The sequence below is a fragment of the Streptomyces sp. NPDC002926 genome, assembly GCF_053591755.1.
On the sequence record NZ_JBSFUK010000030.1, the window covers coordinates 1 to 57,535 of the forward strand.

Sequence of the window (57,535 nt, forward strand, 5' to 3'; positions counted from 1 at the left end):
CCCCGGACCGTTCACCGGTCCGGGGCAGCGCCATGGGGGGCTCGCGTCGGTTTCCCGCGTTGGTTACCCGCGATGCTCTTTCGCGGTCACAGACCTCTGCGGGGTGCCGGTGGCAGCGCGGCCGGCTTGTGCATCCCGCTGTGCGGCCGGACCCCCGGATACGGCTGCCAGGTCCCCGGGTGGACCGTATGGCCCGGATGACTCGCCGGTCCGCCGCGGCTGCTGTGCGGCCCCGTGCCGAAGGCCTTGAAGTCGAGATCCTCCTCCCCGCTCCGGTCGCCCGGAAAGGCCCGGAACGCCCTGCGGTACTCGGAGTAGAGCGCGTCGTAGATCGGCGTGGGCGAGGGCACTGCCGGTACGTCGCTCGAGGGGCGCATGGAAGGGATCTGGCTCTGGTACGGCTGGCGGGAGGGGTCGTATGAGTGCACGTACCTGAAACGACCCCGCCGTCGGACAGATGCGGTCTCGGCGGAGCCGGATTCTTCCGGGGACGGTACAAAGACGTACGCCGGGCGTACGTTTCCGCACTCCCGGCGTATGCCGCCCGCCCGGTCGGCCGCTGTTCGGGTGCCTGCTCCTGGTCGGCACGGCCGGTGGCAGGCTTCCTGCCTGCCCAGGTGCCCGCTCAGGTGCCCGCGAGCGGCATGGCGGCGGCTACCAGCCGGCCACCGGCCGCCGCCCTCTCCAGCGCCGCACGCAGCAGGTCCTCGCGGGGCTGCTGGCCGATGGAGCCCACCGGGGCGGCGAAGACCAGGACCGTGTGCGACTTGTTGGCGGCCGCGCGCCAGCCGTCCGTGACCTGCAGCGGCTGATGGGCCTGCCACCAGGCGACGGGGCTGCCGCCGCCGGTGCCGGGCTGGAGCACGGCGTGCAGCTGGCCCATGGCGACCAGGACGGACCAGCCGGGCAGCTGATTGGGCCGGTGGTTCACGTCGGTGATCGGCAGGAAGCCCTGTTCGATCAGGAGCGGGAGGAAGTCGTCGCCGCCGTTGCCGGTCGTGCCGGGGCGGGAGATGGGCGCGGTCGGTTCGACGACCAGGGCCGGGTGCAGTTCGCCCTGGATCAGTACGAGACCGCTGGTGATGCCGAGGACGGCTTGCTTGGGACCGGTGCCGGAGATCTGCTGCTCCTCGCCGGTGATGGACCGTACCGCGCCCTGCAGCTGGTCCTCGGCGACCTGGACGACCTGTGAGGGGATGCAGGAGGCGTGGGCGAAGGCGAGAACGGCGGTCTCGTCGCCGACGAACAGCACCGTGCTGGTGCGCTCCTGCTCGGAGTCGCCCGGGGTGCGGCAGGAGGTGCAGTCGTAGCTGCCCGGGCTGTTCCTGCCGGCGAGCAGCCGGTTGGCTTCTTCGTCGCCGATCTCGGCGCGTACGTCCTCGCTGACGTCGAGCATGCGCGGCACGGGTGGCTCCTCGGACTTGAGCGGACATGTAAACGTGCGCCGGGCGGTTCCCGGCTCGTGAAGAGTTCAACGGGTGAGCTGTGGCCGGAGTCACGCGCGAGAAGGAACGGAATCGCACCATCCGAAGCAAAGGGTGATGCAGCGGCCGGAATTGGTTACTCCATGTCAACGACTGCTGGGTGTAAGGAAGTTGACGCGGTGAACAGAGTCACAGATCAGTTCAACGGCAGGTCGACAAATCATGAAATCTGCGAATCAAGTGGGTGGCCGGAAAACACTGATACTGCGAGTAACGGGCAACTGGCCTGGCATGACAAGGGATTGGTTGGTGTCAGAGGGTTGACCTCTCTAGATTCCTCGCCGTGTGCAGAGAGCACCGCCCGGGACAACCCGCCGGGCCGTACAGCCAGTACGGCACAGAAGCAGCACGGCACGACCACCTCTGGCGGGTGAGGCGGAGCGGACGAGGGCGCCGGATGCGCCGAAGTCCGCACCGCCCCGAGGGATCCCGGGTCCTTCGAGAGGGATTTGATGTTCACGAGTTCCCGTTCCATACGCAGGCGTGACACAGCAGCGCTCGTAGGTGCCGCACTGGTGGCACCGCTGGCACTGCTCGCCACCACGGGCGAGGCCCGGGCGGCGGACAACGGAGTATGGGACCGCATCGCATCGTGCGAGAGCGGCGGAAACTGGCACATCAACACCGGCAACGGCTACTACGGCGGCCTGCAGTTCTCCGCCGGTACCTGGCGGGCCTACGGAGGCGCGGCGTACGCGTCCACCGCCGACGGGGCGAGCAAGGGGCAGCAGATCGCTGTCGCCGCGAAGGTTCAGCGAGCGCAGGGCTGGGGCGCATGGCCCACCTGTGCGGCGCGGGCCGGCGCGTACGGCAGTGCACCGGCCGCACCCGAGGCCAAGGCCGAGAACAGGACCAAGGCCAACACCAAGGCCGAGAACAGGACCAAGGCCGAGGCTCCGGCGAAGGCGCCGGAGCGGTCATCGAGCCACCCCGCCCGCGGCAGCGTCCGCGGCGGCGACTACACCGTCCGCAGCGGCGACACCCTGAGCCGGATCGCCGCCGCGAACGGCACGGACTGGCGCGCTCTGTACGTCGCCAACAAGACCGTCATCGGCGGTGATCCGAACCTGATCATGCCCGGGCAGAAGCTCACTCTCTGAGGAGTTCTCGGCAGCCCCACCGGGTCCGACCGGGTGGGGCTGCCTGCCGCCCGCGCGCGGCACCCGCTCGCGCGGAACCGCACTGCCTAGCGTGACCCGATGCCGAAGATCAGCTTTTGGCCCGCGGCGCTGGTGGCCCTGCTGTTGGCAGTCGTCCCGGTGCGCGCCGCGTACGCCGCGCCCCGGCTTCCGCCGCCGCCGGCCCCCGGCGGTCCCGGTATCGGCGCCGACGCCGGATCGTGGGACTGCGCCGCCGACGGCTGGCCCTGGAGCTGCATCGCGGAGTGCGAGAGCGGCGGAGACTGGCACAGCAACACGGGCAACGGCTACTACGGCGGGCTGCAGTTCTGGCAGCCCACCTGGGAGGGGTTCGGCGGACTCGTGTACGCGCCGCGTGCGGACCTCGCCACCCGCGAGGAGCAGATCGACGTGGCGGAGGAGGTGTTGCGTGTGCAGACCTGGAGCGCCTGGCCCGTCTGTTCCAAGAAGTACGGGCTCAGCGGCCGGGTCCATACGGTCGAGCCGGGCGACACGCTGTCCGCGATCGCCGAGCGTTACCGGATCAAGGGCGGCTGGCAGGCGCTCTACGCGGCCAACAAGAAGCTGATCGGGAACTCTCCGGACCGGCTCAAGGTAGGCACGATGCTGGTCATTCCGGCGTCGGCGGCTCGGCGGGCTCTCCACTGAACACGACTGATCCGCGCCGCAGTTCATGAACCACCGACCGGCCTGCCGCTGTGGGGCGGGCCCGGCGGCAGTCGCTGTTCCGCGACCACGACCGCCGCGTCGAGCGCGCTCAGCAGCTCGTACGTACGGGCCGCGACGGATGGCGACAGGCACTGGGCGGTCTCGTCGACAAGGACGACGCGGGCCGGTGGGAGCAGCGCGCGGGAGACCGCGAGCATGCGCTGCTCGCCGCCGGACAGGGCGCCGGCACGGCGGGCGAGGAGCGGCCGGAGCGCCGGAAAGCCCTTCAGCGCGCGCTTGAAATCCCCCTCCGGAGATGCGAGTTCGAGATTCTCGGCGACGGTGGGGGCGTCGTACACCGCACGTAGATCCGGTACGAAGCACGGTCCGCGGCGCGCCCGTTCATGCGCGGGGAGACCGGTCACGTCGGTGCCGCGCCACACCACCGTCCGGCGGAGAGCGGCACGGTCCCGGCGATGGCGCGCAGGACCGAGGTGCGGTCCGAGCCGTTGCGCCCGGTCAGGACGGTGAGAGCGCCGGCGTGTCCAGGGGCGCCAGCACCGACGCCCCTACAACCAGGCGGCGTCCGCCGCCTACGCCCGCCTTGTCGCGCAGGGCCTGAAGGCCGAGGGTTACCGCGTCGTCAGCGAACAGGTCGACTTCGCCCTGTCGAATTTCCGTGCGGTTGCAGCCGAGCTCTCAAGTGGCAACCGGAGGGCTGGGCGGCCACCACGTGGTTCACCGACGCCGCCAGATCCTGCGCGGCCGATCTCACGCGCGCCTGCGTCGAGAAGTTCCTGAACCGCCCGGAGCCGTACACCGCCCGTGGGCCGCTGCTCCCCGTCTCGTACGAGAAACCGGCCGAGCCTCCCAAGGCCCGCCGTACCTGTCTGTCGGTCGCCCGCCGGCAGGACGGCAGCGGCTGGCTCTCCCGGAGCGGAGAGATGAACGACAACTGCTTCACCGTGCCCCAGCTCCCCTATCGGCCCTAGGAGCCAAGTAAGGTCCCGTTCTGCAGAGACCAAAACCAGGGGGACGCGGCAGCGTATGCACATTTCTTTCCTGCTCCACAACGCATACGGCATCGGCGGGACGATCCGGACGACGTTCAACCTCGCCCATGCCCTGGCTCAGCAGCACGACGTCGAGATCGTCTCCGTCTTCCGCCACCGTGAGGAGCCGACCATGGGCGCCCCGGCCGGCGTCACCATGAAGCACCTGGTCGATCTGCGCAGGAACAGCCCCGACTACGACGGCAACGACCCGGAGTACAAGCGCCCGGCCAGGGTCTTCCCGCGCGGCGACGGCCGGCACAAGCAGTACAGCCGCCTCACCGACGCCCGGATCGCCGCCCATCTGGGGTCCCTGCGGGCCGATGTCGTCGTCGGTACCCGGCCCGGGCTCAATGTCCATATCGCCCGGCAGACCAGGCGCGGCCCGGTCCGTGTCGCCCAGGAGCACCTCACGCTGGACAGCCACGGCTACCGGCTGCGCCGAGAGATCGGCCACCGCTACCGCCTGCTCGACGCGGTCGTCACCGTCACCGAGGCGGACGCCCGGTCCTACCGCTCGCAGCTGAAGCTGCGCGGCGTGCGCATCGCTTCCGTCCCCAACAGCGTGCCCGTGCCCACCGTCGCCCCGGCCGACGCCTCCAGCAAGTGGATCGTCGCGGCCGGCCGGCTGACCAAGGTCAAGCGCTACGACCTTCTGGTCAAGGCTTTCTCCAAGGTGGTCGCGGCCCGCCCCGACTGGCGGCTGCGGATCTACGGCAGCGGAGACGCGACGGGCAACGAGAAGAACGCCCTGCACGCCCTCATCGAGGAGCGCGGGTTGCACAACCATGTCTTTTTGATGGGGCCCGCGCATCCTCTCGAGCCGGAGTGGGTCAAGGGCTCGATCGCCGCCGTCACCTCCGGCATGGAGTCGTTCGGCATGACCATCGTCGAGGCGATGCGCTGCGGCGTCCCGGTCGTCTCCACCGACTGCCCGCACGGGCCCGGCGAGATCATCGAGGACGGTGTCGACGGCCGGCTGGTGCCGGTCGGCGACGTGGACGCGATCGCCGACGCACTGCTCGGGCTGATCAACGACGACGGACTGCGCCGGCGCACGGGCCTGGCCGCGCTCGCCGCATCCGCCCGCTTCGACCCGGTGCGGATCGCGGAGCGCCACGAGGCCCTGTTCACCGAGCTGGTCGCACGCGCCGGCAGCGGCCGCTCCCGCAGCGCGCTGCGGGATGCGGTGCACCGTGGCAGGGGCGCGGTGTACGACGCGGTCTACTCCCTGCGCTATCTGGCCGCCGACGCGATCCGGAAAAGGAAAAAGGCCTCATGACCACGTCCACCACCTCGCCCACCGAGCGGCGGACACCACGGGCGGACTGCGTCGCCGACGCGGCCTGCGGTATCACCTTCGACCTGGCAGGTGCCGGCTCGCCGGACGCGGTGCTCGTGCTGAAGCGGCGCGGCAAGGACGCGACGGACGAGGTGCGGCTGCCGCTGACCCCTTCGGGGGGCGGCACTTCGCGCGCCGTACTGCCCAGCACGGTCGAACTGGCCGAGGGCCACTGGGATGTCAGCATCGCCGGCGGGGACGCCGTCGAGTCGGGCATACGGGATGTGCGGGCGCTCCTCGACCGCGCCCCCGAGGCCGGCCGGATCGCCGTGCGTGTCCCGTACCCGACGGCGGCCGGCAACCTTGCCGTGCGCTGCTGGGTGCGCGCGCCGCACGCCGAGGCCGGCGACATCGGCCTCGCGCCGGAGCGGGGCGCGTTGACGGTGGAGGGCCGGCTGTACGGGGCCGAGCTGGGCGAGGGAGCCGTTGCCGAGGCCAGGCTCCGCTCCGGCGACCGGGTCCACGAGGTGCCGGTGACCGGCGAGGGCGGCGCCTTCGTCTTCACCCTGCCGTGCGGGCCGATGGCCCAAGAGCCCGTCGCCAAGGAGCAGTTGTGGGAACTGTGGCTGCGCCCGGCCGCGGACGCCGCCGCGGTACGGATCTCCCGCATCCTCGACGACATCTGGGACAAGAAGGCCATCTTCGTGTACCCGAAGGTGGCCACGGACACCTGTCACGCCGCCGCCTGCTACACGGGCGACAACGACCTCGGCGTACGTCTCACCGCAGCGGGCTGACGTGCGCTCCGCGCCTGTTTGAGGACAGTGGCTGTCCTCAATGGCTGGCAGACTCGCAGCCATGTTGGAGACCTCGGCAAGACTGCTGCGCCTGCTCTCGCTGCTGCAGGCCCACCGCGAATGGTCCGGCTCCGATCTGGCCGACCGGCTCGGTGTCACGCCGCGCACGGTACGGCGCGATGTCGACCGGCTGCGCGAGCTCGGCTACCCGGTCAACGCCAGCCCCGGCACGGGCGGCGGCTATCAGCTCGGCGCCGGGGCCGAGCTGCCGCCGCTGCTGCTCGACGACGAGGAGGCCGTGGCCGTCGCGGTCGGTCTGCGTACCGCCGCCGGAAACGGCATCGAGGGCATCGGTGAGACGTCCGTACGCGCCCTCGCCAAGCTGGAACAGGTGCTGCCCGGCAGGCTGCGCCGCCGGGTCGCCGCGCTCAACGCCTTCACCGTGCCGATGCTGCGCGACCCGCAGGACTCCACTGTCGACGCGAGCGTGCTGACCGAGCTGGCCAACGCCTGCCGGGACAGCGAGCGGCTGCGTTTCGAATACCGCGACCACGGCGGCTCCGTCACCCGCCGCAGTGTCGAACCGCACCGCCTGGTCTGCACCGAGCGGCGCTGGTATCTCGTCGCCTGGGACCTGGAGCGCGCCGACTGGCGTACGTTCCGGGCCGACCGCATCACGCCGAAGCCGCCGCACGGACCGCGCTTCACCCCGCGCACTCCGCCGGCCGAGGATCTCGCCGCGTATGTCTCCCGTGGCGTCTCCACCCGCGCCTATGCGGCCCAGGCGGTCATCCGGCTCCATACGTCCGCCGAGCTGGCCGCCAGGACCATCGGCCCGTCCGACGGGGTGCTGGAGGCGATCGACGACAGCAGCTGTCTGCTGCGCACCGGAGCCGCGAGCCTGGATGTACTGGTCATCCATGTGATGCTCATGGGCGTGGACTTCCAGGTGATCGAGCCGCGGGAGCTGACCGAGCACATCAGGACGGTGCGGGACCGGCTGTCCCGCGCCCTCGGCTGACGGCCTCCCGCTCTTCCACCAGCTGCTCCAGTGCCGCGAATTCGGGATGGTGCAGATCGAAGGCGGGTGACTCCGAGCGGATGCGAGGGATGGTCACGAAGTTGTGGCGCGGCGGTGGGCAGGAGGTCGCCCACTCCAGCGAACGCCCGAACCCCCACGGGTCGTCCACCTCGACCTTCTTCCCGTATTTGGCCGTCTTCCAGATGTTGTACAGGAACGGCAGCGTCGAGATGCCGAGAAGGAACGAGCCGATGGTCGAGATGGTGTTGAGGGCCGTGAAGCCGTCGTCCGCCAGATAGTCCGCGTACCGCCGCGGCATGCCCTCCGCGCCCAGCCAGTGCTGGACCAGGAAGGTGGTGTGGAAGCCGACGAAGAGCGTCCAGAACTGGATCTTGCCGAGCCGTTCGTCGAGCATCTTGCCGGTGAACTTGGGCCACCAGAAGTAGAAGCCGGCGAAGGTCGCGAAGACCACCGTGCCGAAGACGACGTAGTGGAAGTGCCCCACGACGAAGTACGAGTCGGTGACATGGAAGTCCATCGGGGGAGAGGCAAGGATGACGCCGGTCAGCCCGCCGAACAGGAACGACACCAGGAAACCGACGGCCCACAGCATCGGTGTCTCGAACGACAGCGAGCCCCTGAGCATCGTCCCCGTCCAGTTGAAGAACTTCACCCCGGTGGGGATCGCGATCAGGAAGGACATGAAGGAGAAGAAGGGCAGCAGCACCGCTCCGGTGGCGAACATATGGTGCGCCCACACCACCACCGAGAGTCCGGTGATGGCCATGGTGGCGGCGATGAGCGTGAGATATCCGAAGATCGGCTTCCGCGAGAAGACCGGGAGGATCTCGGTGACGATGCCGAAGAAGGGCAGCGCGATGATGTAGACCTCGGGATGGCCGAAGAACCAGAACAGGTGCTGCCACAGCAGCGCCCCGCCGAATTGCGGCTGGAACACCACTGACCCGAACCGTCGGTCCGACTCCAGCACCAGCAGCGCCGCCGCGAGCACGGGGAAGGCGAACAGCACCAGGATCGACGTGAAGAGCACGTTCCAGGTGAAGATCGGCAGCCGGAACATCGTCATGCCGGGCGCGCGCATCCCCACGATGGTGGTGATGAAGTTGACCGAACCGAGGATCGTGCCGAAGCCCGCGAGCGCGAGCCCCATGATCCACATGTCGGCGCCGATACCCGGCGAGCGCTCCAGCGAGTTGAGCGGAGCGTAGGCGAACCAGCCGAAGCTCGCCGGTCCGCTCGGGCTCAGCAGGGAGCCGAGCACAATCAGGGCCCCGAAGAGATACAGCCAGTACGAAAGCATGTTCAGCCGCGGGAAGGCCACGTCCGGTGAGCCGATCTGCAGCGGCATGATCTCGTTGGCGAAGCCGGCGAAGGCCGGAGTGGCGAAGAGCAGCAGCATGATGGTGCCGTGCATCGTGAACAGCTGGTTGAACTGGTTGTTGCTCATGAGCTGCAGCCCGGGGCGGGCCAGCTCGGCCCGCATCAGCAGGGCCATCACTCCGGCGATCAGGAAGAAGAGGAACGACGTGATCAGGTAGAGATGCCCGATCTTCTTGTGGTCGGTGGTGGTCAGCCAGTCCACCAGTACGCTGCCCGGCCTCCGTACCCGGGCCGGCCCCGCTGTGGCCTCGGCGGTCTCCGTGCCCATCGCTGCCCCCTGGCTGTCCGCGGCTCGCGCTTCGGTCATTCGGTATCGGGCTCCAGTCATGATGCTCGCCGGCGGGTCGTCCCCAACAGGGTGCGTACGCGGCGGAGTCGACGTTCGGCCGGGAAACGGGACGAAGGGTCGGCTGATTCCGTAAGGAACCGGTGAATTCTCCACGCCCCGTCAATTCGCCCTGTGTCACTTGCCGGAGGGTATTTCTGCCGGGAATTGAGCATGGTAGCCAAGGGCTCCTGAATTACTGCGCAAGCCGCTCTGAACTGCTCGTTCGAGTGACGGCGTTCGAGTTAAACGCGTGTCGTGATCCTGTGACAGAAGCGTGACCGCTGAGGTACGTGGGACTGCTGATGCGAAAGCGGCCAGACTTCCGTCACCGTCCGCCGCCGCCTACGGTGGGTGGCATGGTTCCCACACCGACTCCTCCCGCGCAGCCGGAGGACTCCCCCGAGGCGTATGTCGGTCTCGCCGCCGAGGATGCCGAGCAACTGGCCCGCGAGCGCGGCTGGACCACCGTCAGAGCGCTGCCGCCGGGCGCGATCATCACCATGGAGTACCTGATGGGCCGGCTCAACTTCGAGGTCGAGGGCGGCACCGTCATCCGCTGCTGGCCCGGCTGACGGGGCCGAGAGTGCCGCCGCGGCCGGCATCCGGGTACGACGAAGGCCCCGACCTGGGCGGTCGGGGCCTTCGTCGTACGGGCGGGAGCGAGCTCCGTGCCCGTCAGCCGCCCGTGGCCGGCCGTGAGGCCGGCGGACGGCGGCTGCCGGACGGAGTGATCGGCGTCCGCTCGGAGCGCACCGCGTGCGCCCGCGGCTGCGTGAGCTGCGCCGTCGTCCTCGTGCTGGACGGCGGCCGGGTGCTGCCGCTGCCTGCGGTCACCGGCTCACGGCTCTGTCCCTCGTCCTGTGTGGCCCCGCGCTGCGGGAACATCGAGGGCCGTGGGCCGCCGGCGGCGACCGGCAGCGACGGAGCGATCCGACGGCGCGCACGCCACAGCTCGCGCAGCGAGAAGATCCAGGCCTCCGCACGGCCGATCAGCGGCTCGCACCAGGGCAGGGCGAGCAGGATCAGCAGCCCGGCGGCCCAGCCGAGCAGTACATCGCTCAGCCAGTGCGTACCGAGATAGACGGTCGTGAGGCCGACACCGAGGGAGACCACCGCCGAGAGTGCCGACAAATAGCGTCTCGCCCGCGGAGTGGTGGCCAGATACGCCAGGATCCCCCAGGTCACGACCGCGTTCGCGGTATGCCCGGAGGGAAATATATCGCCGCCGGCGAAGAGTTCGGCGGAACCGATCTGCGTCGCGTAGTGGGGGCCGAGGCGGCCGAGACCGATCTTGACGGCGCCAACTGTCGCATTGAGCAGCAGCAGCGAGGCGCCGAGCGCGAGCAGGGGGCGCAGGGTGTGCTGACGCCAGGAGCGCCAGCCCAGCCAGGCCGCCACCATCACGGCCGTAGGCCCGCGCTGGCCGAGCACCACGAAGTAGTCGAGAAAGGCGTGCAGCTCCGGCCACTGCTGGTAGGGCCGGAAGAGCATGACCTTCCAGTCGATGATCACCAGCCAGGTCGAGGCGAGCACGGCCACGACGATGGCGAGATAGAACGCCAACGTCCCGCCGAAGAGGGCGAGACGGGTGCGGCTCATCCGCGGGATCTCTATCTTCGGCGGTTCCGGCTCCCGGTCCAGCCGGGCAAAGATGTCGGTACGCACCCAATCGACGTTACAGCGAGTGAGTGTCGGCCCAGGTCGAACCAGCCCGTTTGTGATGACGATGTGATGTGGAGTATGTCTCAGCTCCGGCTTTATTACGGGCCAATCCGGAAATCCCGGTGACGTCGTGTCCCATTTCTTCGGCGGCCCTCTCAGGAGGGCTCTTTCTGTGCATCAGAAATAGCTCACGGCTTGCCTGTAAGGGATTATCCCCTCATTCGGGAGTCGACCGGGATCGCCTCCGGCGAGGCCCTGGTCAGGACATCCGGAGGGCACTCGAAGGGCCGCGGCGTGGCGTACGCCACACTCGGGTGGGCATCGGGGTGAGAGATGGACCACGCGCCACACGCCTGAACTCGCGTACTCTGACGGCTCACTCGCCCGTCGATGCCGGGCCGCCCTGTGGGACACCACTCCATACCGTCCCCGGCTGGTCCACCGAGCGCGAGGGACTCATGGGAGGTACGTACATGTCCGGGACGATCACGGGCGGAGCACGGCTTCGTGCCGCCGGCGGCGGTGTCAACCGCTGGGTCGTCCTTGTCGTCCTCTGTATCAGCCTTCTGCTGGTCGCCCTCGACGCGACCGTGCTGCATGTCGCCGTCCCGTCCGTCACCGAGGAGCTCCGCCCCAGCGGCGTCGAGCTGCTGTGGATCGTGGACGCGTACCCCCTGGTCTGTGCCTCGCTGCTGATCCTCTTCGGCACACTCGGCGACCGGGTCGGCCGCCGCCGCGTCCTGATGATCGGCTACGGACTCTTCGGCGCCGCCTCCGCGGTCGCCGCCCTCGCCACCAACCCCGAGGTGCTGATCGGCGCGCGCGCCCTGCTCGGCGTCGGCGGCGCGATGATCATGCCGGCGACGCTCTCGATCCTCCGTGCGGTCTTCCCGGACCGGCGGGAGCGGGCGACGGCGATCGGCATATGGACCGCGGTCGCCGCGGTCGGTGCCGCCACCGGACCCGTACTCGGCGGCTTTCTCGTCGAGCACTTCTGGTGGGGCTCGGTCTTCCTGATCAACATTCCGCTGATGGCGCTGATCCTGCCGATAGGCCGCTGGCTGCTGCCCGAGTCCAGGGGCGGCACCGACGGCCCCTGGGACGTGCTCGGCGCGCTGATGGCGGCAGGCGGAGTGCTCGGCTCGGTCCTCGGCGTGAAGCGGCTGGGCGCCGGCGATACGGTCCTCGACGTCAGAACGGTCGGCCCGCTGCTGCTCGGCGCTGTGCTGATCGCCCTGTTCGTACGGAGGCAGAAGCGCCGTGAGCACCCGCTGATCGATATGCGGATGTTCGCCAGGGCCACGTTCTCCACCTCCGTCGGCTGCATCGTGCTCGCCATGCTCGCGCTGGTCGGCCTCGAGCTGATCGCCGTTCAGTACCTGCAGCTGGTCCTCGGCCTCGGCCCGCTGGAGACCGGACTGCGGCTGCTGCCGCTGACCTTCGCCGCGATGGCCGCCGGCGCCACCGGCTCGCACACGCTGCACCGGATCGGTCCGCGCCGGATGGTCGGCTGGGGTTTCGTCCTGACCGCCGCGGCGGTGCTGCTGCTGATCCTGATGGGACAGCACGACCGTCCGTGGCTGCTCACCACGGGCTTCGTACTCCTCGGCTTCGGACTGCAGACCACGCTGTTCGCGGCGTACGAGTCGATGCTCAGCGAGGCTCCGCCGGACCAGGCCGGCGGAGCTGCCGCGATCGGCGAGACCTCCTACCAGCTCGGTGCCGGCATGGGGATAGCCCTGCTCGGCAGCGTCATGAACGCGGCCTACGCGCCGTCGCTCCTCGGCCTCGCGGGTGTTCCCGGCCCGGCGAGATCGGCTGCGGCCAACTCGCTGGGTGAGGCCTACCAGGTGGCGGACCGGCTGGGCGGCGCCTCCGGCGAGATGGTGCGCACCACCGCCCGCCACTCCTTCGTCAACGGCCTTCATGTCGCGCTCCTGGTCAGCGCGGGTCTGCTGCTGCTCGGTGCGCTCGCAGCGCTCCGGCTGCCACGGGTCATGGAGTGCCCCACCGTCGAGAAGCGATCCCGGCCGAGGCGACCGGAAGTCTCGCTGCCGGCAAGCCGCGAGCCCGTCGAGGCGACCGGGTCTGGACGCACGGCACACTGAGACGTAACGTCAGCCCGTGCCGTAACTAACACTGCTAGTTTTCGGCGAGCCGTCCGTCCTTCCCGTGAACTTTTCTGTGATCCGCTGTGTGAGCGCCACCGGAGGCCACGCCATGTCCGCACCCTCGAAGCTGCCGCCCTTCGACGCCGGTGACCCCCTCGGCCTCGACGATCTGCTCGAACCCGAGGACCTCGCGATCCGCGACACCGTCCGCACCTGGGCGGCCGACCGCGTCCTGCCGTACATCGCGGACTGGTACGAGCGCGGAGAGCTTCCAGCCATCCGCGAGCTGGCCCGTGAGCTCGGCTCGATCGGCGCGCTCGGCATGTCGCTGGAGGGATACGGCTGCGCGGGCGCCACCGCCGTCCAGTACGGGCTGGCCTGCCTGGAACTCGAGGCCGCCGACTCCGGCATCCGCTCCCTCGTCTCCGTACAGGGCTCGCTCGCCATGTACGCGATCCACCGCTTCGGCTCCGAGGAGCAGAAGCAGCGGTGGCTCCCGGGCATGGCGGCCGGCGAGATCATCGGCTGCTTCGGCCTGACCGAGCCCGACCACGGCTCCGACCCGGCCGGTATGCGCACCTTCGCCAAGCGCGACGGCGGTGACTGGGTGCTCACCGGACGCAAGATGTGGATCACCAATGGCTCGGTGGCCGGTGTCGCCGTGGTGTGGGCGCAGACCGACGAAGGCATTCGCGGCTTCGTCGTACCGACCGACGCCGCCGGTTTCTCCGCGCCCGAGATCAAGCACAAGTGGTCCCTGCGCGCGAGCGTCACCAGCGAACTCGTCCTCGACGAGGTACGGCTGCCGGCCGACGCCGTACTGCCGGAAGTCACCGGACTGAAGGGCCCGCTGGGCTGTCTGTCGCACGCGCGCTACGGGATCGTCTGGGGCTCGATGGGCGCCGCGCGGTCCAGCTTCGAGGCGGCTGTCGAGTACGCGAAGACACGCGAGCAGTTCGGCAGGCCGATCGGCGGCTTCCAGCTCACGCAGGCCAAGCTCGCCGACATGGCCGTCGAACTGCACAAGGGGATCCTGCTCGCGCACCATCTGGGCCGCCGTATGGACGCCGGGAAGCTCCGCCCCGAACAGGTCAGCTTCGGGAAGCTCAACAATGTGCGGGAGGCGATCGAGATCTGCCGCACGTCGCGCACCATCCTCGGTGCGAACGGAATTTCGCTGGAGTACCCCGTGATGCGGCATGCGACGAACCTCGAGTCGGTGCTCACCTACGAGGGCACCGTCGAGATGCACCAGCTCGTGCTGGGCAAGGCGCTCACCGGTCTTGATGCCTTCCGGTAGGCCGGCGGCCTGTCGTCCTTGAACGCCGGACGGGCTCGCCGGCCGGCGAGCACCTTGCTCAGCTCTGGTTGAAGAAGCCGTCCTTCGCGGAGCGGCTTGCGGCCTCCCCGCTGACCACCTGAGTGTCGGCGGGGCTCAGCAGGAAGACCCGGGTGGCGACGCGCTCGATCGAGCCGCGCAGGCCGAAGGTCAGTCCCGCGGCGAAGTCCACCACGCGCTTGGCGTCGGTGGGCTCCATGGACGTGAGGTTCACGATGACCGGGACGCCGTCCCGGAACAGCTCGCCGATGGCACGGGCGTCCCGGAAGCTGTCCGGGGAGACCGTCGCGATCCGGCGGCCCTGCTCCTCGGCGGACTCGGAGGCCACGCGCACCCGCGGGTCGGTGACCCACGCGTCACCCGTCTCGGCACCCTCGGCGTACGCGTCGTCGTAGTAGCGCTCATCACTGTCCTCGACGAGTCCCAGCCAGGCGCTCGCCTTGCGCACAGATCCCATGGACGCCTCCTTCCGCTCCAGTCCGCTCATTGCGGTCTTTTCTCGTTCCTATCCCTATCGTCGTCCATGATGCGGATCGGGCGCCAAGTAGATAGTCGCCGCGCAGGGGATTCGTGACGGTACTGGTGCAGAAGATGTGGCGATTCGTCAAGATTCTTCCTGTGTACGGGGGGTTGTGGGCTCAAAATATGAAAGTCGGGCCAGGCGGGTGACGGTGGGCGCGTCCGGGTTAACGGAAGGCTCGGTACGATGCCTGCCGCACTGTTGGACGACTCTCGGGGGACCGTCGTGTTCGGAATCGTCAGGCCATGCACTCATCGCCTCACCGACGGGCTCAAGGCCGAGTGGATGGCCCATCTGTGCGGGCTCTGTCTGGCACTTCGCTCCGACCACGGCCAGTTCGCCAGGGTCGTGACCAACTACGACGGCCTGATCGTCTCGGTTCTGACGGAGGCTCAGGCCGAGCGAACCCCCGCCTCCCGGCGCACCGCGGGCCCCTGCCCGCTGCGCGCCATGCGCACCGCACCCGTCGCCCGGGGCGAGGGCGCGCGCCTGGCGGCGGCCGTCTCGCTGGTGCTGGCGTCGGCGAAGGTACGGGACCACGTCGCGGACCGGGACGGGGTGTTGGCCCGCAGGCCGGTGGCCGCCGCGGCGCGCCGGGTCGCGGCGGGCTGGGACCGGGCCGGCGCGCGCACCGGCGCCGAGCTCGGCTTCGACACGGCGGTACTGCTCGACGCCGTCGACCGGCAGGGCGGGATCGAATCGCTGGCCGGTCCCGGCACCCCGCTGCTGACCGTCACCGAGCCGACCGAGACGGCGACCGCGGCAGCCTTCGCCCATACCGCCGTACTCGCCGGAAGACCGGAGAACGTGGCGCCGCTCGCAGAGGCGGGCAAGCTCTTCGGACGGCTGGCACATGTGCTGGATGCCGTGGAGGACAGGGAAACTGACGCGGCGTCGGGTGCCTGGAACCCGCTGACCGCGACCGGCACCTCACTGGCCGAGGCACGCCGGCTCGCCGACGACGCGGTGCACGGGGTGCGCCTCGCGCTGCGCGACGCCCGCTTCACGGACGACAGGCTGGTGCATGTGCTGCTCGCCCACGAGCTGCGCGTCTCGGTGAACCGTGTGTTCGGTACGACGACCTGCTCGCACCAGGGGTACGGCGCGCCACAGCCGCCCCAGCACGGAAATCCGTACCAGGGCGGCGGCTACGGGCCGTACGGCCCGAACACCCCCTACGGCGGTGGCAACCCCGGAGTGCCCGGTGGGCCCGGCGGCCCCGGTGGGATGCCTCCGCAGTTCGGCGGTGAACCGCCGAAGCCCAAGAAGCGCGGCTTCCTGGCAGGCTGCGCGGTCTTCACCGGGCTGTTCTGCACCTGCCAGATCTGCTGTGCCAAGGAGTACGAGGGCCCCTGGTCCCGCAAGAAGCGCGAGGGCTGCTGCCGAGACTGTGACTGCGACTGTTCCGGCTGCGACTGCTGCTGCCCCTGCGACGGCTGCTGACGGGCCGTCGGGACTTCGGCCGGTCGGGTCACTTCGGGCCGGTCGGGTCACTTCAGGCGTCGGGTCAGTCCGTCCGGTCGGGTCACCTCAGCCGTCGCTTCACTTCAGCTCCGGCGGCGAGATCTGCGACTTCGCGATCGCCGACTCCGTGGTGCCCCACTTCTTCAGGATGCGGTCGTACGTCCCGTCCGTCCTGAGCTTGTTCACCGCGGCCTGGAAGGCGGGCGCCAGCGGTGTGCCCTTCTTGAAGGCGAAGCCGACGTCGAGCCGCTTGAACTCATTGAGGAACTTCGTGTCCTCCTGCTGGGTGACGGCATAGCGCAGCCCGTTGATCGTGCTCATCACCACATCGCTGCGGCCCTGCTGCAGCGAGATCCAGATCGCGCCCGACTCGCCGTATGTCTGGACCTTGTACGGCTTCTTGCCGGCCTCGGAGCAGCGGCCCCTGTTCTTGTCCAGGGACGCCTCGAAGGTGGTGCCCGCGCCGGTCGCGACATTCAGACCGCAGAGATCGGTGAAGTCCGAGATCTTCGTCAGTCTGCTGCTCTCGAGCGCGGCGAAGCCCTGACCGTCGTTGATGTACGTGACGAAGTCGATGGTCCTGCGCCGCTCGTCGGTCACCCCGAAATTGCCGGTACCCAGGTCGTACTTGCCGCTGCTCAGCGCCGGCAGGATCGCCTCGAAACTCGCCACCTCGCGCTTCAGCTTCAGCCCGAGCACCCTGGCCGCGGCCTCCGCGAAGTCGATGTCCTGGCCCGCGACCGTCCTGCCGTCCTCCAGGTAAACGGCGCCCGGCGGATTGCCGACAGAGGTGGCGACGGTGAGGGTGCCGCGGCTGCGTACGTCCGCGGGCAGCAGCTTCGCGATCGCCTCGTCCTTCGGCACCGACGACACCACATCGCCGGTCGGGATCCCGCCGGGCTTGCCACCGGTCCCGGCACCGACGCCGGCAGTCGCCGGGTTGCCCGAGCCGCAGGCGGTGAGCGTGAGCGCGGTGGCGGTGATCAACACGAAGACGGCGAGGTGGTGTTTCCTGCTCATGATGCGGGGGTCTCCAGATGTTTCTCGAACGGCAGCGGGCCGATCGACTCCGGATCTGCGGACAGATCGAAGAGCGGGCGGTATCCGGCGGCCAGATAGAGGCCCCTGGCCTCGGGCTGGCGCGGTCCGGTGGTCAGATGGATCCGGGAGTAGCCGCGTTCGGCTGCCTCCCGTTCGAGTACCCGCAGCACGCGCCGGGCGAGGCCGCGGCGGCGGTGCGCGGAGTGCGTCCAGATCCTCTTGAGTTCGGCCGTGGCGACGTCGTAGCGGCGGTACGCGCCACCGGCCACCGGCCGGCCCTGCTCCAGGAGCAGAACAAAGGCGCCGCCCGGTGGTGCGAACTCCTCGGAGGGGTAGCGCTCCAGATCGAAGGCGGAGCCGTACCGGCTGATGTACTCACGCGCCAGTTCCTCCAGGAGCGGACGGGCGAGCGGGTCGTCGACCGTGGTCCCCGGCGTACGGACAGCGCGGAACCACGGCTCGGGGTGAAGGTCATGCGTGCCCTTCTTCGAGCGGGCAGAAGGAACCAGGGTGTGGCGAGGGGGAGTGATGCGCGGTGTTATGCGGGTGAGGGCGCGAAATGCGCGAAAAGCGGCGCGACGGTGTGACGGCGCGAGCGCGAGAAAGGCAGCGGGGTCAGCTCAACAGGAAGAGGACCACACACGACCGAAGTCGATGTGGGAGCGCGTGACCAGCCACTGCTGCGAATGCATGGCCCAAGTGGAACAGGCATCCGATTCTGCGTCAACTGCCCTGAGACATACGGCTCACAGTGTGGACAGGGTTGACAGTGGGCCGTGGGCACCCCCTAGCCTCAGGAACGGATCGTGCTGAGGGGCTCGGTCCACGTTGTGTTTCAGGTGAAGGCGTTCCCGTGTTCGATCTCTGCATCCACGGAGCCTTCGCATGGCTGTGCCCACAGACACCCTCCCCGAATCTCCCGCGGCTCCGCCCTCCAGGACCGACGCCGTGCAGCCGCGTATCGTGCCCGTACGCCGAACCGGCCAGTGGGCGGCCGCAGTTGCCGTTCTGCTGCTGCTCGCGGGCGCCGTCAGCTCCGTCGTACGCAATGACGCCTTCCAGTGGGACGTCGTCGGCGACTACTTCACCTCGACGTCCGTACTGCGCGGCCTCGGTCTCACTCTCTGGCTGACCGGTGTGGTCATGGTGCTGGGCTTCACGCTCGGCACGCTGCTCGCCGTGATGCGGCTGTCCGCCAATCCCGTTCTGCGCAACGTCAGTTGGGGATACATCTGGCTGCTGCGCTCGACGCCGATCCTGGTCCAGCTGCTGTTCTGGTTCAACATCGGTGCGCTCTACCCGCAGATCCTCGGCGTCAGGACGGTCAACCTGCTCAGCCCGGTCACCATCGCGATCATCGGGCTCACTCTGCACGAGGCCGCGTACGCCGCCGAGGTGGTGCGCGGCGGCATCCTGTCCGTCGAACGCGGACAGATCGAGGCCGCCGAATCGCTCGGCCTCCGCCGGTGGCGCCGGCTGCGCAGAATCGTTCTGCCACAGGCGATGCGCTCCATCGTGCCGCCGGCAGGGAACATGCTCATCGGCACCCTCAAAGGCACCTCGATCGTCAGCGTGATCGCCGTGCAGGACCTGCTCTACTCCGTGCAGCTCGTCTACCACCGCACCTATCAGGTCGTACCGCTGCTGCTCGTCGCCACCATCTGGTACGTCGTGGTGACCTCACTCCTCAGCGTCGGCCAGCACCATGTGGAGAAGTACTACGCGCGCGGTACGGCAGGTGCGCGATGACATCCGTCGTCGTGATCGGAGCCGGTCCGCGGGGGACCGGTTTCCTGGAACGGCTGGCCGCCAACGCCCCTGAGCTGTACGCCGATCTCCCGCTGGAGATCCATCTGGTGGATCCGCATCCGCCGGGCGGCGGCCGGATCTGGCGGCACGACCAGTCACCGCTCCTGTGGATGAACTCCATGGCCGAGGACGTCACCATGTTCACCGACGACACGGTGACACTGGAGGGGCCGGTACTGCCGGGCCCCACGCTCGCGGAGTGGGCCGGTATCGACGGCCGGACCTTTCCCGGCAGGCGGCAGCAGGGCGCGTATCTGCGCTGGGTGTACGAGGAGGCGGTGGCCGCCCTGCCGCCGACCGTCACCGTGCACGAGCACCGGGCGCGGGCCCTGCGCGTGAGCGGTCCGCGCGAAGGCCGCCAGCAGGTCCGGCTCGAAGGGCGCGCGGAGCCGCTCGTCGCCGATCTCGTCGTGCTCACCCTGGGCCACCTCGACGCCGAACTCGGCGACGAGCAGACGGAGCTGGCGGACTTCGCGCGCCGCCGAGGGCTTCTCCACCTGCCGCCGGACTTCACCGCAGAGAGCGGTCTCGACGCCCTCCCGGCGGGTGAGCCGGTCATCGTCCGCGGCTTCGGGCTCGCCTTCGTCGATCTGATGGTGCTGCTCACCGAGGGCCGTGGCGGTCGGTACGAGAACGGCGAGTACCTGCCGTCGGGCCAGGAGCCCGTCCTGTACGTCGGATCACGGCGCGGTGTGCCGTACCACTCCAAGATCGGCTACGGCTGGGAGGGCGAGCGGCCGCCGCTCCCACGCTTCTTCGGACCCGCCGAGGTGGACGTGCTGCTGAGCCGGCCCGGCCCCGTCGACTATCAGCGCGACCTGTGGCCGCTCATCGACAAGGAGCTGGGCTTCGCCCACTATCACCGCCTCTTCGCCGCCCGCCCCGAGCGCACCTCGGTCAACTGGCCCGACTTCGAGGAGAAGTACGCCGCAGCGGCGCCGGGCAGCCCCGAACTGCACACCCTGGTGGCCGCCTCCGTCCCCGACCCCGCCGACCGCCTCGACCTCGAAGCGCTCGACCATCCGCTGGACGGGCTGCGCTTCGGCTCGTACGACGCACTCCAGGACGGACTGCGCAGCTACATCACCGCCGACCTCGAGCGCCGCCACGACCGGACCCACAGTGAAGACCTCGCGGTCTTCCTCGGACTGCTCTCCGTCTACGGGCAGCTGATCCGGCTCGGCGACATCGGCGGCCGATGGCACGGCTTCTTCAGCCATCTCGCCTCCGGCCCGCCCGGGCCGCGGCTGCGTCAGCTCCTCGCGCTCTCGCGTGCCGGTGTCGTCCGCTTCCTCGGCGCCGGTATCACCGTCGAGGCCGACGAGGAGCGGGCGGTCTTCCGGGCAGGCGGTGCCGGCGTTCCGGGGGAGTGGATCGAGGCGCGGGCGCTGGTCGAGGCCCGGCTGCCCGAACCCTCACTGGAACGCACCCGCAGTCCGCTGCTGCGCGCGCTGTACGCGGACGGTGCCGCCGCGACCCCCACCGGACTGCTGTCGGTGGACCCCGGGGACGGCAGGGTGCTCGAGCGGGGAGGCCGGCCGCATCCGCGCCGCTTCGCGCTGGGCCCGCACACCACCGCGCGGGCGGGCGGGGCCTTCACCAGGCCGCGCACGGGCGGCGCGGCATTCAGGCAGAACGATGCCACCGCGCGTACCGCGCTCGCCCTGCTTCGCGATCTCGCCTGTCGTGAGCACGTGAGCACGTGAGCACGTGAGCACGTGAGCACGTGAGCGCCTGAGACCCACCCCCCTTCCCGTACGCACGAACGTGAGGACCCCATGTCGCTGACCAGCGATCCACCTGTCGACACAGCACCGCCACCCACCGTCGCGGAACCTGAGGACTACGGTGCGCTGAAGGTGGTGCCCGTGCGCCACCCCTGGCGCTGGGCCGCCGTCGCCGCCACCGCGATCCTGCTGGCGCAGTTCCTGCACGGGCTGGCCACCAACCCCGGTTGGGAGTGGGACGTCTTCGCGCAGTTCTTCACGGCCGAGGTGATCCTCAAGGCCGTCTGGATCACCATCCAGCTGACCTTCTACGGCACGACGATCGGCTTCGCCCTCGGCATCGTCCTTGCCTTCATGCGGCTGTCGGCGAGCCCCTTCCTCAGGGCGGCGGCCTTCACCTACATCTGGGCGTTCCGCTCGATCCCGCTCATCGTGCAGCTGCTCTTCTGGTTCAACCTCGCCTACCTCTACAAGGAGCTGCAGTTCGGAATCCCCTTCGGGCCCGGCTTCTTCTCCTTCGACACGATGGGCCTGGTCGGCGCGATGAGCGCGGCCGTCCTCGGACTCGCCCTGCACCAGGCGGCGTACGCGGCGGAGATCGTCCGCGGCGGCGTACTGGCCGTGGACAGCGGTCAGCTGGAGGCGGCGGCAGCACTCGGCATCCCCCGGCTGCGCCGGCTGCGGCGCATCGTGCTGCCCCAGGCGATGCGCTCGATCCTCCCCAGCGCCGCCAATGAGATCGTCTCCCTCTTCAAGGGCACCTCGATCGTCTCCGTCATGGCGATCGGCGAGCTCTTCTACCAGGTCCAGGTCATCTACGGACGAAACGGCCGGGTCGTCCCGCTGCTGATGGTCGCCACCGCCTGGTACATCCTCCTGACCACCGTGCTCTCCGTTCTCCAGCACTACGTGGAACGCCACTTCGCAAAGGGGGCCACGCGATGAGCGCGATGGTCGACGTACGGTCCGTGCACAAGAGCTTCGGCGCGCTGGAGGTGCTGCGCGGAGTCGATCTCGAGGTGGGTACGGGGGAGGTCGCCGTCGTACTCGGGCCATCAGGCTCGGGCAAGTCCACGCTGCTGCGCACCATCAACCATCTGGAAAAGGTCGACAGCGGCTGGATCAGCGTCGACGGCTCGCTCGTCGGCTACCGCCGTTCCGGCGACAAGCTGTACGAGCTGCGCGAGCGCGAGGTACTCAAGCAGCGCACCCGGATCGGCTTCGTCTTCCAGAACTTCAACCTCTTCCCGCACCTCACCGTGATCGAGAACATCATCGAGGCGCCGGTCGCCGCGCTGAAACGGCCTCGAAAGACGGCCGTCGCGACTGCGGAGAAGCTCCTCGCCAGGGTCGGACTCGAGGACAAGGCGTCCGCCTACCCCAAGCAGCTCTCCGGCGGGCAACAGCAGCGCGTCGCCATCGCCCGCGCGCTGGCCCTGGAGCCGAAGCTGCTGCTCTTCGACGAGCCGACGTCCGCCCTCGACCCCGAACTGGTCGGCGAAGTCCTGGACGTCATGAAGGACTTGGCGCGCCAGGGCACCACGATGATCGTCGTCACCCACGAGATCGGATTCGCCCGTGAGGTCGCCGACACCGTGATCTTCATGGACGACGGCCGGATCGTCGAGCAGGGCGCTCCCGCCGACGTACTCGACAGCCCTCGCCACGAGCGCACCCGCGCGTTCCTTTCCAAGGTCCTGTGAATCACCCATGTATGCAAGGAGTTTCCACGTGAACACCCGTCGTGCCTTCGCCACCGCCGTCGCCGTGCTCGCCGCCTCCGGTCTGCTCGCCGCCTGCGGAGGCACCGGCGACGCCGCGACCGACGCGGTGAAGCCCAAGGGCCGGCCGGGCGAGGGCATCAATATCTCGCCCGACCAGCACCGCATCCGAGGCAAGAAGGTCGACGCCATCGCCGCCAAGGTGCCCGACGCGATCCGTGAGCGCGGCACGATCCGCATCGGTGCCAGCGCCGACGCCTCGCCACCGCTCGGCTTCTATGCGACCGACGACAAGACGCGGATCGGCGCCGAGATCGACATCGCCACGCTGATCGTCGACACCCTCGGCCTGAAGCCGCAGTTCGAGGAGGTCTCCTGGGAGAACCTCTTCGTCGGCCTGGACAGCTCCAAGTTCGACGGGGTCCTGTCCAATGTCACGGTCACCGAGGAGCGCAAGGAGAAGTACGACTTCGCGACCTACCGGCTCGACAACCTGGCCTTCGAGGCAAAGAAGGGCACCAGCTGGCAGGTGCGGGGGCCGAAGGACGTGGCGGGGAAGACCATCTCCGTCTCCTCCGGCACCAACCAGGAGAAGATCCTTGTCGACTGGAGCGAGCAGAACGTCAAGGCAGGCCGCAAGCCCGTCGACATCAAGTACTTCCAGAAGGACACCGACTACTACCTCGCTCTCCAGTCGGGCCGTATCGACGCCTACCTCGGGCCGAACCCGACGGCCGCGCACCACGTCGCCTCCGCCGGACAGACCCGGATCATCGGCACCCTGTCGGGCGGCGGCTCGCAGGTCCAGGGCAAGATCGCCGCGAGCACCAAGAAGGGCAGCGGCCTGGTCGAGGCGTATGCCGCGGCGATCGACCGGATCATCAAGGACGGGTCGTACGCCGAAGTGCTGAAGCGCTGGGGGCTCTCGAGCGAGGCCGTCGCGAAGTCGGAGATCAACCCGCCCGGCCTGCCCAAGCCCAAGAACTGACCAGCACAGGGCTCCAGAGAGGCATTTATCGTCATGTCCGCCACCCCCCGTCCGCTCCATCTGGCCGTCGCCCTCGACGGCCCGGCCCGTTACGACGCCGATTACTACGTCGGTCTCTCCCGTCTCGCCGAGCAGGGCACCCTCGATTTTGTGACCCTCGGCGACTCCTTCGCCCGGCCGGGGCCCGACGCCGTCGCGGTGTTGTCGAGAGTCGCGCCCACCACTGAGCGGATCGGTCTTGTACCGACCGTGACCACCACGCACACCGAGCCCTTCCATGTGTCCGCGGCCGTGGCCACCCTCGACTGGGTGAGTCGCGGCCGCGCGGGCTGGCAGGTCGATGTATCGACCACCGAGGCCGAGGCCCGGCTCTTCGGCCGCCGCCCGGCCGCACCCTGCGACGCGCTGTGGCAGGAAGCCGGTGAGGTCGCCGATGTCGCCGCCAGGCTGTGGGACAGCTGGGAGGACGACGCGGAGATCCGCGACCGGGCGACAGGTCGCTTCATCGACCGCAGCAAGCTGCATCATGTCGACTTCCAGGGCAGCACGTTCAGTGTGCGCGGCCCCTCGATCGTGCCGCGGCCGCCGCAGGGCCGTCCCGTCATCGTCGCGGACGGCACGGGGGAGCCGGGCAGGGACGCAGCGGCCCGGTACGCCGACGTCGTTCTCCTGCGGGCGGGCGCACCCGGACAGGCCGCCGCGCTCCGCGACGACATACGCCGACGGGCACGGGCACACGGCCGGGCCCCGGCCGCGCTACGGGTGCTGGTCTCGCTCGTCGTCGACCTCGGCGGGCGCGAGTGCGCGTCGCCGGAGCCGGGCCCGGACAGCGGTCCGCGGCTCGCCGGTGGCCCGCACTTCAGCGGCGGCCCGGTCGACCTCGCCGATCTGATCACCCGGTGGCATGCGGAGGCGGCGGTGGACGGTTTCCACCTGGCGCCCATCGCACCCCACCGCGACCTGGAGCGGATCGTCAACGGCACCGTCGCACTGCTCCAGCACCGCAGCCTGTTCCGCACCTTCTATCCGGGCGGCACGCTCCGCGAGCATCTCGGTCTCGCCCGCCCGGCCAACCAGTACGTCCTGTCCGGGGGAACCTCATGACCGCCGTACCCAAACAGATGCATCTCGCCGCGCACTTCCCGGGCGTCAACAGCACCACCGTCTGGGCCGACCCGCGTTCGAAGAGCCAGATCGACTTCTCCTCCTTCGAGCATCTCGCCCGCACCGCCGAGCGCGGACTGTTCGACTTCTTCTTTCTCGCCGAGGGACTGCGGCTGCGCGAGCACAAGGGCGAGATCCACGATCTGGACGTGGTCGGCCGACCCGAATCCCTCACGGTGCTCAATGCCCTGGCGGCCGTCACCGAGCGGCTCGGCCTCGCCGCCACCGTCAACGCCACCTTCAACGAACCGTATGAACTGGCGCGCAGGCTCGCCTCCCTGGACCATCTCAGCGGCGGCCGGGCGGCCTGGAACGTCGTCACCTCCTCCGACGCCTTCACCGGGGAGAACTTCCGCCGCGGCGGATATCTCGACCGCGCCGACCGCTACACCCGCGCCGCCGAATTCGTCTCCGTCGCCCGTACGCTCTGGGACTCCTGGACGCCCGACGGGACACCGCGCCCCTTCGCGCACTCGGGTCAGCACTTCGCGATCGAGGGCGAGTTCACCGTTCCCCGGTCACCGCAGGGCCACCCCGTGGTCATCCAGGCGGGCGATTCCGACGAGGGCCGGGAGTTCGCCGCATCCACCGCGGACGTGATCTTCACCCGGCACGGCACGCTGGAGGCGGGCCGCGCCTTCTACGCCGACGTCAAGCGGCGCCTCGCCCGCCACGGCCGCCGTCCGGAGGACCTCAAGGTCATGCCCGGGGTCAGCTTCGTCCTCGGCGACACGGACGCCGAGGCGCAGGAGCGGGCCGCGGAGATCCGCCGCAGGCAGGTCTCGCCGCAGAACGCGATCCTCGCCCTTGAGTTGGTCTGGGGCCGCGACCTCTCCTCCTACGACCCCGAAGGGCCGCTCCCCGACATCGATCCGGATCCGGACTCCGTCCTGGTCCAGGGCCGGGTCAGGGCCGGTGACCCGTTCGCGATCGCCGCCCAATGGCGTGCGCTGTCGGAGGCCAAGGGCTTGTCCATACGGCAGACCGTCATCGAGACGACCAGCCGGCAGTCCTTCATCGGCACCGCGGGGAGCGTGGCCGCCGCGCTGGAGGAGTTCGTGTCGAAGGACGCGGCCGACGGTTTCATCCTTGTCCCCCATCTCACCCCCGGCGGCCTCGACGACTTCGTCGACCAGGTGGTACCGGTCCTCCAGGAGCGCGGGGTCTTCCGCACGGAATACACCGGCCCGACGCTGCGATCGCACCTCGGGCTCGCCGATCCGGTGTGGAAGGGCTGATCGCATGAGCGGGAACCCACACACAGCCCAGGACCGGCCGAGTTGGCAGAAATGGCACGAACAGCGCGCCGCCACCGTCTCGGCGCCGTACGGACCGCTGTCGCTCACCGGTACCTACTGGCTCTCCGACTACCCGGAAGGTCGAATTCCGGCCGTCCCCGGGAACTGGCGGGAGGACGGTGACGAGGTGGTGCTGACGGCCTCGGCCGAGGATCGTCTCATCCTCGGCAACAAGCCCCTCACCGGCCACGTCCGTCTCACCGCGGACCACGGCCCGATCCCCGGATCCCGGGTCGCGCACGGCGAACGGCGGCTGGTCGTACTGCGCCGCGAAGGTCTGTGGGCGGTACGGGACTTCGACCCCGACTCACCGGCGCGGCACGCCTTCCAGGGCATCGAGGCGACCGGGTACGACGCCCGCTGGGCACTGCCGGGACGCTTCCGTGCGTACGCGGAACACCGCAGCGTACGGGTCGAGAACGCCGACGGGCGGGTGCGCGGCCTCGGCCTCGGCGGGGAGATCGCCTTCGAGCTCGAGGGCGAGGAACGCACGCTGCGGGTCGCGGTCGAGCCGGACGGGTCGCTCTGGGCAGTCTTCGCCGATGCGACCAGCGGAAACAGTAGTTACCGCTTCCGCTTTCTGCGGCCCTCCGCGCCGGCCGCCGACGGCACGGTGACCGTCGACTTCAACCGGTCGCTGCTGCCGCCGTGCGCCTTCGCGGACCACTTCATCTGCCCGTTGCCGCCGCCCGGGAACACCCTCGGGACCGCCGTCCCGGCGGGCGAACGGAACCTTCGGAGTCACTGACCCGTCCTACGGCTGGACGAGTACGGCACAGCCCCGGTGGCCAACGAGCCACCGGGGCCGTGTGTCGTGGGTGCCTGGAGCGGCCGAAAGGTGCCCTTGCGCGGATAGTTGACGCCCGGAACACTCCCGAACAGCGCTTGTCAGGGGCACGGCATGTCCGGAAACCGGACATGCTCCCTGGCTGCGCCTCACGGGCCCGGACCCCCCACGAAGGGCCCCCGATTCCCCCCGGGAGGAACGACAAGTGAGGATCAAGCGCACTACCCCCCGCAGTGGCACGGCGAGACGCATGCGTCTGATCGCCGTCACCACTGGCCTGATCGCCGCCGCAGCGCTGGCCGTCCCCGCCGCCAGTGCCAACCAGGCACAGACCTTCAGCGCCAACCAGCTCACCGCCGCGAGCGACGCCGTACTCGACGCGGATGTGGCAGGCACCGCCTGGCTCATCGACAAGGCGACCAACACCCTGGTCGTCACGGCCGACAGCACCGTCTCCCAGGCCGAAGTGGCCAGGATAAAGCGGGAAGCCGGGGCCAACGCAGGTGCGATACGCATCGAGCGCACCGCCGGCAGGTTCTCCAAGCTCATCTCCGGCGGCGACGCCATCTACGCCACCAGCTGGCGCTGCTCGCTCGGCTTCAACGTCCGCAGCGGCAGCACCTACTACTTCCTGACCGCAGGCCACTGCACCGACGGCAACCCGCCCTGGTACACCAACTCCTCGCACAGCACGAGCATCGGCCCCACGGCCGGGTCCAGCTTCCCGGGCAACGACTACGGCATCGTGCGGTACTCCAACACCTCGCTCGCCCACCCGGGCACCGTCGGCAGTCAGGACATCACCGGCGCGGCCAACGCCACCGTCGGCATGTCCGTCTGTCGCCGAGGCTCCACCACGGGCACCCACTGCGGCAGCGTCACCGGCCTCAACGCCACGGTCAACTACGGAGGCGGTGACATCGTCTACGGCATGATCCGCACCAATGTCTGCGCCGAACCGGGCGACAGTGGCGGCTCGCTCTACTCCGGCAGCCTGGCCATCGGCCTGACCTCCGGCGGCAGCGGCAACTGCAGCTCCGGCGGCACGACGTTCTTCCAGCCGGTCACCGAGGCACTGAGCGCCTATGGAGTCAGCGTCTACTGACGCACCACCACCTCCCAGCCGACAGCAGTCGAGCCCCCGTCCAATATCAGCGGACGGGGGCTCGACGTCGCTCTCCCTTTTGAGAGGATGTCAGAGCGGTCGGGCACCGGAGTAACGGGGGTTGCGGATCAGTGAAACGCATCGGAGTGACCGGCCACAGAGGCATCCCGCCCGAGGCGCACGCCCATATCCGCGCCGGGATGCGCGCCGAGTTCTGCGGCCACGAGGGGTCGATGGAAGCCCTCTCCAGCCTCGCGGCGGGCGCCGACCAGCTCTTCGCGGACATCGCTCTGGACTGTGGCGCGGAGCTGACCGTGGTCATTCCCAGCGGCGACTACGAAGCGGGCTTCACGGTCCCTGACGAGCTCGCCAGATACAAGCTTCTCAGGGGCAGGGCGACCCGGGAGGTCCAGCTGTCCTTCCCGCACTCCACCGACCAGGCCTACTACGCGGCCGGCGCCTATATCGCCGACAACTGCGACCGTCTGCTCGCGGTCTGGGACGGCCGCCCGGCCCGCGGACTGGGCGGCACGGGCGACATCGTCCGCTACGCCCGCGACCTCGGCAAGCCCGTGACGGTCATCTGGCGCGAGGGCGTGGAGCGTTGCTGACCATCCCTCAACTCCGGTGCCGGACCAGCCAGTCGGTGTGCTGCGGCGAGACGATGCGCTCGGTCTCGTAGACCGCCGACGGCCACTCCACATCGGTGACCGAGGTCTCCATCGCCGTATGCATCGCCGCCAGGTCCTCTTCGACCAACGAGTGGGCGGCGATGAGGGGTTGATGTCGCCGGATCTCGCTCCAGGCCAGACAGGCGGCGGCCGCCGCCGACAACAGACCCATCACATCGACGGATTCGGCGAGCGAGAAGGTCCGCAACAGCGCGAAGAAGAGCGCCAGCAGAGTGAGCAGCCCGATCGACGCGGACCAGAGCGCGGTGGCGCGGCGGGAGTTCTCCGTACTGCGGTGGTACCAGTTGCGCTGCTCGATCAGCCGGTCCCTGACGTAGGTCTCCTTGCGGATGCTGAACGTCTTCGCGCGCAGCCGCCGCATGGGTGGGGTGATCAGTTCCCCGGCGGCCACCTCGCCGTCGCCGTCGCGCGGGTCCTGCCAGCCGACTTTGGTCAGCTCCCGCAGACCGTCCTCCAGGCGCACGGTGAAGAGCTCGTCCGCATCGGTGGCACGGGAGTCGAAGGGCGCTCCATGGACGGCGTACCGCCAGCACATCGACTTGATGAACTCCGCCGCGGAGCGGTTGAGTTGCCAGTGCGACTTTGCTCTGCGCCGGGAGGTCCGGTAGCCCAGCGCGAGCACTCCCGCATAGGCCAACGTGCTGAGTGCGCCCGGGAGTTGGAAGCTGTCGCCGAGCTTCAGTGAGGACGGAAGGGTGGCCAGGGCCGCACCCAGGACTAAAAGCAGCAGCTGGGAGCGGGTGGAGCCGACTGCCTCGCGCTGGTGTGAGATCGCGACGCTGTCGGTGCGATGGAAGAGAACCGGCAGATCAGTGTTACGGAAGACCATGCTGTGCAGTGGGCCGGAAAACTCGGTCATGCGCACTCCCGTCTGCAGTTTTGTCTTCACTCTTTAGGCGGAATGGCTTGTTCCGTACTGTCCTGCGAGAATGCGCCGCAACTCTTTTGTTCCGTCTCCATGTGCTGAGTTGCTGCGAGTGGCCATGAGAGTAAAGTCGTGCCGCCGGCACCGCAACGGTGCGTGGTATTTGTGCTGGACACAACGCTGGACACAACATCAAGGACGGCCCCTCATGAAGTTTCAGACCTCCGCGTCCTTCGCCGCTGCGAAGAGGAATCGCGTCCCGTTGGCACAGATCGATCTCCATGGTGCCGCTGCCGCCAGGAAGCTTGCCCGGGTGCTCCCCACCCCGGCCGACGGTATTCGGCGTGCGTCCACGTTCAACTCGGCGCTCTAGACTGGCGGAATGACTGGACCCCTGGTCCCTTTCCGCGAGATCGTATTGAAGGTCCACAGCAGATGTGATCTTGCATGTGACCACTGTTATATCTACGAACACGCTGATCAGAGCTGGCGCACTCGCCCGAAGGCAATCTCTGACGAAGCGATTTCCTGGACAGCTCTGCGACTGGCCGAGCATGCCAAGAGTCATGCCCTGCCCTCCGTGTCAGTGATCCTGCACGGAGGGGAGCCTCTTCTGGCAGGGCCCGCACGGCTGCGACACATCTGCGAGGAGCTCACCAAGGCCCTCGACGGAGTCGCCGGACTCGATCTTCGTATCCATACGAACGGCCTCCAGCTCAGCCCCCGCTACCTCGACCTCTTCAGCGAGTACGACGTCAAGGTCGGGATCTCCCTCGACGGCGACCGGAGCGCGAACGACCGCCATCGCCGCTTCGCGGACGGCCGCACCAGCCATCCCCTGGTCCTCAGAGCCGTCGATCTGCTCCGCCAGGAGCGTTACCGACACCTCTATCTCGGTCTCCTGTGCACCATTGACGTGGCCAACGATCCGATCGCGGTGTACGACGCACTCACCGAGCTGGAACCGCCCGGTATCGACTTTCTGCTGCCGCATGCCACCTGGGACGACCCGCCGCCCCGGCCGGACGGCTCGGCCACCGCCTACGCCGACTGGATCCTGACCGTCTTCGACCGCTGGGACCAGCAGGGCCGCGGCGTTCCGGTACGGCTCTTCGCATCGGTGCTCTCCACCCTCGACGGCGGCCCCAGCCTCACCGAATCCCTCGGCCTCGCGCCCACCGATCTCGTCGTCGTCGAGACCGACGGCACCCTGGAGCAGGTCGACTCCCTCAAGAGCGCCTACGAAGGCGCCGCGGCCACCGGATTCGATGTGTATGCCCACCCCTTCGACGAGGTTGCGGCTCACCCCGGAGTCAGAGCACGCCAGCAGGGACTCGCCGGAGTGAGCGAGACCTGCCGCCGGTGCCCGGTCGTACGGTCCTGCGGCGGCGGCCTCTACACCCACCGCTACAGCTCCCGGAACGACTTCGACAACACCTCCGTGTACTGCACCGACCTCGAGGCGCTGATCCGCGGTATCGAGCGGCGCACCGCAGCGGCGACCGTGTCCGCCGCGGTCACCGACCCCGGCGTACTCATGGCCGAGCACCAGGACGTGACCCGCACCCTGCTCGCCGACGTCCACCTGGAGCTCGCCGGACACGGGGGCGAGGTCTGGGACGAGGCCTGGGAGTTGGCGTCGGTCCTCGAGGGGAGCTCCGACGCGCTCGACGTGGTGCTCGGCCATCCCTACACCTACACCTGGCTGCAGGACTGTCTGGCCGCCCTGCGCGAGGAGCGGCCCGAGGCGGCCGGGCTCGCGCTCCGGCTGCCGTCGTACCTCGCCGCCGCGGTCGTACGGGCCGGGCTCGAGGTACCCGTCCGGGCGCCGTACCGGAACGGCAGGCTCTGGCTCCCCACGCTCGGCGAGCTGCGGCTGACGGGGCCCGGCGAGCACGGTGAGGTCGAGGTGCGCGCGGCCGAGAAGGGGTTCCTGGTGCACGTGGACGGCCGCGAGCCGCGGTATGTACGCGCCGATGACGCAAGCGGCGACTGGCGGCCCGTACGCACCCTCGGCGGCGACGGGGTGCCCGCTCTGCGGCTCGACGACCTCGACCCGTACCGGGACTGCTTCGGCGCACCCGTGCGGGAACGGCTCGGCTCCCGTGAGGTGGACGGCTGGAGCGGGCGGCTGGCCGAGGCCTGGCAGCTGCTTCGGCAGACCGTACCCGCACAGGCCACGGAGGTCGCCGACTGTCTGACCACTCTGACACCGCTGGTGCCGGGTGAGGCTTCGGTGGGCCGGCACGGCTTCGGAGCGCTCGGGATCGCGCTGCCCGGCACGCCCGAAGAGCTGGCAACCGCGCTGCTGCGCGGTTTCAGGCGGGCCAAACTGCACGCGCTGTCCGAGGTCACCGATCTCTACGCACAGGACGGCTGGTGGACCCACCGCGCGCCCTGGCGGGAGGCGCCGATGCCGCTCTCGGAGCTGCTGGCCGCGGTGTACGAGCGCGTGGGCCTCGCGGCCTTCGAACCGGCCGCGGCCGAGCAGGCCAGGCCCGCGCTGGAGACCCTGGGGCGCGCGGCCGAACTGACCGTCAGCGGCCGGCGCCTGCTCGACGAGCTCTGGAAGGAGTCGGAGTCTCACTGAGCCCGGGCGGACACGCCGGCCGGCTGTCCCTCTTGGTGCCGGGATGACACCCGGGCAGGCGGCGGCCTTCCGGGCGGACCTGCAAGCCGTCGGCGCCGCCGGATCCGCGGCGGCGGATGGGCCGGTTGGCCGAGTCCGCGCGGAGCGCCGAAGAGCGGGTGGATTTCGTCGCCGCATCGCATTCCATCTCGCCGAATAGCGGACCGGAGCACACCCGCGCACCTACCGTTGTGTGGTGCAGCGACCGCGTGGGGACAATCAATGGGCCGAGCGCAAGGCCGTCTTCTTCCGGAAAGGGAGCAGAAGGGACAACTGGGAGGAAGGTCCGCAAGGTTGTTCTCGATCAAGGAAGCGGTGGGCCGTGCGGAGAGCTGGATGACCGAAAAACGGTGTTGATTGACCGAACCTCGGGGGGATGGAGTGTGACCGGCTCCGGAATGATTAATTCGCTCGCAGCCTTACGCGCTTGTGGGTCTGGGTGTGGGCGTTCACGCAGGACGGGGGTCGTGTGTCAGATTCAGCGCAACGAGCGGCGGATCACCGGCCGTACTTCTTCTTGAGCTATGCGCACACACCGCGGTACGGGGCCGGTGGACCGGACCCCGATATGTGGGTCGAGCGGCTTTTCCGTGATCTGTGCGGCCATGTGATGGCCATGACCGATCTGCCCGCCGGTGCGCCTGCCGGCTTCATGGACCGGGAGATCCGCTCGGGGGAGGGCTGGTCGGAGCGGCTGGGCGAAGTACTGGCCACCTGCCGGGTGTTCGTCCCGCTCTTCTCACCGCGGTACTTCGCCAGCGAGATGTGCGGCAAGGAGTGGTATGCCTTCGCCCAGCGGGCCATCTACCACCACGCGAAGAGCAACAGGCCGGCGGAGGCGATAGTGCCCGCGCTGTGGGTTCCGATGCCGCCGGAGCAACTCCCGGGCCCCGCCGAGCGGTTGCAGTTCAACCACCGTGCCTTCGGCGACCGGTATGTCACCGACGGGCTGTACGGGCTGATCAAGCTCCGGATATTCGCCGAGGAGTACGAGGCCGCCGTCTATGAACTCGCCAAACGCATCGTCAGCGTGGCGGACACTACGCGCGTCGGTTCCGGCAGCCCGGTCGACTACCGGCAGGCGCCCAGCGCCTTCGGCAAGCCCACCGGCGGCCCCCGCCCGATGCATGTGACCGTTGCCGCGCCCACCCGCCACGATCTGCCCGACGGACGCGCCCCCGACTACTACGGCAAGCAGTCCCAGGACTGGAATCCCTACCATCCGGACTCCGCACGGCCGTTGGCGTACATCGCCCAGGACCTGGTCCGCTCCCTCAACTACCAGGCGACCGTCTCCTCCTTCGACCACGAGACGCCGCCCGACATCAGCCAGCCGCCCACCCGGCCGGAGATCCTTCTCGTCGACCGCTGGGCCCTGGAGGACGAGGAGCGCCGCGAACGGCTCGCCGCCTACGACGCGGAGCCGCGCCCCTGGGTGAGCGTCGTCGTCCCCTGGAACCGCGACGACCCGCAGAGCCGGACATCGGAAGCGGAACTGGTCGAGAAGCTGGAACGGACCATGCCGCACCAGATGCGCCAGGGCCGGACCGCCTGCCGGGCCGCCGCCAAGGGCGTCCTCAGTATGGAGGCCTTCGGCCAGCTCCTGCCCCAGGTGGTGGAGTCGGCCGCCCAGGAGTATCTGAGGCACGCCGAGGTCTACCCGCCGGCGCCGCCGGCCGGCGCCGGCCCGCGCGAACGGCCCCGGCTGCGCGGCCCGATGGCCGAGTACGGCACCACCCACTACGTCCCGCACATGCATGACATCGCCCCTGATGCGGAGGACACGGATGACAGGCAGGCGTGACGGACGCATCGTCACCTTCTATTCGTACAAGGGAGGTACGGGCCGCACGATGGCCCTGGCCAACACGGCCTGGATTCTCGCCGCGAACGGCAAGCGGGTCCTGGCGGTCGACTGGGACCTGGAAGCGCCCGGCCTGCACCGCTTCTTCCACCCCTTCCTGGACCCCTCCACGCTCGGCGCCACCACCGGCGTCATCGACCTGATCACCGAGTACGCCTGGGCCGCGACCAGCCCCGAGCCGCGCCGCGACGACTGGCACCTCGACTACGCGCGCATCCAGCCGCACGCCGTCTCCCTCACCCCGGAGAGCCTGGGCTGGGAGTTCCCGGAGGGCGGCACGCTCGACTTCGTCTCCGCCGGCAAGCAGAACCGCGAGTACTCCGCGACCGTCTCCACCTTCGACTGGGACAACTTCTACGACCGGCTCGGCGGCGGCCACTTCTTCGACGCGCTGCGCGAGGACATGAAGGCCAACTACGACTATGTCCTCATCGACAGCCGCACCGGGCTCAGCGATATCGCCGACATCTGCACCGTCCATCTGCCCGACATCCTGGTCGACTGCTTCACCCTCAGCGACCAGTCCATCGACGGCGCCGCCGCGGTGGCCCGGCAGATCGACGAGCGGTACGGCGGCCGCGGCATCAAGATCTTCCCGGTGCCGATGCGGATCGACGAGGGCGAGAAGGAGAAGGCGGACGCCGGACGTGCGCTGGCCAGGCTGAAGTTCGACCGCTTCCCCTCCGGGCTCAGCGGCGAGGAACTGACCGCCTACTGGGGCGCGGTGGAGATTCCGTACCGGCCCTACTACGCCTACGAGGAGACGCTCGCCACCTTCGGCGACGAAGCCGGTCTGACCAACTCCCTGCTCTCCGCCTTCGAACGGCTCACCTCCGTCATCACCGAACAGCGGATCACCTCCATGCCGCAGGTCGGCGAGGAGATCAGGCTCCGGATCAGGGACGCCTTCACCCGCCGCCGTCCCGCCCTGCCCGCCGACCTCTTCCTCAGCTATGTGGCCGAGAACCGCATGTGGGCCGACTGGGTCGAGTACATGCTCACCCGGGCCGGCTTCCGGGTCGTGCCACGCGATGTCTCCGTCGAACGGGAACCCGTCGGCGCGGACGCGCTCGCCGCCGAGAACGCCGCCCGCACGGTCGTCCTGCTGTCCAGCGCGTATCTCAAGTCCGCCCGTGCGGTGGAGGTCTGGTCGCGGGCCGCGGCCGAGGACCCGAGCGGCGGCCGGCGGCATCTGCTGCCGATCAGAGTCGGCGACGTCCGCCTCACCACCCCGTACATCGACCGCAACCCGGTGGATCTCTTCCGCCTCGACGAGGTGGCCGCCGCCACCGCGCTGCTGCGCGCACTGGACCGGCCGGTGCAGCTCCCCGACAGCGCGTCGCCCGGACCCCGCTTCCCCGGCACCGTGCCGAAGATCTGGAACGCGCCGCCCCGCAACCCCGGCTTCACCGGACGCTCGGTGGTGCTGGAGCGGATGCGCGATCAGCTCGGCGGCGGCATGGCCGTGGCCGCGGTGCTGCCCCAGCCGCAGACCCTCTACGGGCTCGGCGGCGTCGGCAAGACCCAGGTGGCGCTGGAGTACGTCCACCGCTTCATGGCCGACTACGACCTGGTGTGGTGGATCTCCTCCGAGCAGCCCGACGACGTGGTCGCCGGACTCGCCGAACTCGCCGTCCGGCTCGGCGCCCAGGGCGGTGAGGACATGGCGGCGGCCTCGGAGGAGGCCATCGACCTGCTGCGGCGCGGAGTGCCGTCCTCGCGCTGGCTGCTGGTCTTCGACAACGCCGACGACCCCGAGCAGCTCAAGCGGTTCTTCCCGCCGCAGGGGCCCGGGCACATCCTGGTCACCTCGAGGAATCAGGCCTGGTCGCAGTACGGGGACGCGCTGCCCGTCGATGTGTTCCTGCGTGAGGAGTCCATCGAGCACTTGAGGCGGCGCGCCCGCGGACTGACCATCGAGGACGCCGACCAGGTCGCCACCGCCGTCGGCGACCTGCCGCTCGCCGTCGAACAGGCCGCGGCATGGATCGCGGAGACCGCCACACCCGTCGCCTCGTATCTCGAGCAGCTGAAGGAACAGGCCGCGAGCGTCCTCGCGCTCAACCAGCCCGCCGGATATCCCGAGCCGGTCGCCGCGACCTGGAACGTCTCCATCGAGCGGCTCAAGGAGCGCTCGCCCGCCGCGGTGCGCCTCCTCCAGCTCTGTGCCTTCTTCGCACCCGAGCCGATCTCCGCGAACCTCCTCTACAGCAAGGAGATGATCGACGCGCTCAAGCCGTACGACGCTTCGCTCCAGGAGAAGCTGGTGCTCGGCCGGGTCATCCGGGAGATCGGCCGGTTCGCCCTGGCCAAGGTCGACCAGGTCTCCAACAGCATCCAGGTGCACCGGCTGGTGCAGGCGGTCATCAGGGCCCAGCTGACCGAACACGAGCAGCAGGACGCGCGGCACGCGGTCCACCGGATCCTCGCCGGCGCGCGGCCCGACGACGACGAGCCGATCGACAACCCCGAGACCTGGCCGAGGTTCGCCACCATCTGGCCGCACCTCGGCACCTCGGAGGCGAGGTTCTGCAAGGAGCCGGAGACCCGCAGGCTGATGATCGACCGGGTGCGCTATCTGTGGAAGCGCGGCGACTGGAACGCCGCCTACGCGCTTGCGGGCGAACTGCGCGACACCTGGAAGGAGATGCTCGGCAACGACGATCTGCAGTACCTCTACCTGCGTTTCCATCTGTCGAACATCCTTCGCTCGCAAGGCCGTTATGTGGAGGCCAAGGAGCTGGACGAAGTGACCCTGGAGCGCCAGCAGGAGGTGCTCGGCCACTCCCATCCGCATACGTACATGACCACCAGCGGCCTGGCGATGGACCTGGGCACCCTCGGCCAGTACGGCAGGGCGATGGAGCTGGCGACCGAGGCGCACGAGGGATTCAGCCAGATCTTCCACGAGTCCCATCCGCGTACGCTCGCGGCCGCCAACAACCTGGCGCTGAACCTGCGCATGGTCGGCCAGTACGCCAGGGCGCGCGAGATCGACCAGGAGGTCTTCGACCGGCGTACCGAGGTGCTCGGCCCGGAGCATCCGTACACCCTCTCCTCCGCCGTCAGCCTCGCCAGGGACCTGCGGGAGGTCGGACGGTACGAGGACTCGGTCGCGGTGCTCAACCGCACGTACGACATCTACAAGGAGCAGCTCGGCCGGACCTTCCCGGGCACACTGGCGGCGGCCAAGAGTCTCGCCGTGTCGCTGCGCAGGGCCGGCCGGCTCGAGGACGCGCGGCGGCTGACCACGGCCACCCGCAACCGCTACCGCGCCAAGTACACCTCGGCCAACCCGGACTCGCTCGCCTGCGATCTGAATCTGGCGGCCGACCTGTTCGCCGCCGGGGAGCCGGTGGCGGCGCGGGATCTGGCGCAGGAGGTCGTCGACCAGTACATGAAGGTGCCGGGGGAGCGGCATCCGTACACCCTCGCCGCCCTCAACAACCTCGGCATCTTCCACTGGGGCTGCGGCGCTCCGGAAGCCGCGGAACAGCTGCTGCTCAAGGTGTCCAGGACGATGCGGGAGGTCCTCGGGGAATCCCATCCGCATGCGCTGTACAGCACCATCAACCTCGCGAACGCCCTTGCCGACCTCGGCGGTCTGGAGGAGGCGCTGGAGATCGAGGAGCGGACCGTGACCAGGCTGCGCGAGGTGCTGGGCGCGCACCACCCCGAGGTGCTCGGTATCGCCTCCAACATGTCGGTCACGCTCGGCCTGCTGGGCCGCAAGGCCGAGGCGGCGCATCTGCGGGCGGAGACCGTGGACGAGCTGCAGCGGCTGCTGGGCGAGGAGCATGCGCTGACCCGGATCGCACGCGACGAGCGCAGGGTGCACCGCGATCTGGAGCCGCTCGCGGTCTGATCCCGGGGCTCTACCCCGGATCCCGCTCCTCGAACTCCCCCCGGAGTCTGTCTGGGGGGACCCCCCACGGGGCTGGAATTCAGTGGTCCAGCAGCCAGGTCAGGATCCGGGGGAGTGCGTGCAGGGCGTCGAAGTGCGCGGCGGTCGGTTCGAGGACGGCCGTCGCGCCCGGGATGCGTTCCGCGAGCCAGCGGGAGTGGCCCACGGGTGAGAAGACGTCCTTCTCCCCGTGCCAGAGCATCACCGGGCCCTTGATGTCGGCGGGGTCGAAGCCCCAGGGGCTGCAGAAGGCGAGCGCGTCGTCGATCCAGCCGTATGCCGAAGTGCGCAGCGCCTCCTGGTAGTTGCGAAGGAGCATGGACCGTACGCCCGCGTCCGCGACGACCATCCGGTCGGAGTCGGTCAGCTCCCTGCGCAGATCGTTCAGGAGACGGATCGGGTCCTGCCTGATCTCGGCGGAGCGCAGGATGAACCGCTTGATCAGCCCGGCCGGGTCGATCGATGCCGAGGTGTACTCCAGGACATTGGAGGCGGCCATGCCCTCGAACCAGTCGAGCCCGTCGGCGTCCCTGGGGGCGAGTGTGACCAGCGCGGCGGTACGGGTGATCCGCTCGGGCATCAGGGCGGCGCAGGCCAGCGCGTGCGGAGCACCGCCGGAGCGGCCCACCACGGCGAACCGCTCCAGACCGAGTTCGTCGGCTATCGCCCGTACGTCCTGGGCCACATCGGCGACGCTGCGGCCCGCCAGCCGGTCGGAACCGCCGTAGCCGGGGCGGTCGTACGCGATCAGCTGCGTACCGCGCTGGTACAGCACCATGCCGCGCGGTGCCGGGCCCAGCCGGCTGCCGGGTGTGCCGTGCAGCAGGAAGACCGGTCTGCCGCGCGGATCCCCCAGCCGTTCCACCATCAGATGCCGCCCGTCCGTCACGCGCATCCGACGTCGCACTCCCGCGCCCCCTTCGTCGTAAGTGCCCTGTGCAGGCATGGTGAGCCTGGCATTCCCCACCGCTTCGATGATTACCCATCAGAGGGTCTTACCGGGACTCCCTTTGACGTCATTTGGGGTCTACCGTCGAAGAGGTACGTACACACGCGTCCACATCGCATCCCAGGGGGCCGTGATGGTAGAGGCACTGGTGACGGCCGGCGCGACGGCAGTGTCCGTCGGGGTCGTCTACGTGATGGCGGCGGCCCGGGTCGTCAAGCAGTACGAGCGGGGCGTGGTCTTCCGGCTCGGAAGGCTCAAGTCTTCAGTGCGCGGTCCCGGTTTCACACTTATTATCCCGTTTGTTGACCGGCTGCGTAAGGTCAATATGCAGATCGTGACGATGCCGGTGCCCGCGCAGGACGGCATCACGCGGGACAACGTGACGGTGCGCGTGGACGCGGTGATCTATTTCAAGGTCGTGGACGCCTCCGAAGCCATCGTTCAGGTGGAGGACTACCGTTTCGCCGTCTCGCAGATGGCACAGACATCACTGCGGTCGATCATCGGCAAGAGCGATCTGGACGATCTGCTCTCCAACCGCGAAAAGCTCAATCAGGGGCTGGAGTTGATGATCGACAGTCCGGCGATCGGCTGGGGTGTGCAGATCGACCGGGTCGAGATCAAGGACGTGTCCCTGCCGGAGACGATGAAGCGCTCGATGGCGCGCCAGGCCGAGGCGGACCGGGAGCGCCGGGCCCGGGTCATCAACGCCGACGCCGAGCTCCAGGCATCCAAGAAGCTGTCCGAGGCGGCCAAGGAGATGTCGGACCAGCCCGCCGCCCTGCAGTTGCGACTGCTGCAGACGGTGGTGGCCGTCGCGGCCGAGAAGAACTCCACCCTGGTGCTGCCGTTCCCGGTGGAGTTGCTGCGCTTCCTGGAACGGGCCGCACCGCCGCAGGCGGCAACGTCTCCCGCCGTGGCGCAACCGCCCTCGGAAACCGGTCCCGTAGAGGCGGAAACAAGACAGGACTAGTCCTTACGCGCTGCCCACAGTGCCGTTGCACGCGGTGTTCGCAAACGAAACCGACCAGTGTGAACGCTTTCCGTGAAGGTGCTGTGAACGCAAGCGCGTTGTCGTGTGCCCGTCCTGAAGTCGACCTTGTGTGCTACCGATCGGTATCGGAATAGTGGGCGCTCCATCCTCCGTGTCCGGGCACCCCACTTGTCCGGACGCGGCCCCCACAGGAGGTTGATGTTGAAGCACCGACGCATGCCCAAAAGGAAAGCGGCGATGGCGGGTGGCGCGATCGCCGCTCTGGTAGCCGCAGGCGTCACTTTCCAGAGTGCGAACGCCAGTGACAACACTGAGCAGTTCGCCGCCAAGCCGCTGTCGGCGGTGGCGGCCGGAAACCTTGCTTCCACCCTCAGCAAGGACCTGGGCGCCGACTCGGCCGGCACGTACTACGACGCCGAGGCGAAGTCCCTCGTCGTGAACGTCCTCGACGACGCGGCGGCCGAGATCGTCCGCAAGGCGGGCGGCAAGGCGAGAATCGTGGAGAACACCCTCGCCGAGCTGAAGACCGCCCGGCAGACGCTCACCACCAAGGCGACCATTCCCGGTACCTCCTGGTCCGTGAACCCGGTCACCAACACGGTGGTCGTCACCGCCGACCGTACGGTCAAGGGCGCTCAGTGGACCAAGCTCAGCCAGGTGGTGAAGGGGCTCGGCGGCAAGGCGGAACTGAAGAAGTCCGCCGGAGAGTTCAAGCCGCTCATAGCGGGCGGCGACGCCATCCACTCGGGCGGCGGACGCTGTTCGCTCGGCTTCAACGTGGTCAAGGACGGCGAGCCGCACTTCATCACCGCCGGTCACTGCGGGAAGGCCGGCAGCGAGTGGTCCGATTCCGCGGGCGGCGCGCCGATCGGCACCATGGTCGACTCGCAGTTCCCCGGCAACGACTTCTCGATCGTCAAGTACAGCGGCAGCACCGAGCACCCGAGCGAGGTCAACCTCTACAACGGCAGCTCGCAGCCGATCACCAAGGCGGGTGAGGCGACCGTCGGTATGAAGGTGCAGCGCAGCGGTTCGACCACCCAGGTGCACGACGGTGAGGTCACCGGACTCGACGCCACGGTCAACTACGGCAACGGCGACATCGTCGAGGGCCTCATCCAGACCACGGTCTGTGCCGAGCCCGGCGACAGCGGCGGCTCGCTCTTCGCGGGCGACACCGCGATCGGGCTGACTTCGGGCGGCAGCGGCGACTGCTCCTCGGGCGGCGAGACGTTCTTCCAGCCGGTACCGGAGGCGCTCGCGGCCTTCGGCGCCACGATCGGCTGACACGCAGGGACACACGCAGGCAAGAAGCACCGGGGCTCCGCCCCGGACCCAGCGCCTCATGCGCCGGCGGAGCTGAATCCTCAGCCCGTCCGGCGTTTGAGGCGCTGGGGGCCGGGGGCGAAAAGTCCCGGTTCGCCGGGCGGCGCACACGCGAGAGGCCCCACCGCGGTCCCGCCCCCGACCGTCACGCCGGCCCCGATCGTCCTCGGCGCCCGGCCGCTCCGCACCAGCGCGCACACCATCGTGACCGGCGCCCCTCCCACCGCCCACGCGGCGAGCACCGGCATCGGGCCGCCCGGGCCATTGCCCCTGAAGTGCGCGATCGAACGTGCCGTGAAGGTGCCGGCACCCGGCGACAGTGCGGGCCCGATGGCCCGCCATCGCGATGATCGCGTACGGCAGCGTCGCGCCCGGTCCGATCAGGGCGCGGGCCGTATTCGCGGGCCGCCTGCAATTCGCGGGCCGCGCGCCCGCGCTGATCGCGAGGGCCGCCGCGCAGAGAGCCGCCCACGCGCCATCCGGCCACCGGAGAGAACCCGGAGGGAACGAGGGCAGCCCGCGGGTCTCACCCTTGGCGTCCGGGACGACCACGTCCACGACGATCACGGTGCGCTGCTGTGCCTTCCCGGCCCGAATGATGACCTCGTCGAGGAAGTCCGGGCGAGGGTCGTCCTGTGCCCGAGTCATGGTCCCGCGCTCCGTGGCGCACGGTGTTCACGCAGGTGGGGCAGGGGCGGATGGTCGACGGAGCGGGTATCGCACGAATGTTCGAAACTTGGTCTATGGTGGAGGTGGGGGAGGTGAGACGGACAGATCCAGGAGGTGCGGGTGCCCGGGTTCACGCATCTGCACACCGTTTCCGGGTTCTCCCTGCGCTATGGGGCCTCGCACCCGGAGCGGCTTGCCGAGCGCGCCGCCGAGCGGGGCATGGACGCCCTCGCTCTGACCGACCGCGACACCGTCGCGGGCGCGGTCCGCTTCGCCAAGGCCTGCGACAAGGCCGGGGTGCGGCCGCTGTTCGGTGTGGATCTCGCGGTGGGCGAGCGGGCGCGCAAAGAGGGACCCACCGAGCGGCGGCGCACCCCGGTGCGCGGCGGGGCGTTCGTGGACGAGTCCGCGCCCCGTACCGTCTTTCTCGCCCGGTCCCGTCAGGGCTGGGCCGAGCTGTGCCGCATGGTGACCGTCGCCCACGCGGCGGACGGCGGCGGCCCGCTGCTGCCCTGGGGCGAGAACCACGGCGATGGACTGACCGTGCTGCTCGGCCCGGCCTCCGAGATCGGCCGGGCACTGGCCGCGGGACGTCCCGACCGCGCGGCGAAGCTGCTCGTGCCCTGGCAGGAGCGCCACGGCGGCCGGCTGCGCCTCGAGGTCGTGCACCACGGCCTCAAGGGCACCGGCCCCGGCTCGCTGCGGCATGCCGCCCGCACCCTCGGCTTCGCCGCCGAACAGGGCGTACGGGCCGTGCTGACCAATGCCGTCCGGTACGCCGACCAGGGACAGGGCCCGGTCGCCGATGTCCTCGACGCGGCCCGCCGTCTCGTCCCGATCGACCCGCGAAAGGGCCTCGACAGCGGGGAGCGCTGGCTCAAGGACCCGGCAGGGATGGCCCGTACCGCCGAGCGGGTCGCCGAAGCCGCCGGCTTCCGGCGCGACACCGCCTACCGGCTGCTTGCCATGACGGAGGAGACGGCGGCCGAGTGTCTGGTCGACCCCGAGGACGATCTGGGGATCGGTGCCGTCCATTTCCCTGAGCCGCATCTGGTCGGCGCGGGTCTGCGCACCCCGCAGCGGGTGCTGGCCTCCCGCGCCGCCGCCGGAATGGTGCTGCGCGGCTATGACGGCCGCCGGGAGTACTGGGAGCGGATGCACCACGAACTGGACATCATCGCGCACTGGGGTTATGCCTCGTACTTCCTGACGGTCGCTCAAGTCGTCGACGATGTGAGGGAGATGGGCATCCGGGTCGCCGCGCGCGGCTCCGGGGCCGGCTCGCTCGTCAACCACCTCCTCGGTATCGCGCACGCCGACCCCGTAGAGCACGGGCTGCTGATGGAGCGCTTCCTTTCCAAGCGGCGCGCCGTGCTGCCCGATATCGACATCGACGTCGAGTCCGCCCGCCGGCTCGAGGTCTACCGCGCGATCATCGGCCGCTTCGGCGAGGAGCGGGTCGCGACCGTCGCCATGCCCGAGACCTACCGGGTGCGCCATGCGGTACGGGACGTGGGTGCCGCGCTCTCCATGGACCCGGCCGAGATCGACAGGATCGCCAAGTCCTTCCCGCACATTCGCGCCCGCGACGCCCGCGCCGCCATGGAGGAACTGCCCGAACTGCGCGAGGTGGCAAGGGAGCATCTGCGGGAAGGGGCGCGGTACGGCCGGCTGTGGGAGCTGGTCGAGGCGCTGGACGCGCTGCCGCGCGGGATCGCCATGCACCCGTGCGGGGTGCTGCTCTCGGACGCCACGCTCCTCGCCCGTACGCCGGTGGTGCCCACCAGCGGCGAAGGCTTCCCCATGTCGCAGTTCGACAAGGAGGACGTGGAGGACCTCGGGCTGCTCAAGCTCGACGTCCTGGGGGTGCGGATGCAGTCGGCGATGGCGCACGCGGTCGCCGAGCTGCGGCGGGCGACGGGGGAGGAGCTCGACCTCGACGACCCGGAGCAGGTGCCGCCGGGCGACCCTGCGACGTACCGACTCATCAAGTCCACCGAGACGTTGGGCTGCTTCCAGATCGAATCGCCGGGCCAGCGCGATCTGGTCGGCCGGCTGCAGCCCTCGACCTTCGACGACCTGGTCGTCGACATCTCGCTCTTCAGGCCGGGGCCGGTCGCGGCCGACATGGTGCGGCCGTTCATCGAGGCCCGGCACGGCCGGGCGGCCGTCCGCTATCCGCATCCGGATCTGGAAGGACCGCTGAAGGAGACGTACGGAGTGGTCGTCTTCCATGAGCAGATCATCGCGATGGTGCACATCATGACCGGCTGCGGTCTGGACGAGGCCGACCGGGTGCGGCGCGGGCTCTCCCACCCCGAGTCACAGGGGAAGATCAAGGTCTGGTTCGCGCGGCACGCGGAGGCGAAGGGGTACGGGCCGGAAGTGATCGCCCGTACCTGGGAGATCATCGAGGCTTTCGGCTCGTACGGCTTCTGCAAGGCGCACGCGGTGGCCTTCGCCGTGCCTACGTACCAGTCGGCGTGGCTCAAGGCGCACCATCCGGCGGCCTTCTACGCCGGGCTGCTCACGCACGACCCCGGGATGTACCCGAAGCGGCTGCTGCTGGCGGACGCGAGGCGGCGCGGAGTGCCGGTGCTGCCGCTGGATGTGAACCGGTCTGCGGTCGCTCACCGAATCGAACTGGTGTCTGATGGCGGGCCTGGGCCTGGGGTGTGGGGGCTGCGGCTCGCGCTCTCGGACGTCCATGGCATCAGCGGGGTGGAGGCGGCGCGGATCGAGGCCGGGCAGCCCTACTCCTCGCTGCTGGACTTCTGGCAGCGGGCCCGTCCGGGGCGGCCGGTCGCCGAACGGCTGGCCCAGGTCGGCGCGTTGGACGCCTTCGGCGCGAACCGGCGCGATCTGCTGCTGCACCTCGCCGAACTCCACCGGGGCCACCGGGGTTCCGGGTCGGGTTCAGGGGCGTACGGAAGTCAACTCCCTCTGGGCGACGGGCAGAAGACAGCCCCGGTCGGGCTCCCGGACCTCGGTGACGCGGAACGCCTCAGCGCCGAACTCGGCGTCCTCGGCATGGACGCGTCCCGCCACCTGATGGACGATCACCACGCTTTCCTGAAGGAGCTGGGAGTGCTTTCCGCACAGCGGCTGCGCACGGCACGGCACGGGCAGACGGTGCTGGTCGCGGGTGCGAAGGCGGCTACCCAGACACCGCCGATCCGGTCCGGCAAGCGGGTCATCTTCACCACGCTCGACGACGGTACGGGCCTGGTCGACCTGGCCTTCTTCGACGACAGCCACGCCGCGTGCGCGCACACCGTCTTCCACTCCTGGCTGCTGCTGGTGCGCGGGGTGGTGCAGCGGCGCGGACCGCGCAGCCTCAGCGTGGTCGGCGGGGCGGCCTGGAACCTGGCCGAGCTGGTGGAGCTGCGGCGCACGGGTGGGCTCGACGCGGTCGCGGCGCGACTGGCCGCGCCCGTACCTGTGGAAGGGGATGGGCCGGGCGACAACGGCCGCCGGATCCAGCTGCCGACGGGCTATGAGCTGAACCCCTGGGCGGACCTTCAGCCGCCGGGTGAGAAACAGGCCGCCACCGGACGGAAGTTGTGGCACCAGAGCCCTGGGAGCGCGGGATGATCCTCTATGTACGCTTCCGGCAGCCGCCGCCGCGTGAGGCGGGGCGCGAGGCGGGTGGCGGGGTCGAGGCGGCGCTGCCCGTGCTGCTCGGCCTGGCCGAGGACATCAGCCCCGTCGTGCAGGCGCTCCCGCCGGACGCCGCGCTCATCGATGTACGGGGCGCCGAGCGGTACTTCGGACGGGACGCGGCCCAGCTCGCCTCGCTGCTGCGGGTGCGGGCCCTCGCGCACTGCGGGGTGGACTGCGTGATCGGGGCAGGACCGAGCCCGATGCTGGCCAGGATGGCGGCCCGGCAGGCCACGCCAGGGACGACCCTGGTGGTGGCGGACGACGAGGCGGCAGGATTCCTGGCCGGCAAACCGGTCGCCGCGCTGGACGGGGTCGGGACGGCGACGGCCCGCACCCTGTGCGCGTACGGCCTCGACTCCATCGGCAGGGTCGCCGGCGCGCCGCTCGCCGTACTCCAGCGGATCGTCGGTGCGCGCGCCGGGCGCGAGTTGTGGGAGCGGGCGCACGGCATCGACCGTACGAAGGTCGTCCCGAACGCCGCGGCGCGCTCGATTGCCGCCGAACGGGCCTTTACGCGCGATGAGTTGGATCCGGTTCAGCACCGCAGGGCGCTGCTCTCGATCGCCGGGGAACTGGGGCTGAGGATGCGCGGGGAAGGCCAGGTGTGCCGCTCGCTGAGCCTCACCGTGCGGTACGCCGACCGGTCGACGACCACGCGTGCGCGCGCCCTGCGCGAGCCGACCGCTCACTCCATGGCGCTCACCGGCGTCGCGTACCGGATCCATGAATCGCTCGGCCTGCAGCGGGCCAGGGTGCGGAGCCTGTCGCTGCGCGCGGAGGATCTGACACCTGTCGAACGGGCCGCGCGGCAGCTGACATTCGACCCCGCGGACGAACGGGCGCGGCGGATCGAGGCGGTGGCGGACCGGGCGCGGGCCAGGTTCGGGCCGCAGGCGGTCGTGCCGGGCTCACTCGCCGCGTGACACTTGCTATTGACACATATTCAGTTTTTACCGGCACGTAACTTCCATTCCTTCGTTACTCGTGCGTAAGTTAGCGGCAGCACCACATACCAGCCATCGCTACTCCCTTGAGCCGCAAGGAGACTGCTCGATGCTGCTCTGGAAACGTGCCCTCAGACCGCTGGCCGCCCTGTTCCTGGCCGCGGCCGTCACCCTCACCCCCGCCGCCGCCGCGCACGCCGATTCGGCCAATGCCGCTTCTGCGAATGCGGAATCCGCTCCCCACAGCGGATGGAACAACTACTCTTGCAAGCCCTCCGCCGCCCATCCCCGCCCCGTCGTCCTGGTCCACGGAACCCTCGGGAACGCCGTGGACAACTGGCTCGCCCTCGCTCCGTACCTGGTGAACCGCGGTTACTGCGTCTTCAGCCTGGACTACGGGCAGCTCCCCGGCGTGCCGCTCTTCTACGGCCTCGGCCCGATCGACAAATCGGCCGAGCAACTCGACACGTACGTCGACAAGGTGCTCGCCGCGACCGGCGCGTCCAAAGCGGATCTCGTCGGCCACTCCCAGGGCGGCATGATGCCGCGCTACTACCTCAAGTTCCTGGGCGGGGCCGACAAGGTGAACACGCTGGTCGGCCTCGGGCCCGACAATCACGGCACCACGCTGAGCGGACTTACCAAGCTGCTGCCGTACTTCCCCGGCGCCGAGGATCTGCTCAACGCCGCCACCCCGGGGCTGGCCGACCAGATGATCGGCTCCGCCTTCCTCACCAAACTCAACGCGGGCGGCGACACCGTGCCCGGCGTGCACTACACCGTCATTGCCACGCGCTACGACGAGGTCGTCACCCCGTACCGCTCGGCGTACCTGGTCGGACCGGACGTGCGCAACGTCCTTCTCCAGGACCTGTGTGCGGTCGACCTGTCGGAGCATCTGGCGATCGGGCTGTTCGACCGGATCGCCTATCACGAGGTGGCGAACGCGCTTGACCCGGCGCATGCGACGCCGACGAATTGCGCGTCGATCTTCTCCTGAGATCCCTCAGAAACGCGCGACTGCGGTCCGTTTCCCCTCGGGGGAGCGGACCGCAGTCGTGTCTGCGCTGCTGACGGTCAGCGGCCGTGACGCCCGCCGGCTGCTGTCCTGCGGCGGGCGGTGCCGAACATCGCGGCGGCACCGATGGCGAGGGCGGCGGCGCCGCCGACGGCGATGTACGGGGTGTTGCCGCTGCCACCGGTCTCGGCGAGGTTCTCGCTGCCGGCGTCCGGTGCGACGGCGGGCTCGGTGGCGGCGCCGTTGGCCTCGGGGGCATTGACCGCCGGCTGCTCGACCGACGGCTCGGCCGTGGTGGCCGGAGCCGTCGAGTGCTCCGAATGCTCGTCGCCGCCATGGCCGTTGTGGTCGACCGTGGACTTGTCCGTGCCGTCCGCGATCTCCTTGTCGGAGGGGGCGGAGGCGACCGGGGCCGCACCGCCGGCGCTGCCGTTGTCCTTGCCGAAGACGACGTCGGAGCAGGTGTAGAAGGCCTCGGGGGAGTCGGAGCGCTGCCAGATGGAGTAGATCAGGTGACGGCCCGACTTGTTGGGGACGACGCTGTCGAAGACGTACTCACCGTTCACCAGCTTGGGGTTGGTGACCTTCGCGAACGGCTTCGCCTCCAGGTCCGACCACTTGAGGGCCTTCGACGGGTCGTAGCCGTCCTTGGTGAGGTACAGCTCGAAGGAACCCTTGTGCGGAGCCGTCGCCTTGTAGTGGAAGGTGTGATTGCCGGAGGCGAGCTTGGAGGACGGCCAGTCGCCGCGGGGCAGGTCGAGACCCTTGTACTTGTCACGGCCGGCGCTGCACAGCTTGCCGTCCGGGATCAACGTCTTGTGATTGCCGGCGGCGTTGGCGATGTTGACTTCGTTCCAGTCGTAGAAGGCCTGCGTCCCACTGGCCGCGACCGCCGCCTTGCAGGCTGCCGAGTCCGGGCTCTCCGGCCCCTCGGCGAAACAGGCGGACACCCGGCTGACCGGGTCCGTCATCGACCCGTGCGCAACGGCCGGAGCGGCAGCCAGCCCGGCCAACGCGAACGGCGCGAACCCGAGGGCGGCGACCGAGGCGACCATACGGCGAGCGGTCATGGTGACGTTCTCCTTCAAGCGGCATATGGGGGGACCCGGGGCAGGCTCGAACGGGCGGTGCGGCCCCCCGTCGGACTACTGCGCCGACTGTTCGAACCGGCCCCGGCGATCAGCAAGCTAGCCGCTGGGAACGTCGAAATCGCCTGTTGGGAGGGGGTGATGGCGATCCTTATGGTCGCTTTAAGGGGGAGGTAAGAGGGGGCTTAAGGAACGCTGCGGAGCGCGTACGGCTGACCACGGGATTCGGCGCTCAGTTGTCCGCGGCCGTCCATGGGGAGTTGCCTCGTGCCGCCGTGCTGGCTCCCCGTTCGGCTCCCTGCTTGGCTCCCCACAGGAGAGGGCTGGAGTCGGCACCACGCGTGGGTAAGCACTGAACGTCCGCGAGTATCTCGGGCCCGAGAGAGGCTGGGTCTGCGTCGGGGATCCCCGTCCAGGCTCGCCTGCACGGGGACGGGCTTGCTCCTTGCGCCCGGAGACGTGGGCCGATTGCCCCGAGACCAGGGCGCTCCCAGGGATGTCGCGCAGGCCTGAGGCTGCGCCGACCCACCAATCAGGTCAGATGGCCGCGGCGAAGGTCACGGCTGCTGATCCCACGCGGTCACCAGGCCGTAGGTGACCAGACCGAAAACAAGGTGCGGTACCACGTCCGAGGCCCAGTCGCCGGCTGACCAGGTGCGAGGATCGCTGATCCCGAGGCGGGCAATCGGCACGTCGGCGACGACCATCACCAATGCTCCGGTGAGAGGCCCTCCCAACCACAGGGGCATCCGAGCGCCTGCCCGGTGGACCAGCGCTACAGCGGCGCCCGCCCCGCACCCCACGGCGACACCCGTCACCGCTGCGAGACCGATGAGCCGGTTGCCCTTTTCGGCCGATTCCCGGAGCGGAAGCCCCACCCGGGTAGCGATCGTGTCCACCAAAGTTTCCGGCACACTGCTGGCGGGCCTGCCGCGCAAAGCCATGTCGGCATAGGACACGGCGTTCAATGCGGTCGTCCCCGCGGCCCCCGCTGCGCAGCCGCGCACAATGGTTCGGATCATGCTCCACGCAATCCCCGCGGCTGCCCGCACCCAAACAGCCACAGCACCGGACCACTCGGATCACGGACGACGTGCGGCCGACTGGACGGGTCGACCGGACAGGCCCTCCGGTGTCCGCCGCCCCACTCGCGCCCCTGAAAATCCATCCCGCTCGCTGAAGAAGCGTGAGCGACTCCCCTGGCACCGTCACGGGCCCGGTGCCCGCACCTCGCCCACGCCGCGAAGGAGACCGACGCGCAACCGCAGCACCAGCGAAAGCCGGCAGGCGAGGTCTTGCTGCGACAGCGCGCCATCGAACTGGAGTTCATCGAACCCGAACACAGCGACGACGCCCGCCGCCACGCCCGCCCCTACGGCTGGAGCTGATGGTCCGACGTCGCTGTGCACTATGCGACGGACCCCGACGATGCCCTCGACCTCTACGGCGCCCGGCTGTGCCGCTACGCGGTCCAGCGCATCGCGTGGACGTGAGGAAGAAGGCGGGGAACGGCCTGGGCAGGCCGCGTGCTCGGAACACGGGCGTCCGGCTCTCACCGCTGCCTCCCGCCCTGGGTCGGCCGCGGGGGCGGCGGGTGATCGTCCGTCAAGCTCTGTTGTCAGTGCCTCCTCATAGTGTGGAGACATCACTCGGGGAGCCTCGGCGAAGGAGCAGAATCGTGTCCGCCAACAAGATCCAGCACAAGGTGAATCACGTCGCGCTGGTAGTGGACTGTTCGGGTTCCATGCATCAGCACCAGAGCCAACTCGTCCGCGTCGTCGACGAGTTCGTGGCGGGCTTGAAGTCCGAATCGGACAGCCTCGGTCATGAGACCCGGATCAGCCTCTACTCCTTCGACCACAAGGTGGAGAACCTGGTCTGGGACATGGACGTGAAGCATCTGCCGTCCATGCGGGGTCTGTACAAGGTCAACAATGGCGCTACGGCCCTCATCGAAGCCTCTCTGAAGTCCCTGGACGACCTGGGCCACATCTGGGAGGCGTACGGCGAGCACAGCTTCCTCCAGATCGTGGTGACGGACGGCGAGGAGAACGCCTCCGGCGGCGACAGACGGCACGACGGCGACATGGCCATCCTCGGCTCCTGGCTCGACAGGATCGCGGCGAAGATGGGTGCGCTTCCGGGCCACTGGACTTCCGCCATCCTCGTTCCGAACTCCCTGGCGAAGCGAACCGCCCAGAACTACGGCTTCCCGGCCGGAAACATCGCCATCTGGGATGCGGATTCCCAGGAGGGTGTCGAGGAGGCGATCGGTACCGTGCGCGCTGCCGCCACCAGCTTCCTCCGTGGCCGCGAGCAGGGCGTGCGCGGCACTAAGAATCTGTTCGCGGTCGGCCAGGACATATCGGTCGACGACGTGCGGGCGAACCTCGAACCGGTCCCGGCCGACAGGTATCGACTCCTGAAGGTCGACACGGAGGTCGAGATTCGATCCTTCGTTGATTCGCATCCGGGCGTGACGTACGAACGCGGGTCGTGTTACTACCAGCTGGGCACCCGGGTTCAGGTTCAGCCCGACAAGGAAGTCATCGTGGTCGAGAAGGACACTGACCGCGCATACACGGGCGACGCGGCACGCAGTCTTCTGTTCGGCACTGGTATCCAAGGCACCGTCTCCGTGAAGGCGGGGCGTAATCCCAAGTTGGAGGTATACGTGCAGAGTCGTTCGGTGAACAGAAAGCTCAAGCCGAAGACACGTCTGCTCATCATGCTCTGAAATTCACGAGAAGGGCGTAGAGCAGGTGGTCCAGGGCCAGTTGTGAAGGGCCGGCCAGTCGTGGACCTCACCCGATGTCGGTTCCGCGAGCACGGTCGTGCACGGCCCGGGCCCCTGTCCTGGCGGAGATCCAGGCGCATGGCCGGTCAGGCCACGTCGTTCTCCGTGCGGGTGGCGATCCGCCCGGTTGCTTCGAGCCGGGACAGGCGGCGGTGTTCCCGGGCGGCCCAACGTCGGACCCGGTCGGGCTCCAGCGGGGCGCCGTGTCCGACGTGAAGTCTGGTGGGGTTGAGGGCGAGCATCTTTCGCAGGCTGGCGAGGTTGCGCAACGGATCGTCGTGGAAGGGCGGGTTGGCCGGCCTGCCCGGGATGAGGCCCATGAAGGAGTTGGCGACCAGGTCACCGGCGACGAGATCCCCATGGTCGGTGAGGACGGAGATCGATCCGGCGGTGTGTCCAGGGGTAGGCATGATCCGGCCAGCGATCCCGAAGTCCTCCAGACTCGTCTCGCCCTGGATCAGAACGCCGGGTTCGACGGGTTCCACCTGGGCATGGAGGTCTTTGTTCCGGTCCATGACGCGGCCCATCGGGCCGGTGGGCAGGTACGGTGCGCGGACTCGGCCGGTGCGGAACGGTCCAAGGTCGGCGACATGGCCGGCGACCGGCGCCCCGGTGAGGCGGTGCAGCTCGGCGGCGGATCCGAAGTGGTCGATGTGTCCGTGGGTGATGACGATCAGCGAGACGTCGGAAGGGTCCACTCCGTGCTCGGCGATCCGGTCGCGGATCCGACGGCCGCTGCCCGGTGTCCCGGCGTCGACGATCACCGGCCGCCGGCCCAGGAGCAGGTAGGCGTTGATGGCGGTCCGGCCCATGACCGGGATGGGGATGATCTTCGTTCGGGACATCGTGTCCTCCGAGGTGTGGTGGCTGCCCGTGCGGGCATGCCTGGGATCCGCCGGGCGGTGATGGGCGGTGATGGGCGGTCGGCGGGCGGTGCGCTGATCTAACGGAAGCGGCGACGGTATTCGGCGGGAGTGGTCCCCAGCCGGCGCTGGAACGAACGGTGCAGGGTCTCTACAGAACCGAGGCCGCAGCCGGCAGCGACCTCCGGCAGGCTGCGGTCGCTCTCCTCCAGCAGCCGGCGGGCGGCTTCCAGGCGAGCGGACTCCACGTAGGCGGCGGGCGTGGTGCCGGTGCGCCGGTGGAACAGCCGGGAGAAGTGGCGCACGCTTACGTGCAGCCGTGTGGCCAGAGCATCGGTGGCGAGATCCGCGGTGAGGTGTTCACCGATCCACACGCGCAGGTCGTCGATCCGGTCGCCCGTGGAGGCCGGTACGGAGAGCGGCACACTGAACTGGCTCTGGCCGCCGGAGCGTTTGACATACATGACCATCATCCGGGCGGTGGCCAGGGCGAGATCCTGGCCGTGGTCCTCAGCGACCATGGCCAGTGCCATGTCCATCCCCGATGTGATACCGGCGCAGGTCCACATGTTGCCGGCCCGGATGAAGATCGGGTCCGGATCGACGGTCACCTGCGGGTGCTCGGCGGCCAGTTTCGCCGCGGTGAGCCAGTGGGTCGTGGCGGACAGGCCGTCCAGCAGGCCGGCCGCGGCCAGCAGGTGCGCGCCCGCGCAGATCGAGCCGGTCCGGTGGGCCCTCGGCGCCGCTTCACGCAGCCAGTCCGTGATCCTGCCGTCGAGCACCGGCTCCACACCGTCCTCGCCCAGGCTGACCGCGCCCGAAACGAGCAGGGTGTCCACTCGGCCGTTCACCTCGTCAAGGGTCAGGTCGGCCATCAGCCGGACGCCGCTGGAGGTGGCCACCGGACCGCCGTCGGCTGTCGCGATCTGGACGACGTAGCCGGGCCGGCCGGTGCCTGCGACCCGGGTGGTGACTGAGAACACCTCAGCCGGACCTGTGACGTCGAGCAGTTCGACACCCGCGAAGGCGACGATGACGACTCTGTGCGGTTCGAGCATGCGCTGATCGTCTCGCCCCATTGCAGCGACCGCAATGACTATGTTCTGTCAGATTCGGCCATCGGCAGGCAACAAGGCTCCAGAACGGAGCTGACTGCGGCGGAGAGTCGGACCTGCAGAGTCGCCCGTCAGTCAGCTGACATCTGCGCGAATCGGGTCATCCAGGATGAGCGGCGCCCGTAGCGCAGCGACGTGACAAGCACCCTCGGCCGCCCAAGCCCGACCCGGATCCTTCGGAGACGGGCGGGCCGGCGGCGCAGCGCAGGTGCGACAGCGCGCGGCGACCTCGTCCGTCCCCGGCCGAGGTCGCACCGTTTGATGACCCGTCAGAGTCTTCAACGCCGGCGCCCCATGAGGCGCCGGCGTTGATCCCCCGTTCGGCTTAATGCTTTGTGACGCGCATTAAGCTGGTTGGGAGACTAGTCGGACATGCATCCACGACGCAACACAGGCCTGACAGAGCGACCACCTCACGGCTCGGCCGCCAGGCCACGGAAATGAGTTGACGGGCCGCATCCCGAACCGTTTGCATCGACCTGGACCTGCCACCCGACATCACTCCCCCCGTCACTCCGCCTCAGAAGGTGCTCATGTGCGCTGGCAAGATGCATGCCGACGAGGTCGACATCGACGAGTCGCTCGTGCGCCGATTGCTCGCCGCGCAGTTTCCGCAGTGGGCGGACCTTCCCGTCGAGTTGGTCGACTCCGCAGGCACGTGCAACGCCATGTACCGGCTCGGCGAGGACATGGCCGTGCGACTTCCCCGCGTCGAGTGGGCCGTCAGTGATGTGGAGAGGGAGTACCAGTGGCTGCCGCGGCTTGCCCCACCGCTCCCGGTTGCCATTCCTGTCCCGCTCGAGAAGGGAACGCCCGCGGAGGGCTACCCCTGGCCTTGGTCCGTCTACCGCTGGCTCGACGGCGAGAACCCGGCCATCGGCCGCATCGCCGAACCCGCGAAGCTCGCAAAGGACTTGGCGGAGTTCGTAGCCGCGCTGCACCGGATCCATCCCGTGGACGGGCCTCCCGCGGACCGCGGCGTACCCCTGGCGGTGCGGGACGCTCCGACGCGGTCCGCGATCGAGGAACTGCACGGGATCATCGACACCGACGCGGCGAGTGCCGCGTGGGATGCGGCCCTGCGGGCCCCCGAGTGGACCGGCCCGGCCGTATGGGTCCATGGAGATCTGCAACCCGGGAATGTGCTGACAGCCCATGGACGACTCAGCGCCGTCATCGACTTCGGGTGCCTGGGCGTGGGTGATCCGGCCGTCGACCTGATCGTGGCGTGGAGCCTGCTGACCGCCGACACGAGGGATGTCTTCCGCGTCGGCCTGCAGGTCGATGACGCGACCTGGGCGCGAGGTCGCGGCTGGGCGCTGTCGATCGCGCTCATCGAGCTTCCGTACTACCGGGACTCGAATCCGGTGATGGCGGCCAACGCGCGACACGTGATCCACGAAGTACTCGTCGATCACGAGCACGCCCCGTAGCGAAGGACCGAGGACCGGACTGGAGCGGAGTCGGGGCGGTGGCGCTCCGGCCGGGCGCCGCCGAGACGCATGCGCAGGAACGGGCTCTCGAGGCGTCCCATACCGCAAGCGGCTCGCCGGCTACCGTCAGCTGTGATCGAGCAGATCGGTCAACTTGCCTCTGTGAGCCAGGAATTCCAGCTCGTCCAGGGCCCGGACCGCATGCTCCGCCGCCTCCGGGTCGCGGGCCGCGAGCCCGCTCGCCTCGAACTCGTCCTCGTCCAGGCGCAGTACGGACGATGCATCCGCCGACACCCACAGATCGAGGTCCAGGTCCTCGACCACCAGCTCGCCGCTGTCGAGGACGGCAGGACGGGTGATGTCGCAGTACCAGCCCTTCAGCGTGCCGTCGTCGGTACGGACCTCCTTCACCGCGTACCAGCGGTCCCGCCAGTAGTACTCGGTGAAGACATCGCCCGGCTCGAACCGTACGAAGCCGAAGTCGCGCGCCCCCGCGCCCGCCCACGGCGCACGGACCGTGACACGGTTGCCGTCGTCCGCGACCAGCTCGGCGGGATAGCGGATCTTGGTCTGACCGGCCTTGACCAGCCGCACCTCAACCGAGGGTGCGGACATGACGTACCTCCGTCGCGCAGATTTCGTAGCCGAACCACTTGTTGACCGCCAGCATGGGGCCATTGTCCGCGTCATTGCTGGTGAACGCATCCGTGTAGCCCGCAGCGCGGGCGCGGCGCAGCGAGTCGGTCTTGGCGAGCTTCGCGAAACCCCGCCCGCGATGGGCGCGCAGCGTGCCCGTCATGCCGGACATATAGCGGGCGCTGCCGTCCGACTGGGCCGCTGTGAACGCAGCGATCTCGCCGTCCACCAGCACGACCGTGCTCAGCCCACGGTCCAGCAGCGGGTTGTTCCAGGTGTGGCTGATCCAGTCCTCGTAGTCGTCGAAGTCCGTGCTGATGTCGCTGGGCTCGTCCGAGGTGGCCTCGGCGTCCGCCCTGAACATCGGCCGCGGATCGGCCTCGAAGTGGGCGGCGGTACGCAGCTCGACGCCCGCGGGCAGCTCGGGCATTGCCGGCAGCGTTCCGTTCGCCAGGTCAAGACGCTGGAAGTGGGCCGGACGGGTCGGCCGGTAGCCGTGCTTCTCCGCGAAGGCGCGGGACTCCGGATCATCCATCGCCCAGGCGTAGACGGTCTTCGCGCCCTCGGCCGTCAGATGCTCCTCGGCGGTGCGCAGAATCAGCGCACCCGCGCCACGGCCCCGGTGATCGGGGTGGACGTGCGGAGTGACGAACGACTGACCCGGCTCGCTGGAGTCGTACGCGATGCCGGCATGGGCCGTGCCGATGATCTCCCCGTCCTTCTCGGCGATCAACAGCCGGTACTTCTTGGCCGGGTTGGCGGACTCCACACCGAAGACGACGGCTTCGGGCGTGCTCACCATGTAGGGGAGAGCGGCACGCCTGACGCGGGACACCGATGCGGCGTCCTCGAGGCGGAAATCACGGACGATCAAGGTCATGGGTAGGGACGGTACGGGCCCGCCGGGTGGCGGCGCCTCTCATTTATGGGCGGTGGGGGAGAATCGGTGGGTGACCTTGAAGATCGCCATTGATGCCGATGCGGATGTCGCTCCGTACGAACAGCTGCGTACCCAGATCTCCGGGCAGGCGCGCTCGGGCGCACTGCCGGTGGGCTACAAGCTGCCGACCGTGCGCGGGCTCGCCGAGGGCCTCGGGCTCGCCCCCAACACCGTCGCCAAGGCGTACCGCGCGCTGGAGACCGACGGAGTGATCGAGACCCGAGGCCGGAACGGCACGTTCATCGCGGCTGCGGGCGACGCGGCCCAGCGCCGGGCGGCCGCGGCCGCGGCGGTGTACGCCGAGCAGGCGCATCGCCTGGGCCTGACCCGCGCCGCCGCGCAGTCGGCGGTGGAGGACGCACTGCGCGCGGCGTACGGGAAGTAGGCGGACGCCGACGCCTCTTGCCGCACCGGGCTCATGCGATCGGGCTCATGCGTCTGCGCTCAGGCGTTCGGGACTCACGCTGAGCGGTAACGAGGCCGTCGGCCGGCGCCGCTCGGACTCGCGCTGAGCGGTAACGAGGCTGTTCGGCCGGCGCCGGCCGGACTCGCGCCGTACGAACGCGCGGTGCCGACCCGCGCGTCCGGCCCTCTCCGTACGAAGGCACGCCGTACGCGCGTCGTCCGGCTCGCGGTGTACCACGGCGGGGTGCCATGCCGACGCCGTACGACGTCGTACGGCGCCGACACGTCGCGCTCACGACGCGCCACTCCCGCTCACAGATACAAGCCCGCGTCCGCGCCGTCGTGCTGGGCCGGGACCGAGGCAGGGCTGTTGCCGCGGCGCAGCGCGTACAACTCGGCCAGCGTCGCGCCCTCGCGGCCCAGGCCCTCCTCCGTGCCCAGCCAGTTCACCGACTCCTTGCGGGTCAGCGAGCCCACCTCGATCCGGGCCAGACAGCGCCCCGGGCGGACTACCGCCGGGTGGAGGCGTTCCAGGTCCTCGTTGGTCGTCACGCCCACCAGGACGTTACGGCCCTGGCCCAGCAGGCCGTCCGTGAGGTTCAGCAGCCGGGACAGCGCCTGGCCGGCGGTGTGCTTGGCCTCGCCGCGGATCAGCTCGTCGCAGTCCTCGAGCAGCAGCAGCCGCCAGCGGCCCTTCGATGTGCCCTCGTCCTCGCCGATCGCGATGTCCATCAGATAGCCGACGTCGTTGAAGAGCCGCTCGGGGTCGAGTACGCAGTCGACCTGGCACCAGTCACGCCAGGAGCGGGCCAGGGTCCGCAGCGCCGAGGTCTTGCCGGTGCCCGGCGGGCCG

At 69.4% G+C, this 57,535-nt stretch carries 48 protein-coding genes and 2 pseudogenes (1 of these 50 cut by a window edge); 32 read left to right on the top strand and 18 right to left on the bottom strand.

From position 1 onward, the window contains the following. Positions 1–86 precede the first annotated feature (86 nt). Both ACWDZ6_RS28520 and ACWDZ6_RS28525 read right to left on the bottom strand, forming a co-directional pair. Positions 87–377 carry a hypothetical protein gene (locus ACWDZ6_RS28520; RefSeq protein WP_366734932.1) on the bottom strand — a complete coding sequence of 97 codons (291 nt, stop codon included), beginning with the start codon at positions 375–377 and terminating at the stop codon, positions 87–89. A gap of 248 nt (positions 378–625) precedes the next feature. Continuing rightward, positions 626–1,405, bottom strand: a complete 780-nt coding sequence (locus ACWDZ6_RS28525) for a hypothetical protein (RefSeq protein ID WP_451505126.1) — start codon at positions 1,403–1,405, stop codon at positions 626–628. Positions 1,406–1,936: 531 nt separating this feature from the next. Between ACWDZ6_RS28525 and ACWDZ6_RS28530 the strand changes: the two genes are divergently transcribed. Next, entirely contained in the window at positions 1,937–2,584 is a 648-nt protein-coding gene (locus ACWDZ6_RS28530) for a transglycosylase family protein (RefSeq protein ID WP_451505127.1), read from the top strand. A 99-nt stretch (positions 2,585–2,683) separates the two neighbouring features. After that, positions 2,684–3,271 (top strand): transglycosylase family protein, encoded by a 588-nt coding sequence (locus tag ACWDZ6_RS28535; protein ID WP_451505128.1) that lies wholly within the window; start codon positions 2,684–2,686, stop codon positions 3,269–3,271. Here the strand turns inward: ACWDZ6_RS28535 and ACWDZ6_RS28540 are convergent. Next, a pseudogene (locus tag ACWDZ6_RS28540) lies at positions 3,234–3,839 on the bottom strand (ATP-binding cassette domain-containing protein); the annotation flags it as partial. The gene ACWDZ6_RS28535 and the pseudogene ACWDZ6_RS28540 sit on opposite strands and share 38 nt — an antisense overlap. A 2-nt stretch (positions 3,840–3,841) precedes the next feature. Between ACWDZ6_RS28540 and ACWDZ6_RS28545 the strand changes: the two are divergent. The 4 genes and pseudogenes from ACWDZ6_RS28545 to ACWDZ6_RS28560 form a co-directional block, all read left to right on the top strand. Continuing rightward, positions 3,842–4,263 (top strand): annotated as a pseudogene (locus tag ACWDZ6_RS28545) (hypothetical protein); the annotation flags it as partial. Between the two features lie 55 nt (positions 4,264–4,318). Continuing rightward, on the top strand, positions 4,319–5,605 hold the full coding sequence (locus tag ACWDZ6_RS28550) for a glycosyltransferase family 4 protein (protein ID WP_451505129.1): 1,287 nt from the start codon (positions 4,319–4,321) through the stop codon (positions 5,603–5,605). After that, positions 5,602–6,402: a hypothetical protein gene (locus ACWDZ6_RS28555; RefSeq protein ID WP_451505130.1), complete on the top strand. Its 801-nt coding sequence runs from the start codon at positions 5,602–5,604 to the stop codon at positions 6,400–6,402. The genes ACWDZ6_RS28550 and ACWDZ6_RS28555 overlap by 4 nt, the downstream gene beginning before the upstream one ends. Before the next feature lie 61 nt (positions 6,403–6,463). Next, a complete protein-coding gene (locus tag ACWDZ6_RS28560; protein WP_451505131.1) occupies positions 6,464–7,423 on the top strand; it encodes a helix-turn-helix transcriptional regulator in 960 nt (319 codons plus the stop codon). On the opposite strand, the gene ctaD is transcribed toward ACWDZ6_RS28560, so the two are convergent. Further along, positions 7,383–9,092, bottom strand: coding sequence for an aa3-type cytochrome oxidase subunit I (ctaD, locus tag ACWDZ6_RS28565; protein WP_366734954.1), 1,710 nt, complete (start codon positions 9,090–9,092; stop codon positions 7,383–7,385). The genes ACWDZ6_RS28560 and ctaD overlap by 41 nt on opposite strands. A 416-nt stretch (positions 9,093–9,508) precedes the next feature. Between ctaD and ACWDZ6_RS28570 the strand changes: the two genes are divergently transcribed. Further along, positions 9,509–9,724, top strand: a complete 216-nt coding sequence (locus ACWDZ6_RS28570) for an I78 family peptidase inhibitor (protein ID WP_366734939.1) — start codon at positions 9,509–9,511, stop codon at positions 9,722–9,724. 103 nt (positions 9,725–9,827) lie between these two features. On the opposite strand, the gene ACWDZ6_RS28575 is transcribed toward ACWDZ6_RS28570, so the two are convergent. Beyond that, positions 9,828–10,817, bottom strand: coding sequence for a phosphatase PAP2 family protein (locus tag ACWDZ6_RS28575; protein WP_451505132.1), 990 nt, complete (start codon positions 10,815–10,817; stop codon positions 9,828–9,830). Positions 10,818–11,287: 470 nt separating this feature from the next. On the opposite strand from ACWDZ6_RS28575, the gene ACWDZ6_RS28580 reads away from it, so the two are divergent. Both ACWDZ6_RS28580 and ACWDZ6_RS28585 read left to right on the top strand, forming a co-directional pair. Continuing rightward, entirely contained in the window at positions 11,288–12,922 is a 1,635-nt protein-coding gene (locus ACWDZ6_RS28580; protein WP_451505133.1) for an MFS transporter, read from the top strand. A 112-nt stretch (positions 12,923–13,034) separates the two neighbouring features. Beyond that, positions 13,035–14,225 (top strand): acyl-CoA dehydrogenase family protein, encoded by a 1,191-nt coding sequence (locus tag ACWDZ6_RS28585; RefSeq protein ID WP_326648957.1) that lies wholly within the window; start codon positions 13,035–13,037, stop codon positions 14,223–14,225. A 58-nt stretch (positions 14,226–14,283) separates the two neighbouring features. On the opposite strand, the gene ACWDZ6_RS28590 is transcribed toward ACWDZ6_RS28585, so the two are convergent. Continuing rightward, positions 14,284–14,721, bottom strand: a complete 438-nt coding sequence (locus ACWDZ6_RS28590) for a cell division protein SepF (RefSeq protein WP_326648956.1) — start codon at positions 14,719–14,721, stop codon at positions 14,284–14,286. Between the two features lie 288 nt (positions 14,722–15,009). Here ACWDZ6_RS28590 and ACWDZ6_RS28595 point away from each other — a divergent pair, with 288 nt between their 5' ends. Continuing rightward, positions 15,010–16,227, top strand: coding sequence for a DUF5685 family protein (locus tag ACWDZ6_RS28595; RefSeq protein WP_451505134.1), 1,218 nt, complete (start codon positions 15,010–15,012; stop codon positions 16,225–16,227). A gap of 99 nt (positions 16,228–16,326) precedes the next feature. Here ACWDZ6_RS28595 and ACWDZ6_RS28600 read toward each other — a convergent pair whose 3' ends face one another. Next, positions 16,327–17,268: an ABC transporter substrate-binding protein gene (locus ACWDZ6_RS28600; protein ID WP_451505135.1), complete on the bottom strand. Its 942-nt coding sequence runs from the start codon at positions 17,266–17,268 to the stop codon at positions 16,327–16,329. Next, entirely contained in the window at positions 17,265–17,684 is a 420-nt protein-coding gene (locus ACWDZ6_RS28605) for a GNAT family N-acetyltransferase (protein ID WP_451505168.1), read from the bottom strand. Before ACWDZ6_RS28605 ends, ACWDZ6_RS28600 begins: the two co-directional genes overlap by 4 nt. A 490-nt stretch (positions 17,685–18,174) precedes the next feature. On the opposite strand from ACWDZ6_RS28605, the gene ACWDZ6_RS28610 reads away from it, so the two are divergent. The 10 genes from ACWDZ6_RS28610 to ACWDZ6_RS28655 all read left to right on the top strand — a co-directional run bounded on the left by ACWDZ6_RS28610 (position 18,175) and on the right by ACWDZ6_RS28655 (position 28,499). Further along, positions 18,175–19,038, top strand: coding sequence for an amino acid ABC transporter permease (locus ACWDZ6_RS28610; RefSeq protein ID WP_451505136.1), 864 nt, complete (start codon positions 18,175–18,177; stop codon positions 19,036–19,038). Further along, positions 19,035–20,804, top strand: a complete 1,770-nt coding sequence (locus ACWDZ6_RS28615) for an FAD/NAD(P)-binding protein (protein WP_451505137.1) — start codon at positions 19,035–19,037, stop codon at positions 20,802–20,804. Before ACWDZ6_RS28610 ends, ACWDZ6_RS28615 begins: the two co-directional genes overlap by 4 nt. 72 nt (positions 20,805–20,876) lie before the next feature. Continuing rightward, positions 20,877–21,770, top strand: a complete 894-nt coding sequence (locus ACWDZ6_RS28620; protein WP_451505138.1) for an amino acid ABC transporter permease — start codon at positions 20,877–20,879, stop codon at positions 21,768–21,770. Between the two features lie 5 nt (positions 21,771–21,775). Beyond that, positions 21,776–22,528: an amino acid ABC transporter ATP-binding protein gene (locus ACWDZ6_RS28625; protein WP_451505169.1), complete on the top strand. Its 753-nt coding sequence runs from the start codon at positions 21,776–21,778 to the stop codon at positions 22,526–22,528. A gap of 28 nt (positions 22,529–22,556) precedes the next feature. Further along, positions 22,557–23,534 (top strand): ABC transporter substrate-binding protein, encoded by a 978-nt coding sequence (locus ACWDZ6_RS28630; protein WP_451505139.1) that lies wholly within the window; start codon positions 22,557–22,559, stop codon positions 23,532–23,534. A gap of 33 nt (positions 23,535–23,567) precedes the next feature. Continuing rightward, a complete protein-coding gene (locus ACWDZ6_RS28635) occupies positions 23,568–24,638 on the top strand; it encodes an LLM class flavin-dependent oxidoreductase (protein WP_451505140.1) in 1,071 nt (356 codons plus the stop codon). Beyond that, a complete protein-coding gene (locus tag ACWDZ6_RS28640; protein WP_451505141.1) occupies positions 24,635–25,936 on the top strand; it encodes an NtaA/DmoA family FMN-dependent monooxygenase in 1,302 nt (433 codons plus the stop codon). The genes ACWDZ6_RS28635 and ACWDZ6_RS28640 overlap by 4 nt, the downstream gene beginning before the upstream one ends. A gap of 4 nt (positions 25,937–25,940) precedes the next feature. Further along, positions 25,941–26,744: a DUF1684 domain-containing protein gene (locus tag ACWDZ6_RS28645; protein WP_451505142.1), complete on the top strand. Its 804-nt coding sequence runs from the start codon at positions 25,941–25,943 to the stop codon at positions 26,742–26,744. A 244-nt stretch (positions 26,745–26,988) separates the two neighbouring features. Continuing rightward, positions 26,989–27,888: a S1 family peptidase gene (locus tag ACWDZ6_RS28650; RefSeq protein ID WP_451505143.1), complete on the top strand. Its 900-nt coding sequence runs from the start codon at positions 26,989–26,991 to the stop codon at positions 27,886–27,888. Positions 27,889–28,019: 131 nt separating this feature from the next. After that, positions 28,020–28,499 carry a 3-isopropylmalate dehydratase small subunit gene (locus ACWDZ6_RS28655; RefSeq protein ID WP_366734948.1) on the top strand — a complete coding sequence of 160 codons (480 nt, stop codon included), beginning with the start codon at positions 28,020–28,022 and terminating at the stop codon, positions 28,497–28,499. Between the two features lie 7 nt (positions 28,500–28,506). Here the strand turns inward: ACWDZ6_RS28655 and ACWDZ6_RS28660 are convergent, their stop codons facing one another. Then, complete coding sequence (locus tag ACWDZ6_RS28660; protein ID WP_366734955.1) at positions 28,507–29,409, bottom strand: DUF4231 domain-containing protein; 903 nt, start codon at positions 29,407–29,409, stop codon at positions 28,507–28,509. A 244-nt stretch (positions 29,410–29,653) separates the two neighbouring features. Between ACWDZ6_RS28660 and fxsA the strand changes: the two genes are divergently transcribed. The 4 genes from fxsA to fxsT all read left to right on the top strand — a co-directional run bounded on the left by fxsA (position 29,654) and on the right by fxsT (position 37,803). After that, complete coding sequence (gene fxsA / locus ACWDZ6_RS28665; protein ID WP_326648945.1) at positions 29,654–29,818, top strand: FxSxx-COOH cyclophane-containing RiPP peptide; 165 nt, start codon at positions 29,654–29,656, stop codon at positions 29,816–29,818. A 9-nt stretch (positions 29,819–29,827) separates the two neighbouring features. Further along, entirely contained in the window at positions 29,828–32,035 is a 2,208-nt protein-coding gene (fxsBH, locus tag ACWDZ6_RS28670) for a radical SAM/SPASM protein FxsBH, inactivated beta-hydroxylase extension form (RefSeq protein WP_451505144.1), read from the top strand. 508 nt (positions 32,036–32,543) lie between these two features. Beyond that, positions 32,544–33,878, top strand: coding sequence for a TIR-like protein FxsC (locus ACWDZ6_RS28675; protein WP_451505145.1), 1,335 nt, complete (start codon positions 32,544–32,546; stop codon positions 33,876–33,878). Continuing rightward, positions 33,862–37,803 carry an FxSxx-COOH system tetratricopeptide repeat protein gene (gene fxsT, locus ACWDZ6_RS28680; RefSeq protein WP_451505146.1) on the top strand — a complete coding sequence of 1,314 codons (3,942 nt, stop codon included), beginning with the start codon at positions 33,862–33,864 and terminating at the stop codon, positions 37,801–37,803. Before ACWDZ6_RS28675 ends, fxsT begins: the two co-directional genes overlap by 17 nt. A gap of 79 nt (positions 37,804–37,882) precedes the next feature. On the opposite strand, the gene ACWDZ6_RS28685 is transcribed toward fxsT, so the two are convergent. Continuing rightward, entirely contained in the window at positions 37,883–38,737 is an 855-nt protein-coding gene (locus ACWDZ6_RS28685) for an alpha/beta fold hydrolase (RefSeq protein WP_351448707.1), read from the bottom strand. Positions 38,738–38,924: 187 nt separating this feature from the next. On the opposite strand from ACWDZ6_RS28685, the gene ACWDZ6_RS28690 reads away from it, so the two are divergent. The 5 genes from ACWDZ6_RS28690 (at position 38,925) to ACWDZ6_RS28710 (ending at position 47,387) form a co-directional block, all read left to right on the top strand. After that, positions 38,925–39,764, top strand: coding sequence for a slipin family protein (locus ACWDZ6_RS28690; protein WP_451505147.1), 840 nt, complete (start codon positions 38,925–38,927; stop codon positions 39,762–39,764). Positions 39,765–39,986: 222 nt separating this feature from the next. After that, positions 39,987–41,072, top strand: coding sequence for a S1 family peptidase (locus ACWDZ6_RS28695; protein ID WP_326655136.1), 1,086 nt, complete (start codon positions 39,987–39,989; stop codon positions 41,070–41,072). A gap of 828 nt (positions 41,073–41,900) precedes the next feature. Then, positions 41,901–45,374 (top strand): DNA polymerase III subunit alpha, encoded by a 3,474-nt coding sequence (locus ACWDZ6_RS28700; RefSeq protein WP_451505148.1) that lies wholly within the window; start codon positions 41,901–41,903, stop codon positions 45,372–45,374. Beyond that, complete coding sequence (locus tag ACWDZ6_RS28705) at positions 45,371–46,366, top strand: DNA polymerase Y family protein (protein ID WP_451505149.1); 996 nt, start codon at positions 45,371–45,373, stop codon at positions 46,364–46,366. The genes ACWDZ6_RS28700 and ACWDZ6_RS28705 overlap by 4 nt, the downstream gene beginning before the upstream one ends. Before the next feature lie 130 nt (positions 46,367–46,496). Further along, positions 46,497–47,387, top strand: a complete 891-nt coding sequence (locus tag ACWDZ6_RS28710) for an esterase/lipase family protein (RefSeq protein ID WP_451505150.1) — start codon at positions 46,497–46,499, stop codon at positions 47,385–47,387. A 77-nt stretch (positions 47,388–47,464) separates the two neighbouring features. On the opposite strand, the gene ACWDZ6_RS28715 is transcribed toward ACWDZ6_RS28710, so the two are convergent. From ACWDZ6_RS28715 to ACWDZ6_RS28725, 3 genes are all read right to left on the bottom strand, one after another. Next, positions 47,465–48,475: a lytic polysaccharide monooxygenase auxiliary activity family 9 protein gene (locus tag ACWDZ6_RS28715; RefSeq protein ID WP_451505151.1), complete on the bottom strand. Its 1,011-nt coding sequence runs from the start codon at positions 48,473–48,475 to the stop codon at positions 47,465–47,467. 575 nt (positions 48,476–49,050) lie between these two features. Continuing rightward, on the bottom strand, positions 49,051–49,515 hold the full coding sequence (locus ACWDZ6_RS28720) for a hypothetical protein (RefSeq protein WP_451505152.1): 465 nt from the start codon (positions 49,513–49,515) through the stop codon (positions 49,051–49,053). A 186-nt stretch (positions 49,516–49,701) separates the two neighbouring features. Continuing rightward, positions 49,702–49,857, bottom strand: coding sequence for a hypothetical protein (locus ACWDZ6_RS28725; protein WP_451505153.1), 156 nt, complete (start codon positions 49,855–49,857; stop codon positions 49,702–49,704). A 314-nt stretch (positions 49,858–50,171) separates the two neighbouring features. Between ACWDZ6_RS28725 and ACWDZ6_RS28730 the strand changes: the two genes are divergently transcribed. Further along, a complete protein-coding gene (locus ACWDZ6_RS28730) occupies positions 50,172–51,230 on the top strand; it encodes a VWA domain-containing protein (protein WP_451505154.1) in 1,059 nt (352 codons plus the stop codon). Between the two features lie 146 nt (positions 51,231–51,376). Here the strand turns inward: ACWDZ6_RS28730 and ACWDZ6_RS28735 are convergent, their stop codons facing one another. Together ACWDZ6_RS28735 and ACWDZ6_RS28740 are read right to left on the bottom strand one after the other, a co-directional pair. Beyond that, positions 51,377–52,135 carry an MBL fold metallo-hydrolase gene (locus ACWDZ6_RS28735; protein ID WP_451505155.1) on the bottom strand — a complete coding sequence of 253 codons (759 nt, stop codon included), beginning with the start codon at positions 52,133–52,135 and terminating at the stop codon, positions 51,377–51,379. A 98-nt stretch (positions 52,136–52,233) separates the two neighbouring features. Next, positions 52,234–53,211, bottom strand: coding sequence for a GlxA family transcriptional regulator (locus tag ACWDZ6_RS28740; RefSeq protein WP_451505156.1), 978 nt, complete (start codon positions 53,209–53,211; stop codon positions 52,234–52,236). A gap of 590 nt (positions 53,212–53,801) precedes the next feature. Between ACWDZ6_RS28740 and ACWDZ6_RS28745 the strand changes: the two genes are divergently transcribed. Beyond that, positions 53,802–54,701 carry an aminoglycoside phosphotransferase family protein gene (locus ACWDZ6_RS28745; protein ID WP_451505157.1) on the top strand — a complete coding sequence of 300 codons (900 nt, stop codon included), beginning with the start codon at positions 53,802–53,804 and terminating at the stop codon, positions 54,699–54,701. 126 nt (positions 54,702–54,827) lie between these two features. Here the strand turns inward: ACWDZ6_RS28745 and ACWDZ6_RS28750 are convergent, their stop codons facing one another. Further along, positions 54,828–55,316: a DUF402 domain-containing protein gene (locus tag ACWDZ6_RS28750; protein ID WP_451505158.1), complete on the bottom strand. Its 489-nt coding sequence runs from the start codon at positions 55,314–55,316 to the stop codon at positions 54,828–54,830. Further along, positions 55,297–56,217, bottom strand: a complete 921-nt coding sequence (locus ACWDZ6_RS28755; RefSeq protein ID WP_451505159.1) for a GNAT family N-acetyltransferase — start codon at positions 56,215–56,217, stop codon at positions 55,297–55,299. The genes ACWDZ6_RS28750 and ACWDZ6_RS28755 overlap by 20 nt, the downstream gene beginning before the upstream one ends. 70 nt (positions 56,218–56,287) lie before the next feature. Here ACWDZ6_RS28755 and ACWDZ6_RS28760 point away from each other — a divergent pair, with 70 nt between their 5' ends. Further along, complete coding sequence (locus ACWDZ6_RS28760; protein ID WP_451505160.1) at positions 56,288–56,662, top strand: GntR family transcriptional regulator; 375 nt, start codon at positions 56,288–56,290, stop codon at positions 56,660–56,662. Positions 56,663–56,994: 332 nt separating this feature from the next. On the opposite strand, the gene ACWDZ6_RS28765 is transcribed toward ACWDZ6_RS28760, so the two are convergent. Continuing rightward, positions 56,995–57,535: the 3' end of a DUF5925 domain-containing protein gene (locus tag ACWDZ6_RS28765; RefSeq protein ID WP_451505161.1), read on the bottom strand. The gene runs 554 nt beyond the window's last position; only the last 541 of its 1,095 coding nucleotides appear in the window; its start codon lies off the right edge, out of view — the gene reads right to left on this strand; the stop codon is at positions 56,995–56,997.

Coding starts and splice junctions, on each gene's coding strand:
- ACWDZ6_RS28520 (WP_366734932.1), bottom strand. CDS start 377: ATGCGCCCCTCGAGCGACGTACCGGCAGTGCCCTCGCCCACGCCGATC.
- ACWDZ6_RS28530 (WP_451505127.1), top strand. CDS start 1,937: ATGTTCACGAGTTCCCGTTCCATACGCAGGCGTGACACAGCAGCGCTC.
- ACWDZ6_RS28535 (WP_451505128.1), top strand. CDS start 2,684: ATGCCGAAGATCAGCTTTTGGCCCGCGGCGCTGGTGGCCCTGCTGTTG.
- ACWDZ6_RS28550 (WP_451505129.1), top strand. CDS start 4,319: ATGCACATTTCTTTCCTGCTCCACAACGCATACGGCATCGGCGGGACG.
- ACWDZ6_RS28555 (WP_451505130.1), top strand. CDS start 5,602: ATGACCACGTCCACCACCTCGCCCACCGAGCGGCGGACACCACGGGCG.
- ACWDZ6_RS28560 (WP_451505131.1), top strand. CDS start 6,464: ATGTTGGAGACCTCGGCAAGACTGCTGCGCCTGCTCTCGCTGCTGCAG.
- ctaD (WP_366734954.1), bottom strand. CDS start 9,092: ATGGGCACGGAGACCGCCGAGGCCACAGCGGGGCCGGCCCGGGTACGG.
- ACWDZ6_RS28570 (WP_366734939.1), top strand. CDS start 9,509: ATGGTTCCCACACCGACTCCTCCCGCGCAGCCGGAGGACTCCCCCGAG.
- ACWDZ6_RS28580 (WP_451505133.1), top strand. CDS start 11,288: ATGTCCGGGACGATCACGGGCGGAGCACGGCTTCGTGCCGCCGGCGGC.
- ACWDZ6_RS28585 (WP_326648957.1), top strand. CDS start 13,035: ATGTCCGCACCCTCGAAGCTGCCGCCCTTCGACGCCGGTGACCCCCTC.
- ACWDZ6_RS28590 (WP_326648956.1), bottom strand. CDS start 14,721: ATGGGATCTGTGCGCAAGGCGAGCGCCTGGCTGGGACTCGTCGAGGAC.
- ACWDZ6_RS28600 (WP_451505135.1), bottom strand. CDS start 17,268: ATGAGCAGGAAACACCACCTCGCCGTCTTCGTGTTGATCACCGCCACC.
- ACWDZ6_RS28610 (WP_451505136.1), top strand. CDS start 18,175: ATGGCTGTGCCCACAGACACCCTCCCCGAATCTCCCGCGGCTCCGCCC.
- ACWDZ6_RS28615 (WP_451505137.1), top strand. CDS start 19,035: ATGACATCCGTCGTCGTGATCGGAGCCGGTCCGCGGGGGACCGGTTTC.
- ACWDZ6_RS28620 (WP_451505138.1), top strand. CDS start 20,877: ATGTCGCTGACCAGCGATCCACCTGTCGACACAGCACCGCCACCCACC.
- ACWDZ6_RS28625 (WP_451505169.1), top strand. CDS start 21,776: ATGGTCGACGTACGGTCCGTGCACAAGAGCTTCGGCGCGCTGGAGGTG.
- ACWDZ6_RS28635 (WP_451505140.1), top strand. CDS start 23,568: ATGTCCGCCACCCCCCGTCCGCTCCATCTGGCCGTCGCCCTCGACGGC.
- ACWDZ6_RS28640 (WP_451505141.1), top strand. CDS start 24,635: ATGACCGCCGTACCCAAACAGATGCATCTCGCCGCGCACTTCCCGGGC.
- ACWDZ6_RS28645 (WP_451505142.1), top strand. CDS start 25,941: ATGAGCGGGAACCCACACACAGCCCAGGACCGGCCGAGTTGGCAGAAA.
- ACWDZ6_RS28660 (WP_366734955.1), bottom strand. CDS start 29,409: ATGGTCTTCCGTAACACTGATCTGCCGGTTCTCTTCCATCGCACCGAC.
- fxsA (WP_326648945.1), top strand. CDS start 29,654: ATGAAGTTTCAGACCTCCGCGTCCTTCGCCGCTGCGAAGAGGAATCGC.
- fxsBH (WP_451505144.1), top strand. CDS start 29,828: ATGACTGGACCCCTGGTCCCTTTCCGCGAGATCGTATTGAAGGTCCAC.
- fxsT (WP_451505146.1), top strand. CDS start 33,862: ATGACAGGCAGGCGTGACGGACGCATCGTCACCTTCTATTCGTACAAG.
- ACWDZ6_RS28685 (WP_351448707.1), bottom strand. CDS start 38,737: ATGCGCGTGACGGACGGGCGGCATCTGATGGTGGAACGGCTGGGGGAT.
- ACWDZ6_RS28690 (WP_451505147.1), top strand. CDS start 38,925: ATGGTAGAGGCACTGGTGACGGCCGGCGCGACGGCAGTGTCCGTCGGG.
- ACWDZ6_RS28705 (WP_451505149.1), top strand. CDS start 45,371: ATGATCCTCTATGTACGCTTCCGGCAGCCGCCGCCGCGTGAGGCGGGG.
- ACWDZ6_RS28710 (WP_451505150.1), top strand. CDS start 46,497: ATGCTGCTCTGGAAACGTGCCCTCAGACCGCTGGCCGCCCTGTTCCTG.
- ACWDZ6_RS28715 (WP_451505151.1), bottom strand. CDS start 48,475: ATGACCGCTCGCCGTATGGTCGCCTCGGTCGCCGCCCTCGGGTTCGCG.
- ACWDZ6_RS28720 (WP_451505152.1), bottom strand. CDS start 49,515: ATGATCCGAACCATTGTGCGCGGCTGCGCAGCGGGGGCCGCGGGGACG.
- ACWDZ6_RS28735 (WP_451505155.1), bottom strand. CDS start 52,135: ATGTCCCGAACGAAGATCATCCCCATCCCGGTCATGGGCCGGACCGCC.
- ACWDZ6_RS28740 (WP_451505156.1), bottom strand. CDS start 53,211: ATGCTCGAACCGCACAGAGTCGTCATCGTCGCCTTCGCGGGTGTCGAA.
- ACWDZ6_RS28745 (WP_451505157.1), top strand. CDS start 53,802: ATGTGCGCTGGCAAGATGCATGCCGACGAGGTCGACATCGACGAGTCG.
- ACWDZ6_RS28750 (WP_451505158.1), bottom strand. CDS start 55,316: ATGTCCGCACCCTCGGTTGAGGTGCGGCTGGTCAAGGCCGGTCAGACC.
- ACWDZ6_RS28755 (WP_451505159.1), bottom strand. CDS start 56,217: ATGACCTTGATCGTCCGTGATTTCCGCCTCGAGGACGCCGCATCGGTG.